53 protein-coding genes and 1 tRNA gene (2 of these 54 only partly in view) are annotated in these 57,307 nt (G+C 66.9%); 38 read left to right on the top strand and 16 right to left on the bottom strand.

Annotated elements, in window-relative coordinates; genetic code table 11:
- From ACQVDU_RS10080 to ACQVDU_RS10060, 5 genes are all read right to left on the bottom strand, one after another.
- Positions 1-633, bottom strand: the 5' portion of a protein-coding gene (locus ACQVDU_RS10080) for an ABC transporter ATP-binding protein (protein WP_300591649.1). It extends 165 nt beyond the left edge of the window; 633 of the gene's 798 nt are visible here — the first part of the coding sequence; its start codon is at positions 631-633; the stop codon falls past the left edge of the window.
- Positions 630-1,559, bottom strand: coding sequence for an ABC transporter permease (locus tag ACQVDU_RS10075; RefSeq protein WP_300591650.1), 930 nt, complete (start codon positions 1,557-1,559; stop codon positions 630-632). The genes ACQVDU_RS10080 and ACQVDU_RS10075 overlap by 4 nt, the downstream gene beginning before the upstream one ends.
- Positions 1,556-2,506, bottom strand: a complete 951-nt coding sequence (locus ACQVDU_RS10070) for an ABC transporter permease (protein ID WP_300591651.1) — start codon at positions 2,504-2,506, stop codon at positions 1,556-1,558. The genes ACQVDU_RS10075 and ACQVDU_RS10070 overlap by 4 nt, the downstream gene beginning before the upstream one ends.
- Positions 2,507-2,589: 83 nt before the next feature.
- On the bottom strand, positions 2,590-4,098 hold the full coding sequence (locus tag ACQVDU_RS10065; RefSeq protein ID WP_363496028.1) for an ABC transporter substrate-binding protein: 1,509 nt from the start codon (positions 4,096-4,098) through the stop codon (positions 2,590-2,592).
- A 124-nt stretch (positions 4,099-4,222) separates the two neighbouring features.
- Positions 4,223-5,170 (bottom strand): alpha/beta fold hydrolase, encoded by a 948-nt coding sequence (locus tag ACQVDU_RS10060; protein ID WP_443477032.1) that lies wholly within the window; start codon positions 5,168-5,170, stop codon positions 4,223-4,225.
- A 110-nt stretch (positions 5,171-5,280) separates the two neighbouring features.
- Here ACQVDU_RS10060 and ACQVDU_RS10055 point away from each other — a divergent pair, with 110 nt between their 5' ends.
- Entirely contained in the window at positions 5,281-5,994 is a 714-nt protein-coding gene (locus ACQVDU_RS10055) for a tyrosine-protein phosphatase (protein WP_300591654.1), read from the top strand.
- Here ACQVDU_RS10055 and ACQVDU_RS10050 read toward each other — a convergent pair.
- The 4 genes from ACQVDU_RS10050 to ACQVDU_RS10035 are packed head-to-tail and all read right to left on the bottom strand — an operon-like array spanning position 5,984 to position 10,046.
- On the bottom strand, positions 5,984-6,466 hold the full coding sequence (locus ACQVDU_RS10050) for a Fe-S oxidoreductase (RefSeq protein WP_292711859.1): 483 nt from the start codon (positions 6,464-6,466) through the stop codon (positions 5,984-5,986). The two genes, ACQVDU_RS10055 and ACQVDU_RS10050, sit on opposite strands and share 11 nt — an antisense overlap.
- Positions 6,463-7,278, bottom strand: a complete 816-nt coding sequence (locus ACQVDU_RS10045; protein WP_443477031.1) for an arginase family protein — start codon at positions 7,276-7,278, stop codon at positions 6,463-6,465. Before ACQVDU_RS10045 ends, ACQVDU_RS10050 begins: the two co-directional genes overlap by 4 nt.
- Before the next feature lie 12 nt (positions 7,279-7,290).
- Entirely contained in the window at positions 7,291-8,028 is a 738-nt protein-coding gene (locus ACQVDU_RS10040; RefSeq protein ID WP_292711863.1) for a PspA/IM30 family protein, read from the bottom strand.
- 44 nt (positions 8,029-8,072) lie between these two features.
- Positions 8,073-10,046, bottom strand: coding sequence for a TPM domain-containing protein (locus ACQVDU_RS10035; protein WP_443477030.1), 1,974 nt, complete (start codon positions 10,044-10,046; stop codon positions 8,073-8,075).
- A 139-nt stretch (positions 10,047-10,185) separates the two neighbouring features.
- On the opposite strand from ACQVDU_RS10035, the gene ACQVDU_RS10030 reads away from it, so the two are divergent.
- The 4 genes from ACQVDU_RS10030 (at position 10,186) to ACQVDU_RS10015 (ending at position 14,071) form a co-directional block, all read left to right on the top strand.
- A complete protein-coding gene (locus tag ACQVDU_RS10030) occupies positions 10,186-11,025 on the top strand; it encodes a DUF3097 domain-containing protein (RefSeq protein ID WP_300594176.1) in 840 nt (279 codons plus the stop codon).
- A gap of 96 nt (positions 11,026-11,121) precedes the next feature.
- Positions 11,122-12,411, top strand: coding sequence for a hypothetical protein (locus tag ACQVDU_RS10025; RefSeq protein WP_300594166.1), 1,290 nt, complete (start codon positions 11,122-11,124; stop codon positions 12,409-12,411).
- Between the two features lie 89 nt (positions 12,412-12,500).
- Positions 12,501-13,160 carry a tRNA (guanosine(46)-N7)-methyltransferase TrmB gene (gene trmB / locus ACQVDU_RS10020; RefSeq protein WP_443477029.1) on the top strand — a complete coding sequence of 220 codons (660 nt, stop codon included), beginning with the start codon at positions 12,501-12,503 and terminating at the stop codon, positions 13,158-13,160.
- Between the two features lie 47 nt (positions 13,161-13,207).
- Positions 13,208-14,071: a CPBP family intramembrane glutamic endopeptidase gene (locus ACQVDU_RS10015; RefSeq protein ID WP_443477047.1), complete on the top strand. Its 864-nt coding sequence runs from the start codon at positions 13,208-13,210 to the stop codon at positions 14,069-14,071.
- Positions 14,072-14,198: 127 nt separating this feature from the next.
- Here ACQVDU_RS10015 and ACQVDU_RS10010 read toward each other — a convergent pair whose 3' ends face one another.
- Both ACQVDU_RS10010 and ACQVDU_RS10005 read right to left on the bottom strand, forming a co-directional pair.
- Positions 14,199-15,398, bottom strand: a complete 1,200-nt coding sequence (locus ACQVDU_RS10010; protein ID WP_443477028.1) for an alpha/beta hydrolase family protein — start codon at positions 15,396-15,398, stop codon at positions 14,199-14,201.
- Between the two features lie 229 nt (positions 15,399-15,627).
- Positions 15,628-15,700 (bottom strand) — tRNA-Arg (locus tag ACQVDU_RS10005).
- 107 nt (positions 15,701-15,807) lie between these two features.
- Between ACQVDU_RS10005 and ACQVDU_RS10000 the strand changes: the two genes are divergently transcribed.
- From ACQVDU_RS10000 to ACQVDU_RS09945, 12 genes are all read left to right on the top strand, one after another.
- Positions 15,808-16,638: a transglutaminase-like domain-containing protein gene (locus ACQVDU_RS10000; protein ID WP_443477027.1), complete on the top strand. Its 831-nt coding sequence runs from the start codon at positions 15,808-15,810 to the stop codon at positions 16,636-16,638.
- Between the two features lie 148 nt (positions 16,639-16,786).
- Positions 16,787-18,451, top strand: a complete 1,665-nt coding sequence (gene argS / locus ACQVDU_RS09995; protein ID WP_443477026.1) for an arginine--tRNA ligase — start codon at positions 16,787-16,789, stop codon at positions 18,449-18,451.
- A 3-nt stretch (positions 18,452-18,454) separates the two neighbouring features.
- Positions 18,455-19,291, top strand: coding sequence for an LmeA family phospholipid-binding protein (locus tag ACQVDU_RS09990; RefSeq protein ID WP_443477025.1), 837 nt, complete (start codon positions 18,455-18,457; stop codon positions 19,289-19,291).
- Positions 19,288-20,292, top strand: coding sequence for an adenosine deaminase (add, locus tag ACQVDU_RS09985; RefSeq protein ID WP_443477024.1), 1,005 nt, complete (start codon positions 19,288-19,290; stop codon positions 20,290-20,292). The genes ACQVDU_RS09990 and add overlap by 4 nt, the downstream gene beginning before the upstream one ends.
- A 155-nt stretch (positions 20,293-20,447) precedes the next feature.
- The gene (lysA, locus tag ACQVDU_RS09980) at positions 20,448-21,875 is read left to right on the top strand and encodes a diaminopimelate decarboxylase (RefSeq protein WP_443477023.1); all 1,428 of its coding nucleotides are present in this window, start codon (positions 20,448-20,450) and stop codon (positions 21,873-21,875) included.
- On the top strand, positions 21,872-23,209 hold the full coding sequence (locus ACQVDU_RS09975; RefSeq protein WP_443477022.1) for a homoserine dehydrogenase: 1,338 nt from the start codon (positions 21,872-21,874) through the stop codon (positions 23,207-23,209). The genes lysA and ACQVDU_RS09975 overlap by 4 nt, the downstream gene beginning before the upstream one ends.
- A 1-nt stretch (position 23,210) precedes the next feature.
- Positions 23,211-24,299, top strand: coding sequence for a threonine synthase (thrC, locus tag ACQVDU_RS09970; protein WP_300594141.1), 1,089 nt, complete (start codon positions 23,211-23,213; stop codon positions 24,297-24,299).
- On the top strand, positions 24,296-25,237 hold the full coding sequence (gene thrB / locus ACQVDU_RS09965; RefSeq protein WP_300594138.1) for a homoserine kinase: 942 nt from the start codon (positions 24,296-24,298) through the stop codon (positions 25,235-25,237). Before thrC ends, thrB begins: the two co-directional genes overlap by 4 nt.
- A 219-nt stretch (positions 25,238-25,456) precedes the next feature.
- Positions 25,457-27,574 carry a transcription termination factor Rho gene (gene rho / locus ACQVDU_RS09960; RefSeq protein ID WP_443477021.1) on the top strand — a complete coding sequence of 706 codons (2,118 nt, stop codon included), beginning with the start codon at positions 25,457-25,459 and terminating at the stop codon, positions 27,572-27,574.
- 30 nt (positions 27,575-27,604) lie between these two features.
- Positions 27,605-28,687 (top strand): peptide chain release factor 1, encoded by a 1,083-nt coding sequence (prfA, locus tag ACQVDU_RS09955; protein ID WP_292711899.1) that lies wholly within the window; start codon positions 27,605-27,607, stop codon positions 28,685-28,687.
- A gap of 66 nt (positions 28,688-28,753) precedes the next feature.
- Entirely contained in the window at positions 28,754-29,158 is a 405-nt protein-coding gene (locus ACQVDU_RS09950) for a hypothetical protein (protein ID WP_267189575.1), read from the top strand.
- A gap of 42 nt (positions 29,159-29,200) precedes the next feature.
- Positions 29,201-30,931, top strand: a complete 1,731-nt coding sequence (locus ACQVDU_RS09945; RefSeq protein ID WP_443477020.1) for an amidohydrolase — start codon at positions 29,201-29,203, stop codon at positions 30,929-30,931.
- Between the two features lie 126 nt (positions 30,932-31,057).
- Here ACQVDU_RS09945 and epsC read toward each other — a convergent pair whose 3' ends face one another.
- A complete protein-coding gene (gene epsC / locus ACQVDU_RS09940; RefSeq protein ID WP_300594129.1) occupies positions 31,058-31,636 on the bottom strand; it encodes a serine O-acetyltransferase EpsC in 579 nt (192 codons plus the stop codon).
- 2 nt (positions 31,637-31,638) lie between these two features.
- Positions 31,639-32,577: a cysteine synthase A gene (gene cysK, locus ACQVDU_RS09935; RefSeq protein ID WP_292711906.1), complete on the bottom strand. Its 939-nt coding sequence runs from the start codon at positions 32,575-32,577 to the stop codon at positions 31,639-31,641.
- Between the two features lie 241 nt (positions 32,578-32,818).
- Here cysK and ACQVDU_RS09930 point away from each other — a divergent pair, with 241 nt between their 5' ends.
- Positions 32,819-33,406 carry a hypothetical protein gene (locus ACQVDU_RS09930; protein WP_443477019.1) on the top strand — a complete coding sequence of 196 codons (588 nt, stop codon included), beginning with the start codon at positions 32,819-32,821 and terminating at the stop codon, positions 33,404-33,406.
- Here ACQVDU_RS09930 and ACQVDU_RS09925 read toward each other — a convergent pair.
- Positions 33,360-34,976, bottom strand: a complete 1,617-nt coding sequence (locus tag ACQVDU_RS09925; protein WP_300594124.1) for a helix-turn-helix domain-containing protein — start codon at positions 34,974-34,976, stop codon at positions 33,360-33,362. The genes ACQVDU_RS09930 and ACQVDU_RS09925 overlap by 47 nt on opposite strands.
- Positions 34,977-35,097: 121 nt before the next feature.
- Between ACQVDU_RS09925 and ACQVDU_RS09920 the strand changes: the two genes are divergently transcribed.
- From ACQVDU_RS09920 to ACQVDU_RS09830, 19 genes are all read left to right on the top strand, one after another.
- The gene (locus ACQVDU_RS09920) at positions 35,098-35,754 is read left to right on the top strand and encodes a hypothetical protein (RefSeq protein WP_443477018.1); all 657 of its coding nucleotides are present in this window, start codon (positions 35,098-35,100) and stop codon (positions 35,752-35,754) included.
- A 39-nt stretch (positions 35,755-35,793) separates the two neighbouring features.
- The gene (gene prmC, locus ACQVDU_RS09915) at positions 35,794-36,684 is read left to right on the top strand and encodes a peptide chain release factor N(5)-glutamine methyltransferase (protein WP_443477017.1); all 891 of its coding nucleotides are present in this window, start codon (positions 35,794-35,796) and stop codon (positions 36,682-36,684) included.
- 69 nt (positions 36,685-36,753) lie between these two features.
- Positions 36,754-37,464, top strand: coding sequence for an L-threonylcarbamoyladenylate synthase (locus ACQVDU_RS09910; protein WP_443477016.1), 711 nt, complete (start codon positions 36,754-36,756; stop codon positions 37,462-37,464).
- Positions 37,461-38,615, top strand: a complete 1,155-nt coding sequence (locus tag ACQVDU_RS09905; protein WP_292711919.1) for an MraY family glycosyltransferase — start codon at positions 37,461-37,463, stop codon at positions 38,613-38,615. Before ACQVDU_RS09910 ends, ACQVDU_RS09905 begins: the two co-directional genes overlap by 4 nt.
- Positions 38,612-39,079 (top strand): hypothetical protein, encoded by a 468-nt coding sequence (locus ACQVDU_RS09900; RefSeq protein WP_363496088.1) that lies wholly within the window; start codon positions 38,612-38,614, stop codon positions 39,077-39,079. Before ACQVDU_RS09905 ends, ACQVDU_RS09900 begins: the two co-directional genes overlap by 4 nt.
- A gap of 166 nt (positions 39,080-39,245) precedes the next feature.
- Positions 39,246-40,037, top strand: coding sequence for a F0F1 ATP synthase subunit A (atpB, locus tag ACQVDU_RS09895; protein ID WP_292711923.1), 792 nt, complete (start codon positions 39,246-39,248; stop codon positions 40,035-40,037).
- Positions 40,038-40,080: 43 nt separating this feature from the next.
- Positions 40,081-40,314, top strand: a complete 234-nt coding sequence (gene atpE / locus ACQVDU_RS09890; protein ID WP_292711925.1) for an ATP synthase F0 subunit C — start codon at positions 40,081-40,083, stop codon at positions 40,312-40,314.
- A 28-nt stretch (positions 40,315-40,342) separates the two neighbouring features.
- Positions 40,343-40,897, top strand: a complete 555-nt coding sequence (locus ACQVDU_RS09885; RefSeq protein ID WP_443477015.1) for a F0F1 ATP synthase subunit B — start codon at positions 40,343-40,345, stop codon at positions 40,895-40,897.
- Positions 40,897-41,685, top strand: a complete 789-nt coding sequence (locus tag ACQVDU_RS09880) for a F0F1 ATP synthase subunit delta (RefSeq protein WP_443477014.1) — start codon at positions 40,897-40,899, stop codon at positions 41,683-41,685. The genes ACQVDU_RS09885 and ACQVDU_RS09880 overlap by 1 nt, the downstream gene beginning before the upstream one ends.
- Before the next feature lie 72 nt (positions 41,686-41,757).
- On the top strand, positions 41,758-43,395 hold the full coding sequence (gene atpA / locus ACQVDU_RS09875) for a F0F1 ATP synthase subunit alpha (protein WP_300594103.1): 1,638 nt from the start codon (positions 41,758-41,760) through the stop codon (positions 43,393-43,395).
- 22 nt (positions 43,396-43,417) lie between these two features.
- Positions 43,418-44,314: a F0F1 ATP synthase subunit gamma gene (locus tag ACQVDU_RS09870; protein WP_300594100.1), complete on the top strand. Its 897-nt coding sequence runs from the start codon at positions 43,418-43,420 to the stop codon at positions 44,312-44,314.
- A gap of 23 nt (positions 44,315-44,337) precedes the next feature.
- Entirely contained in the window at positions 44,338-45,786 is a 1,449-nt protein-coding gene (atpD, locus tag ACQVDU_RS09865; protein WP_300594097.1) for a F0F1 ATP synthase subunit beta, read from the top strand.
- Between the two features lie 2 nt (positions 45,787-45,788).
- Positions 45,789-46,049, top strand: a complete 261-nt coding sequence (locus ACQVDU_RS09860) for a F0F1 ATP synthase subunit epsilon (RefSeq protein WP_292711937.1) — start codon at positions 45,789-45,791, stop codon at positions 46,047-46,049.
- Positions 46,050-46,178: 129 nt separating this feature from the next.
- On the top strand, positions 46,179-46,964 hold the full coding sequence (locus ACQVDU_RS09855; protein ID WP_331790435.1) for a YaaA family protein: 786 nt from the start codon (positions 46,179-46,181) through the stop codon (positions 46,962-46,964).
- 75 nt (positions 46,965-47,039) lie between these two features.
- Positions 47,040-47,711, top strand: coding sequence for a large exoprotein (locus ACQVDU_RS09850; RefSeq protein ID WP_443477013.1), 672 nt, complete (start codon positions 47,040-47,042; stop codon positions 47,709-47,711).
- A gap of 185 nt (positions 47,712-47,896) precedes the next feature.
- The gene (locus ACQVDU_RS09845; RefSeq protein WP_443477012.1) at positions 47,897-49,630 is read left to right on the top strand and encodes an ABC transporter ATP-binding protein; all 1,734 of its coding nucleotides are present in this window, start codon (positions 47,897-47,899) and stop codon (positions 49,628-49,630) included.
- On the top strand, positions 49,627-51,648 hold the full coding sequence (locus ACQVDU_RS09840) for an ABC transporter ATP-binding protein (RefSeq protein WP_443477011.1): 2,022 nt from the start codon (positions 49,627-49,629) through the stop codon (positions 51,646-51,648). Before ACQVDU_RS09845 ends, ACQVDU_RS09840 begins: the two co-directional genes overlap by 4 nt.
- Positions 51,649-51,754: 106 nt before the next feature.
- Positions 51,755-52,531 (top strand): PP2C family protein-serine/threonine phosphatase, encoded by a 777-nt coding sequence (locus ACQVDU_RS09835; protein ID WP_300594083.1) that lies wholly within the window; start codon positions 51,755-51,757, stop codon positions 52,529-52,531.
- 95 nt (positions 52,532-52,626) lie between these two features.
- Positions 52,627-55,428 (top strand): FtsK/SpoIIIE domain-containing protein, encoded by a 2,802-nt coding sequence (locus ACQVDU_RS09830; RefSeq protein ID WP_443477010.1) that lies wholly within the window; start codon positions 52,627-52,629, stop codon positions 55,426-55,428.
- Between the two features lie 6 nt (positions 55,429-55,434).
- Here ACQVDU_RS09830 and ACQVDU_RS09825 read toward each other — a convergent pair whose 3' ends face one another.
- Positions 55,435-56,424, bottom strand: coding sequence for an asparaginase (locus ACQVDU_RS09825; RefSeq protein ID WP_300591100.1), 990 nt, complete (start codon positions 56,422-56,424; stop codon positions 55,435-55,437).
- Between the two features lie 53 nt (positions 56,425-56,477).
- Between ACQVDU_RS09825 and ACQVDU_RS09820 the strand changes: the two genes are divergently transcribed.
- Positions 56,478-56,960, top strand: coding sequence for an OsmC family protein (locus ACQVDU_RS09820; protein WP_300591099.1), 483 nt, complete (start codon positions 56,478-56,480; stop codon positions 56,958-56,960).
- 9 nt (positions 56,961-56,969) lie between these two features.
- Here the strand turns inward: ACQVDU_RS09820 and ACQVDU_RS09815 are convergent, their stop codons facing one another.
- A protein-coding gene (locus ACQVDU_RS09815) for a lysophospholipid acyltransferase family protein (protein ID WP_300591101.1) crosses the window boundary here: on the bottom strand, positions 56,970-57,307 show its 3' portion. It continues 379 nt past the right edge of the window; 338 of the gene's 717 nt are visible here — the last part of the coding sequence; its start codon lies off the right edge, out of view — the gene reads right to left on this strand; it ends in the stop codon at positions 56,970-56,972.

Below are 57,307 nucleotides of genomic sequence, written 5' to 3'. Positions count from 1 at the left end.
GAGCACCGCCAGGTCGTGGGTGATGAACAGCAGGGACATGTCTTCGTCGGCAGTGAGGCCGCGCAACAGGTCGAGGATCCCCGCCTGCACCGTCGCATCGAGCGCTGTCGTCGGTTCGTCGGCGATGAGTAGACGAGGCCGGCACGCGAGCGCCATGGCGATTGCCACGCGTTGGCGCTGACCCCCAGAGAGCTGGTGCGGATAGCGGCGGACGATACCCTCCGGATCGGGCAAGGCGACGCGGGCGGCTTCGGCAACGACACGAGCCCGCAGCTCGCGACCCCGCAGGCGCTCGTGAATCTGCACCGACTCCCCGATCTGACGTCCGACGGTACGGATCGGGTTCAGCGCGGTGAGCGGATCTTGGAACACGATGCCGATCTCGTCACCGCGGAGCGCGGCGAAAGCACGCTCGTGAAGGCCCAGAACCTCCTGTCCGCGCCAACGGATGCTGCCCGAGGCCTGCGCACCCTGGGGTAGAAGCCCCACGATCGCCAGCGCCGTCAGGGACTTGCCGGATCCGGATTCTCCGATGAGCCCCACCGTCCCGCCGTCCGGGACCTCGAACGAGACACCGTCGACGACGCGCTCGCCGCCGATCTCGATCGTCAGCCCATGCACCTCGAGGCTCATGAGACCACCTCGGGCATGTGCGTGCGCGACACTCGCGCGGCGCCGGTCGTCGAGGCCAGAGTCGGGTCGGATGCCTCACGGATGCCGTCGCCAAGCAGGTTCAGCCCGAGAACTGTCACCGTGATCGCCAGGCCCGGCCAGAGCACGGCAAGCGGATAGACGGTCAGATACTGCTGCAGATCCCGAAGCAGGACTCCCCAGGAGGGCTCGGTCACTGGCGCACCGAAACCGAGGTATGAGAGGCCGGCTTCCGCAAGAACCGCGACGGCCATCGCCCACGACAGCTGCACGATGAACACCGGTGCGACGTTGGGGAGGAGGTGGCGCCAGAGGTTCTGCATCGGGGTGAGGCCTGCCGCGGTTCCTGCGAGCACGAAATCGCTGTGGAGGACGCGTCGCAGCTCGGGTCGCGTGACGCGGGCGATGTTGACACCGAAGCCGATGCCCACCGACCAGATCACGACCCAGAGCGATCCGCCCCACACCGCCGAGATCATCATCGCCACCAGCAGCACCGGGAACGCCACGAGGATGTCGATCAGGACCGCCACCGATTCGCGAACCCAGCGCGTTGTGAGGGCGCCGAGGCTTGCCAACGCGACGCCGAGCACCGTGGCGACGACCGCCGACCCCACTGCCACCCACAGGGTTGTGCCAGCCCCTGCCATCACGAGGCTCAGGATGTCGCGCCCCGCGCCATCCGTGCCGAGCAGATGCGGCCAGCTCGGGGGGAGCCACCGGTCTTGCACGTTCACCTGTTGCGGATCGAATGGCGTCCAGATCCGGGCGATCACTGCGATCAGGATGATCGCGGCGGCGACGCAGATCCCGAAGCGTCCCGTCGGCACTGCCCACACGCGCCGTAGCCACCGTGCCCGCGTCCGCGTCGGGCGCCTGCCGCGTGCGTCACGTGGAGGGAGAGTCACGACGCCTCCCGTTGCCTGGGATCGAGGATCCTGTGGAGCAGGTCGACGAAGAACCCCACGATCAGGACGAAGCCCGTGAGTGCCAGCAGCTCGCCCTGGACCTTGGGAAGATCCCGTGCTCCCACGTCGTCCACGAGCATCCGACCGATGCCCGGGAGCGAGAAGAGCTGCTCGATGATCACGGCGCCAACGATGATGCCCGCGACCTGGAGGCCGAGGACCGTGATGACCGACAGCCCGACGTTCGGCAACCCATGCCGGATGAGCGCCGTCGTGCGGGTCAGGCCTTTGGCGGCTGCGGTGCGGACGTAATCCTGTCCGATGGCCTGGAGTGTCGCGCTGCGCACGAAGCGGAGGAGCATTGCGCCTTCCACGATCCCGATCGTGACGGCGGGAAGGATGAGCGAGCGGATCGCCGCGGCTGGGTCGTCCCATCCGTTGCGCGGGAACCCCTGCGCGGGGAGCCATCCCAGCCACACGGCGAACACGACGACAAGCATCATGCCGGCCCAGACAACGGGCACCGCTGCAACCGTCTGAGCGCTCACGCTCATGAACGTGCCGCGGCGCCGGCCTCGCCAGATCGCCGAAGCCACGCCGAGCGGGATGCTGAAGAGCACAGCGATGGTCAACGACAGGATGCCGAGCGGCACCGTGACCTGCGCCTTCTCAGCGAGTTCCTCCGCCACCGGGGTGCCGGTGAGAAGAGACGTGCCGAGGTCGCCTCCAAGAACCCCGCCCAACCAGTCGAAGTATTGCGCGATCAGCGGCTGGTTCAACCCCAGTTGCTCGCGGATGGCCTCGATCTGCTCGGCCGTACCGTTGGTTCCCGCGATCAGCTGAGCCACATCGCCGGGAAGAACGCGAAGGGTCAAGAAGATGATCGCGCTTGCCACCGCGAGCCCCAACACGAGCAGCCCCAGCCGGGTCACGACGTACCTGGTCACCTGTCTCTCCCGACCAGGCCCATCGCCCGCGTCGCCGGGGCGGCCGCGGGTCGACGCATCACGATGACCCCGTCAGTCTCGCCTCAGCCCGCGACCTTGGCGAGGTCGGCGAGGTTGAGTCGTTCGTTGACGTTGATGGACGGCATGCCGGTGACGTTCGTTCCGACGGCGACGACGGAGGCTCCGTTGTAGAGCCAATCGGCAGCGGCGTCTTCGGACACGATCCGGGCAGCCTGGGCCAGCAGCGCGGCAGCCTCGGTCTCGTCCGTTGCGGCAAGCGACTCCTGATAGAGCTTCTGCACCTCGGGGTTGTCGTACGTGAAGTAGTAGTCGGGGTTCGCCCAGTTCTCGAAGTCGCGGGCTTCGGTGTGCAGCACGAAGCTCAGGTCGTAGTCCTGGTTGACGTAGACGTCGTTGATCCACGTGGGGAAGTCGACGCTGTTGACCGTGAGGGTGATGCCGACTTCACGCAAGTCGGAAACGAGAAGCTGGGGAATCAGCGTCGGGTAGCCGTTGTAGATCGTGAGTTCGAGTTCCAGATCGCTGTACCCCGCATCCGCGAGAAGCTCGCGTGCGGCATCCGGGTCGTAGGGGGCCACGTCGGAGAGGTCCTCGTAGCCAGGGTCAAGCTCCGGAATCGGTCCATACATCGTCTGGCCGGCTCCCAGCGCAGCGACGAAGGCGTCGTGGTCGATGGCCTGGCGGATCGCCTGGCGCACGCGCGGGTCAGCAAGAGGGCCCGCGGTCTGGTTCATTGCGAGGGTGCCCTTGTCGGTAGATGGCCCCGTCACAACGGTGAACGCGCCATCTGCCTCAATCTGGTCGGTGAGGTTCGCGTCGAACCCGGTCACGACATCCACCTCGCCAGCTGAAGCGGCGTTGAGGGCTGCCTGTGTCTCGGTGATGTAGTCGAAGACCACCTCGGCGACCTTGGCTTTCTCACCCCAGTAGGCGTCGTTACGGACGAAAGTGATCGAGTCCCCCTGACGCCACGAGTCGAGCAAGAACGGGCCGGTACCGTTGGCGGCCGTGGCGTAGTCGACTGTGTCGCCCTCTTTGAGAATCAGTCCGGCACGGCCGGTCAGGTTCCACAGCAGGCTCGAGTCGGGCTCGGAGAGGGTGAGCGTAATGTCCTGCCCCTCGGCGGTGATGGATGCGATGTTCGCCAATCGAGCGGAGTCGGCCCACTCCGGGGTATCGCGCCTGGTCGTCAGCGACCACACGACATCCTGCGGCGTCAGCGCCTGGCCATCACCGAAGGTCACTCCCTCACGCAGGGTGAACGTGTAGGTCAGGCCGTCAGCCGAGACCTCATAGTCCTCCGCGAGAACGGGGACGATGTCTTGCTCCGGGGTGCGACCGACGAGCCCCTGGTAGACGTTGTCGATCAGGATCTGGTCGAGTGCGGCACCAGCTGTCTGTCGGATGTCGAGGTTCCCCGGCTCCAGAACGAGACGGATCGCGACCGATGCGTCAGCGTCGGGAGCCCCCGTCGCCGTCGACGCGGGGTCAGTGCTTCCGGTGCAGGCTGTCAGAACGAGCGCGCTCGCGGCGAGTAAGGCCGACGCGGCCAGAGCGGTGCGGCGGAACATGGGAGTCCTTTCCGGGGGGCATCCGCGGCGAAGCTGGTGGGCGCGCGGAGCACAAAGGGGATCTGCGGTAGATAACTCTAGGGTCCGGTTGCTGTGTTCCCCTCATCGAGAGGAGAACGTGACGTCATCGTTGCCCGGTGCTCGACAGTTCGGTGATGGTCTGTGCCAGTGCTGTCGGTGCTTCCTCGTGGACGTTGTGGCCGGTCGGAAGGGCGACGACAACGGCGTCGGGTCGGCCCCTGCTGAACTCTGCCGCATCGTCGGTCGTCACGAAACCTCGCTCCCCGCGGATCAGCGACAGCGGGGCCGAAACGGCGGCGATGTCGTTCCATCCGCTCGCCGAGAGGATCTCGGAGAGCGCATCCTGCTGCGCATCGACCTGTGCGGCCAGCTCGGGCGCTGCCGCGAGGGCCGAGGCCAGGTGAGCAAAGTGGTGCTTCCACTCGACGCGTCCGTCTTCGCGGACTCGCGAGTTCAAATACACGCCGCGTTCGGCCTTTTCGCGGGTCCCCCCACCCAGGCCGAAGGTCATTGCACGATCGACGAGCTCGTCACGGCTTGCCCAGTCGGTCGGGCCGGCGAAGAACGCCCGGATCTGTGCCGCCCCGGCGTTCGGATCGATACCGGGGGTGATGTCGATCACGATCAGTTGCGTCACGAGCTCGGGAACGGATGCCGCAACTGCCGCGCCCGTCAGTCCGCCCAGGGAGTGTCCGACGATGAGCTGCGGCGCCGACGTCCACGCGCGGATACCCGTTGCCACATCGGGGGCGAGGTTCGCCGCGGTGTAGGCAGCATCAGGCCGCCAGGAGGACTCGCCGTGCCCGGGAAGGTCGATCGCGAGGGCAGGCAGGCCGAGCGCCAGGATCGTGGAATCCCAGGTGTGTGCATTGAGCCCCGCGCCGTGGATGAAGGTGACAACGGGGGGCTCGTCACCGAAGCGAAGAGCGCTCAGGGTGCGTCCGTCGTCGAGGAGGAGCGACACGCGCTCGACCGGTGGGAGGTTTCCGGCCACGCCGACGCTGGCGGCGTCTGTTGGCAGGAACCGGAATTCATCGTCAGGTGTCGTCATCGTTGTCCGTCCTCGGTTGATTCGGCTGTCCCCATTCTGGCCCTCGCGCGGAGCACCCGGAGACGCTGGGCACGCGCGTGCCCAGCGTGCCCGGGATAGGGTCGAGGAACGTGAGCACACTCGACATCTCCGGCGCGATTAACTTCCGGGACACCGGTGGTCTGCGTGCTGGCGCCGGTCGGACCCGGGAGGGCGTGTTGTACCGGTCGGGAAACCTCGCGCGGCTGGACGAGGACGGCATCCGTGCTTTCTCGGGACTCGGCATCCGTCGGGTCATCGACCTTCGCGACGACGCCGAGGTGGCCGGTGCCCCGAGCCGATTCGATGACCGTGAGCTCGTTGTGCAGCGGGTTCCCCTGTTTCTGGGCTCGGTGAGCTCGTTCTTCGTCGAGGACGTTCCGCTCACGGAGATGTATCGCCGGCTCGTCGATGACTCAGCGGGGCGTGTGGTCGAGGTTGTGCGAGGAGTGCTGGCCGATCAGCCGGTCCTGGTGCACTGCACGGTCGGCAAAGATCGCACAGGTGTCACCGTCGCTATCACGCTGGCCGCCGCGGGAGTCGACAGGGATGCCGTCATCGCCGACTATGCGCGCACGGAGGCGCTCCTGCCGCAATCGCGCAACCGCGACGTCGTGGCACGCATCCGCCAGTTCCACCCGGACTCGGTCAACCTCGAGGAACTGGCCACGAAGTCGCCCGCAGAGGCGATCGCCGGGCTCCTGAACAGCCTGGATGAGGCCTACGGCTCGCCGCGTGACTACCTGCGCGCCCACGGCATGAGCGATGACGAACTCGTCGCTCTGGACGAGGTGCTCATCGACTGACTGCTCTCTTCGGTCGCTGGCGCGGGATGTAGTTCCCGTCCGCGAGGCCCGCCTCGATCTCGAAGCGGTTGCCTAGCGGGTTGCGGCCCGAGAGCTGGTAGAGCAGCGGCATCAGCATCCCGTAGCGGCGCCACTGCCGCGCGTGGACGAGCTCGTGCCGCAGCACGCGCGGGCCGTCATTGGTTGCCGTGAGGTAGCAGGCGCCGACGCACACGCCGCCGCGGGGGAACGTCCACGAGGGCATGCCGGAAAAGACATACAACACCGTGCTGTCGGCGCCCCGGTGGACTCGCACCCTGCCTGTGCTCCAGAGGAAGCCCCAGACAAAGCCGATGGCGGTTCCGATGACGGAGCCTGCCCGCGAAACCGGGGAGTCCAGCAGCGGGAGCCAGCGATCCAGCAGCTGACCTCGCGCGACGGCCCGCTCCGCGGCAGCCTCCCACCCCGGTGGGGGCGTCGGAATCGGGGTCACGCCAGCGCCCCGAGAAGGCGCAGGATCGTCGGCATGTCTTCAATCGCGGTGTCCGCAGACGCGGGAGAGAAGCCGGCGATCGTCGCCCCGACGAGCGGGAAGCGATCACGTACCGCTCGGACTGCGGCGATGACCTCGCCGGCATCCGGACCGAACGGCACGGGTGAGGACACTCCGGTAACGACGGAGGGATCGAAGACGTCGATGTCGATGTGGATGTATGCCCGTGGAGCGCCGGTCGCTGCTACTGCGGCGACAAGTGCCTCGGGATCGGCCAGGTCCCCGGGCAACACCCGGCGGATGCGGTGCTCATCGACGTACTGCTGTTCGGCGTCGTCCAGTTCTCGGGTACCGGCCAGCACGACCCGATCAGGGGTCAGGATGCCGTGGGCAAGACGGAGCCGATCGGCTCCGTCTCCGAGAGCGGCGCGCAGCACCATGCCGCAAAACGCTCCGCTGGGCGAGGACTCCGGGGTGTTCAGGTCGGCGTGCGCATCGAACCAGACAACCGCGACGTCGGGAGCCGCGACTGCCTCCAATGCGCCGAGGGTCACCCCGCAATCCCCGCCGATCACGACCACCGGCTCGGGCAGGCTCGCGACAGCATCCCGGACCAAGTCTCGGATGCGCACGAGTGAGCTGGCTCGACGGATGCCGGTGTCCTGGCTCTCACCGGCTTCGACCGGCACCTCCAACCGGGTGCAGGCCGAAGCCGGAAGGTCGCCCGCGATGGCTTCGGCGCCGTCGATCAGCTGCATCGCGCGAGCCGATCCGGAGCCCTGCCACTGCGGGGCGATGACGAAGTGAGCCATCGGCCGGTTCGATCAGCCCTCGATGGCGGGCTTGGGGGCACCGCCGGACTTGAGTGCGGCGAGGCGAGCTTCGACCTCCGTGAGCTCACCGAGATCGTCGAGGCTCTCGAACTGGGCGTCCAGGCTCGAGGCGGCGAGCTCCGTCTTGCCCTGCGCGATGGCCTCCTGGCGGCGAACCTTCTCTTCGAAGCGGCCGAGTTCGCTGGTCGGGTCGAGAACATCGATCGACTTGACGGCATCCACGACCTTCGTCTGGGCCTCGGCGGTCTTCTGACGCGCGACCAGCTCGGCCGACTTGGCCTTGAGCTGCTCGAGCTTCTGCTTCATGCCGTTGAGGCCGTCCTTGAGTTTGTTCACGACCTCGGTCTGCGAGGCGATCTGCGGGGCCGCAGCCTTCGCGGAGTTCTCGGCCGCGATCTGGCGCTGTAGGGCGACCTTGGCCAGGTTGTCGAACTTGTCGGCATCCACCGGGTCGCCCGCCGCACGGAACTCGTCGGCCTTGCGGCTGGCGGCAAGCGCCTTGTTTCCCCAGTCGGATGCCGACTGGAGGTCCTCCTGGTGGTCGCGCTCGAGAAGGCGCAGATTGCCGATCGTCTCGGCAATGGCAGCCTCGGCATCCGCGATGTTGTTCGTGTAGTCGCGCACGAGCTGGTCGAGCATCTTCTGCGGGTCCTCGGCCTGGTCGAGCATCGCGTTGATGTTCGCCTTCATGAGGGTTGAGATGCGTCCGAAGATGGACTGCTTTGCCATGGTGTGTCCTTCCGTCTGGGTGTGTGAGTGGTGATCGATCGTGCCTAGAAGCGGCCCCCGCCGCGCCGGCCGCGAGAGCCTCCGCCGCCGAACCCGCCACCGCGGGATCCGCCACCGAATCCTCCTCGCCGGGAACCGCCGCCGCCGAATCCGCCGCGCATACCGCCTCCGCCACCGGAGAGGATCGAATTAAGCACGATGCCGCCGAGGACTGCGCCCATCATGCCGTTCGATCCGCCGCCGCGGGATCCGCCGTAGCCGCTGACGTCGAAAGCGCCCACGTCGCGCTGGGCGGCCTGAATCGCCTGAGACGCGAGCTGTTCCGCGCGCTGTGCGTGAGGGAGGGCTTGCGCGGGATCGGAGACCTGAATCTGCTGTGCGGTGGCGAGGCTTGCGCGGGCCTCGGCCAGTCGCGTCCGGGCTTCGGCGCCGACGGCTCCGCGCCGGGACGCGATGAAATCGTCGGCCGCGGAGATCTGAGCGCTCGCCTGCATCGTGATCTGCGAGAGCGCCTGCTGGGCTCGCTGCGCTCGAGCCTGCGCGTCCCGCGCTGCTTGCAGGACCTCGTCGATCTGCCGGTCTGCCTCCTGGAGCGCGTGCAGCGCGGCAAGCGGACGCTGCAGTGGGGCATCCAGGAGAGCTCGAGCCGTTGCGACCTGTTGCGTCGTGCTCGCCGCGACACCCGCCAGGCGCCCGTCGGGATCAGGAAGTGCGCGCGCGGTAGCGATGTCGGCTTCGATCCCGGCGATGACGCTCTGCGCGTTCGTTGCCGCCTGCTGAAGGTCCCGTGCCAGTGTGTCGATCGCGCGCTCCAGCTGCAGCGCTTGGGCCACGGCTTCCTCGGCGCCGTGAAGAGCTACCGCGGCATCGGATGTCTTGCCGGCAGCGAGGTCCTGCCGGGCCTGGGATAGTGCAGCATCAGCGAAGGCGATGCGTTCCCGCACCTGCTCGAGGTTGTCGGCGACCGTCGCAAGGGCATCCGGGTGGAACGTCGCCTTGAGGTCGGAGAGTGCGCGTTCAGCACCGGCGAGGCCAGCTGAGGCCTCTTCACGGTCCTTTGCGACGCGCTCGAGGGCTTGGGGTGCGGTGCGCTCCAGCTCGCGCAGGGACTCGAACTCCGCCGCTTTCTCGTCGAGCGCCGTGTTCGCCTTCTCGCACAGGTCGAGAATCGCGAGGTTCCACTCGCGGATCTGAGTTTCAGTGTCGGGTTCGGCATCGTCGAGGCGCTGCTGCAGCGAAAACGCCTCCATGAGGCTCGCTCGTGCCGCGGCGAGGGTCGTCTCGAACTCGGTGGCCGCAGCGTCGCCGAACTGCGCGCGAGCGAACCCGAGTTCCTGCGTGCTGGTCGTGATGGCGTCGTCGGTTGCGACCAGTGCCGATGCGGCGCGCCGAGCCAGCTCATCGAGACTCACCAACTGCGGATCAGCTTCCCGCTTTCGGCGCGAACGGATGACGATCCAGATGACCAGGCCAGCAAGGGCACCGACCACGACGACGAGAAGTACGACCGTGAAGAACCCGCCGCCCCCGGATCCGCCGGCGAGCGCTGCCTCAAACCCATCGGCTGCGGTTGTGATCGCACCGAGGTAGTCGCCGGCGCTCAAATACGGCTTGATCTCGTCCTCGATGGCCAGCAGTTGGTCTTCGCTCAGGGGGCCGGAGGAGTCGGCCGAGGTGTAGAACTGGCGCGACTCGGTGGCCACCGCAAGCAGGTACTGGCTCGGTCCGAGCCCGTTGTCTTCCGCTACTGCATCCGCCCACTCCTGGCTGTTCGACGGATTGGTGAACTCGTCGACGAACACCACATAGAGGTCGACGCCAGTCGACTCGTACAGCTCGGCGAGCCTGGCGTCAGCGGCTGCCTCGTCCGCAGCGCTGAGCGCGTCGACCTCGTCGAGGACGTAGGCAGCGTCGAGCGTGACCGGATCGGTGGCGCTCGCCGGCGCCGCAGTGATCGAGAGCAATACCGCCATCGCCACCGCGCTCAGGACCGCCCCGAACGACCATCGAGTCGGCATCGATTCCCCTCCCGGCGTGCGAAAGCCCGCGTCCTTCGATCCTATTGATGGCGCACGGCCCCGGGGAAGCACTCCGCGAGGCACACCGGATCCTCACAGCGTGCGTCGTAGGGTGAGTGCCCGAAAGGCAGGTGCGGTGGTGGATGATCGGTACGGAACTGACGTACTCGCAAGCGGCTGGCGCGGCCACGGGAAGACTGACAGTGCTCGCGTGCCGGCAGAGCGGGGCCTGGTCATCGAGGTGCAGGCCGACGGATTCTGCGGTGCTGTGACCCAGGCGGATGCAGCGACCGTCGAACTCGAAGACCGCTTTGGTTCGCGGCGCCGCTTTCCGCTGGGTCCCGGCTTTCTCCTCGATGGATCGCACGTTGTGCTCGTGGCGCACCGGCCAGCTGCCTCCCGGCAACCGCAGCGCACGGCGTCCGGCTCGTTCGCGGCTCCCGAACAGCGGGCGCGTGTCGCGCGAGCCAGCCGCATCCTCGTCGAGGGGCGCCACGATGCCGAGCTCGTAGAGAAGGTCTGGGGCGATGATCTGCGTGCCGAGGGGGTTGTCGTCGAGTATCTCGAAGGAGTCGACCGCCTCGCCGCCATGCTCGATGAGGAGCCCCCGTCAGCGAGCCGCCGGTACGGCATCCTCGTCGACCATCTGGTCACCGGATCGAAAGAGGCCCGCGTCGCCGCGGAGATCATGCGCGGCAGGCATGGGCAGAACCTTCTGATCGTCGGTCATCCCGAGATCGATGTGTGGCAGTGCGTACGCCCCGCGGCCCTCGGGCTTCGCGCGTGGCCGACCGTGCCGCGCGGGGTTGACATCAAGGTCGGGACGTGCCGCGCCCTGGGCTGGCCGAGCGAGACTCCCGCGGATCTCGCGCGCGCCTGGCGCCGAATACTGGGCTCGGTGCGCAGCTATCGTGACCTGGAACCGTCGCTGCTCGGTCGTGTCGAGGAGCTGATCGACTACGTGACAGCTGCGGACTGACGGAGCCGCACCGAGCGCCGAATTGGTCCTGCCGCAGAGACTGGCATACTAGGGGGAGGCGTTCTCGCCTCCTTTTGTGTGCGCGGAAGGTCAGCAGTGGTTCCCACCTCTCGACAGGATGTCGCGCTCTCCCCTCGGAGAGCCCCCTCCTCCCGGGGATGGCGAGGTCTTCCTCGCGCTCTGAGCGAATGGCTCTCAGACCTCACCTCGGCGCGCGTCGGCGTCGAACCGATCGCGTCTGGGACGCTGACCAAGGTCGTCGGGATCTGGGCGATCGGTCGCGCAGTCAACCTTGGGCTGCTGTGGATGTTCTTCGAGATCTCGCGGCTCGCTGACCTCGGCTTCGGCCCGTTCGGCATCCACGTGCGCACCTTCCTCACCTTCCTCACGGGGTGGGATGCCGACCATTACCTCAACATCGCCCGCACCGGCTATCCGGTCCGGCTCCCGATGGAGGAGGGCATCGTTCAGCCCAACGACTGGGCGTTCCTGCCGGTTCTGCCATTCCTCGAACGGGTGGGCCATGACCTGACCGGTGTGAACGAGGGAATCATCGGGATCATCGTCAGCATCGCGGCGAGCCTCGGCGCTACCCTCGTTCTTTTCCTCTTGCTTCGGCGCGTCACGACGCCGCAGGCATCCTGGTGGGGCATCGTCCTGTTCACCTTCGCACCCCTGTCGTTCGTCTACGTGCTCGCGTACGCCGAGTCGCTGTTCCTCCTGCTCGTTTTCACAGCACTGCTCCTCGCGATAAAGCGCCAGTACCTCCTCATCCTGCCGGTGGGTGTGCTCGCGGCCTATACCCGGCCCGGGGTCCTCGCGCTCGCGCTGGGCCTTGGAATCGTCTTCCTCGTGCGATGGATGCAGCACCGCACCGACCCGTTCCCCTGGACCCAGCGCCTCAGCCTTGCCGCGAGCGGGATCGCGATCGCGGCGGCCGGCCTGTCGTGGACGTACATCGCCGATGCCGTCACCGGCATCCCGCACGCTTACGTTCGTACCGAGACCGCGTGGTGGATTCCGCTCGTCGGCACCGGTGACTTCGTGCCCATGACGCCGTGGTTCCGGTTCTTCGGCACATACCTGAACGTGTTCGGCATCCTGCTGGTGCTGGCGATCATGGCGGCTTTCGCGTGGTGGATGTTCTCCAAGCCCACGCGCAAGCTCGGTCTGGTGATCGTGGCGTACGCGGCAAGCTACGGCCTCTACCTCTTCGGTGTGTTCCTGCCCCAGCAGTCGACCTTCCGCCTCATGATGCCGCTCTCACCGCTTCTCGGTGACGAACGGTTCTCGTCGACGCAGCATCGCAGGCAGTGGCTCCTGCTGGGCTGCCTCGGACTGCAGGTGGTGGCAGTGTTCCTGCTGTGGACCATCGGGTATCCGTGAGCGGTCGTGCCCCCGGTGTGACATCTTCCGGCGAGGCCCCGACGGGTTTTCGTCTGAGACCGGTCTCGTTTGTCCGACGTAGCGGGCGGATGTCGGAGGCGCAACAGCGCGCGTGGAACGACGTCAGTCCCCGGATGCTGATCCCCGTCGAGCGGGACGCTGCCTCCACGAGTATCCGAAAGGGTTCGACCATCGACCCGGCGGCGGTGTGGGGACGCACCGCGCCCCTGATCGTCGAGATCGGATCGGGCCAGGGCCACGCGATCGTCCACGCGGCAACCGCCCAGCCGGGCGCGAACTTCCTTGCTGTCGAAGTCTTTCGGGCGGGGCTTGCGCGCACGATGCTGGATGCCGACCAGGCGAACCTCGACAACCTCCGACTCGTCGAGGGCAACGCTCCCGAGGTCCTCGAGCATCTCCTGCCCTCGGCATCCGTCGACGAACTGTGGGTCTTCTTCCCCGACCCGTGGCACAAGAAAAAACACACCAAGAGGCGGCTGGTGACTGCCGAGTTCGCGGCGCTTGCGGCATCCGTTTTGCGACCGAACGGCGTGCTTCGACTCGCCACGGACTGGCAGGACTACGCCGACCAGATGGTGTCGGTGCTGGATGCTGCGCCCGAGTTCACTCGCGCCTTCGACGGCGATTGGGCGCCTCGCTTCGACGGTCGCGTGCTCACGGCGTTCGAACGTAAAGGCACGCGCGCCGGGCGAGAGATTCGCGACCTCACCTACCGGCGGTCTGCGTGAGCAGCCACGCGGATGCCGCGCACGGCGCTCCTCGCCGGCTTCCTGCGATGTCGTGGCGCGTCCTGCCTGCTGTGCTGGTCGTGCTGGCAGCACCAGCATTCTTCGTCGCCCTGATCCCCTGGCTCGGGTGGGCGCTCCTGGCGGCGGGACTGATCGCCGCAGCCCTGGTGGAGCGGTTCGCGCCTGCTGGGGCGCGTCCGGCCGTGCGGGTGGGGACGCGGTTCGATACGGCCCGGACCGTGTCGCGGGAACCGTCGATCTTGCGAGACCTGTCCCTCATCGCGATCGGGATGTTGATCGTCAGCGCCATCCCGCTCAAGGCCGAGCTCGACAACCTCGCGATCCTCCGTTTCGGTCTAGCCCTCGGGGGAGCGGTGGCAGTTCCGTACCTGATCTCGCGGTTCGTCTACCGGGATCGGGCGATCGGGTTCCCCTGGCGGGGCGGCGGGCGCTGGAGCTGGTTTCAGTGGGCCTGGCTTGTGGGTGTGCTCGTGCTCGGGTGGCTCATCCTGCCCTTCTACTTCATCACCTCAGGCGTGTACCTGAACTGGCCGGTCGTTGACACTCCCGATCTCATCGCCCGCCTATTCGTCGGGGTGGGTGCCGTGGGCATCTGGGACGAGCTGTTCTTCATCTGTACCGTCTTCGTCCTGCTGCTGCGGCACATGCATCCGCTCACCGCGAACCTGCTGCAGGCCGTCGTGTTCGTCTCGTTCCTGTGGGAACTCGGCTACCAGGCGTGGGGTCCGTTCCTGACGATCCCGTTCGCGCTCCTGCAGGGCTACATCTTCCTCGTCACCCGCTCGCTCGCGTACGTCGTCACCGTGCACCTGCTCTTCGACGCGGTGGTGTTCGCCGTGCTCGTGCACGCGCACAACCCGGGCCTGTTCGACGGTTTCTTTCTCGTCTGAGTGGGTCACGGCGGCAGCCGAGTCCGAGTTTCGGAGGAAGGAGAAGTTGCCGACGTAGGACGATTCAGCCGACATTCATCCTGCTGCGGAGATTTCTCCTACGCCGCAGATGCGGCTTGGAGGGGCTTCAGCGTCCGAGACGCGTGTCGAGCCAGTCGAACATCCGCTCGTCGGTGAGCAGGCGCGCCAGCGGCTGGCAGTGATAGTCGGCGCCTTCGTCCGCCGTAAAGGGCTGAAGCGTGGCATCCGGCACCATCGCAGCAAGCTGTTCGGACTGGCCCGGCCAGATTTGCTCTTTCTCGGGTGAGGTGATCAGGAGCGGCGTGGAGATCTTTGCGGCATCCTCTGGTTCGAGGCGGTAGCGCAGCATCTCGACCATCGTGTCGTACGGGCTGTCTTTGCCGAACGGCTTGGCGCGGAAGTTCCACAGACGCGAGACGGACTTCGAGTAGCGCAGGGCCATTTCCATCCCGCGGTCGAACTTCTCTTTCTCGCCCTTCTCGACGAGCTCCATCTCGGATTTCGGGATGCCGGCGCGCCAGGACTGCGATACGTCGACGACTCCGGGGTCTGCTACTGCCGCGGCGATCCGGTGCTCGAACGTGAGGGCCCGGGGGAGCCAGTACCCTGCCTGGCTGATGCCGTACGCGGCGATACGGTCGGCATCCACGTCGTCGCGAGCGACGAGTGCGTCGACGACCGGCGTCATGACAGCCTCCCAGTCGTAGCGGAAGGGGATGTTCTTGTCGAAGAGCATCGATTGCTGACCGGGTCCGTCGAACATCAGCACGTTGTACCCGCGCTGGAGTCCGCCAAGGCCGCCGGTCGCCCACATGCTGCTGATCGATCCATCGCTGCCGTTGACCAGGATGAGGGTCGGTGCCTTTGCGCCGTCCGTGCTCGCGCTGAAGAAGTAGCCCGGCATCGTCGTGTTCTCGTACGGGATCGCGAGGCGCTCGGCGGAGTACGGCGCGCGATCGACGAATGCGTCCCATGCTGCCCGGTGGGCGCGGAAGGCGTGCTGCAGCAGCTCCTCATCGCCCAACGCTGCTGCTGCGTTCACGGCGGGGGAGTAGGCGTTCGCCGCGCGCAAGTACGCCGCCGCTGCGCTGGCGCGATGCCCGGCATCCGCTGAGGCCGCCGCCTGTGTCGCAAGGCGCTCGCCGAGCGAGCTCCACGCCTGATACCAGCCCTCGTGGTCACCGTCTTTCACCTCGGCGATGGTTCGCAGCACTTCGCCGACATCCGAGCCACCGTAGGGGGCTTGTCCGAGCTGGATGCGCACTTCGAAGTCGAAGTCCTCGCTGTAGAAACCCGTTTCGAACACGTCGTGTGCGTGCCTGCTGAATAGATTCGCCATCATCTCTCCCCGAGTGTCGTCGGGGGCAGGCTATCGGGGCAGTTGCGCCAGCGGAAGTGGTGTGCCCCCGCGCCCTACCGCCACTCCACGCGCCGCTACGCGTCGCGCGGAGCCTCCGGCGGCAGGGGCCCGCCTGACGGGTGGTGTAGAGATCGAGAAAGGGACCGCCCTTCGGACGGTCCCTTTCTCGATAACGTGCCCCCGACAGGAATCGAACCTGCGACCTTTGGTACCGGAAACCAACGCTCTATCCCCTGAGCTACGGAGGCGTACCGATCGAGATTACCATCGCCCACCGGCCCGGCCCTGACCGCCCGGAACCCGGGTCACCGAGACGCGTCATCCGCAGGTCATCACGGCGTGCGAGGATACTCCGGTGCATCGCATCGTGACCGCTGAACTGGACCTGGAACTCCGGGCATCCATCGACCTCATCTTCCAGATCGCCGTCGCCCAGCATGCACCTGTTCTGAGCGAGAATCTCACCTTCTCGCAGGGCGATCGGATCTACACACCGATCGAGATCATCGACCAGACCGGCAGTCGCTTGCACCGGTTCTGTGGTGAGCCGGGGGTTCTCGAAGTCCGCTACGACGCCGTCGTCGACGAGCAGGTGACATCGCGGCCGACGAGTGACCTCGAGGCGATCACCTACCTGCGTCCGAGCCGATACGCCCAGTCCGACGAGGTGTTCTCACAGGCGCGGCGACAGTTCAAAGGCCTCGTCGGCGAGGAGCTTCTGCTAGCCGTGTCGGAATTCGTATCCGAGACGGTGACCTACACCCCGGGACTGAGCCTCGGCACCGACTCAGCGGTCACGACGCTGATGACCGGGCAGGGTGTGTGCCGCGACTACGCACACCTCGTCATCGCGCTTCTTCGTGCGATGGACGTGCCAGCCCGTTACACCGCGTGCTACGCGCCGGGTCTTGAACCGATGGACTTCCACGCCGTCGCCGAGGCCTATTTCGAGGGTGCCTGGTACGTCATCGACGCCACGCGGCTGGCCGACCGGCGATCCCTCGTGCGGATCGCGACCGGCCGGGATGCCGCGGATTGCGCCTTCCTCAGCTACCACGGCGGAAACCTCACCCTCGATCGGATGCGTGTGGATGCGCGAATCGCGTCGCCCGACACGGATGCCGCACCCGAGGCATCCGCCTCCGACGCCTCCGACGACTTCGCCTCGCTCGTGCAGCTGGCCTAGCAGCGAAGTAGCCACGAACGCGCCGAGAATCCGATAGGGCGCCGCTGACACAAGTCCCCGAGCGGATTCTCGGCGCCGGATCGGATTCTCACCTGTGCGCATCGACGCGGGAGGGGAGGGTGCGCCGCGCGCCTAGACTGGATCGGCCATGAACCCCGAAGCACTCTCCGCCGCACTCCTCGCCGTGATCACGCCTCTTGCCGAGGCTCGACGCGAAGGTGCGGCATCCGATCTGACCGCCACAGACCTGCCGCTCGAGCGACCCAAGAACCGCGACCACGGCGACTGGGCCTCCAACGCGGCGCTCAAGCTCGCGAAGAACCTCGGCGTGAACCCGCGCGAGTTCGCCGCGGAGATCGCGGCGGGCCTCGAGCAGGTTGACGGCATCGCGAGTGTCGAGGTAGCGGGTCCCGGGTTCATCAACATTCGGCTGGATGCCGCTGCCGCCGGCTCCCTCGCCAAGACGATCGTCGACGCCGGGGCGGCGTTCGGTACGTCGACGGTGCTCGCTGACCAGGTCATCAACCTCGAGTTCGTCTCGGCCAACCCCACGGGTCCGATCCACATCGGCGGCACCCGGTGGGCTGCGGTGGGCGATGCCCTCGCCCGCATCCTCGCCTCGCAAGGTGCGAGCGTCACGCGGGAGTACTACTTCAACGACCACGGTGCCCAGATCGATCGCTTCGCGCGCAGCCTCGTCGCTGCGGCCGAGGGTCGGCCGGCGCCCGAGGACGGATACGGCGGGGCCTACATCGCCGATATTGCGGCGAGGGTGACGGATGCCTACGACGGCGACCTCGCCGCCCTGGATGCCGAAGCCAAGCAGGAAGCGTTCCGCGAACTCGGTGTCGGATTCATGTTCGACGAGATCAAGCAGAGCCTGCACGAGTTCGGCGTCGACTTCGACGTGTACTTCCACGAGAACGATCTGCACGCATCCGGGGCCGTGACCCGGGCCGTGGATCGGTTGCGCGATCTCGGCCACATCTACGAAGCCGACGGCGCAATCTGGCTGCGCTCGACCGACTTCGGCGACGACAAAGACCGCGTTGTGGTCAAGAGCGATGGCCAGCCCGCGTACATCTCGGGTGACCTCGCCTACTACCTCGACAAGCGCGAGCGCGGGTTCAACCGTTGCATCATCATGCTCGGGGCCGACCACCACGGTTACGTCAAGCGACTCATGGCGATGTGTGCGGCTTTCGGCGACGAGCCGTATGTGAACCTGCAGATCCTCATCGGCCAGATGGTGAATCTGCTGCGCGAGGGACAGCCGGTGCGGATGTCCAAGCGTGCCGGCACCGTTGTGACCCTCGAAGACCTCGTCGAGACGGTCGGGGTGGATGCCGCCCGCTACGCCCTCACGCGCAGTTCCACGGATTCGAACCTCGACATCGATCTCGACATCCTGCAAAAGCGCACGAACGACAACCCGGTCTTCTACGTGCAATACGCGCACGCCCGAACCCATAACGTCGGGCGCAATGCCGCAGCGGCAGGTGTCGACCGCAGCGTGTTCGCACCCGAGACGCTCACGCACGAGACCGAGTCTGCCCTCCTGGGCGCGCTGCAGGAGTTCCCTCGGACTGTCGCGTTCGCCGCGGAGGTGCGCGAGCCGCACCGCATCGCCCGCTACCTCGAAGAGCTCGCTGGTCTGTACCACCGGTGGTACGACAACTGCCGCGTGATCCCGCTGGGTGATGACCCCATCGAGCCGGTGCACCAGACACGGCTGTGGCTCAACGACGCCACCGGTCAGGTGCTGCGCAATGGACTGACGCTGCTGGGCGTCGGAGCTCCCGAACGGATGTAACCCATGACGGATGCCGACCACCCGACTGACCCGCTGCCGGACCTGCGCGCGGGCTGGGTGCTCGCGGTTCCGGAGGAGCCGAAGAAGCGTCGCCGGGTGTGGCCGTGGCTTGTTGCGGCTGCGGCCGTGGTGATCGTCATCCTCGTCGTGGTCGTCGTCATCGTCGAGACCGTCGTGCGATCAACGATCGAGGCGGGTATCGCCAGCCAGGTGCGGACGGGACTCGACCTGCCCGCCGATCAGTCCGTCGACGTGTCGATCCAGGGCCCGCTCACTCTCCAGCTACTCACCGGCAGCCTCGACGACCTGCGGCTCTCATCCGACGACGTGCCGCTCGGTCCGACGACGGCGGATATCGACGTCACCCTGCAGGGGGTGAGCACGACAGCGCCCTACACCGTGGGTGCGGGAGTTGCCACGGTGACTCTCGACCAGACTCAGGTGGCAGCCCTCACCGACAGCGTCGCCCAGATCGACATCGTCGATCTCACGCTCGAGGACCCTGCGATCGTCGTCGGAACTGAGCTCTCATTGTTCGGGTTCGGCATCCCGGTGTCACTGTCGCTCGTGCCGAGTGCGGAGGCCGGCGAGCTCGTGCTTCGGCCCGAAAGCCTGCAGGTCAGTGGACTCGCGGTGACGGCGGACGGCGTGCGAGACCAGTTCGGATCCCTTGCCGACCCCATCCTGCAGGACTGGCAGATCTGCGTTGCGCAGTACCTGCCTGCCGGAGCGACGCTGACGGCAGCATCCGTCACGGGCGCGGAACTTGTCGCCACGTTCGACATCGATGGCCGGATGCTGGACGACGCAACCCTTCAGCAGAACGGCACCTGCGCGTGAGCGCCACCTCGGCGAGTGCGCCCCTGCTGATCAATCTGCACTCGCACCTCGAAGGGCGGGTGCGGCCGGGCACGGCGGCAGAGATCGCGCGAGAGCTCGGGATGCCGGATGCAGGCCGCGACTGGGCGGCGGCGCTGCAGTTGGATGGGCCGGCGGATCTCACCACGTACCTCGTGAAAGTCGTTGCAACGTTTCCGTTCTTCTCGCGGCTCGATCTGCTCGAGCGGATCACGCGCGAAGCCGTCGAGGATGCTGCAGCCGACGGTGAGGATCACCTCGAACTGCGGTTCGGTCCCGCCTCGCATGCGGCAACCCTCGCCGAACTGGATGCCGTGATCGCCGCGATGTGTTCGGGCATTGCGGCAGGCATCGCGGGCACCGGGATATCTGCTGGCGTGGTCGTCGCGGCTCTGCGCAGCGACCCGACCGAGGTGAACGAGGCGGTGGCCCGTGCTGCGGCGCGTGCGGCCGGGACCGGCGTTGTCGGATTCGATCTCGCAGGTGACGAACTGCTCTTCCCCCACCTCGAGCGCTACCGCGACGCCTTCGCCATCGCGCGCAGTGCGAGCCTGGGTATCACGTGCCATGCCGCCGAGGCGGCATCCGGGCGCGCGGCTCAGCAGGCCGTGGAGCTTCTCGGCGCGACCCGCATCGGCCATGGTGCACGCATCGCGGAGGAGCCGGACCTTGTCCGCTGGTTCGTCGAGCGTGACATCGCGATCGAAGTGTGTCCGACCTCGAACGTCTACACGGGTGCTGTGACGTCGATGGATGCCCACCCGGCGGCGCGGTTCGCCCGCGCCGGTGCCCGGGTCGTCCTCGGCGATGACAACCCACGTCAGACCGGATCGCTGCTCTCGAACGAGGTGGCTGTGCTGCGTAACGACCTCGAGTTCGATGACGCGATGATGGCGGCGCTGGCACGGCACAGCGTGGATGCGGCGTTCGTCGCAGACGGTGTGCGACAGGGCTGGCGGAGCCGACTTGTGAGCGGGTCGTAACCCCGCGCGGGCGCGGGGGAGCGCAGGCTGGCGGATTCCCGGGCGAGGATACCCGGTGCCCTAGACTGACCGGAGTGTCTCGGCGCGTGCGCTGACCGCCCGGGATCTGCTCGCGCCGCTTGTTCGGCGCCGAAGACTTCACCGATTGGCTCCGCGTGTCCGCCCACCCGACTTCCACCCCGCCCGTTCCGGCGTGGCTGGACGTGCCGTCGGATCCCAACGACCTGGTCGATGGTGTGTGGCCGACGGATACCGCGCGCGATGCTGACGGCGAACTGGTCATCGGGGGAGTCGCGGCATCCGCGCTCGCTCGGGACTACGGCACGCCGCTGTACGTCCTCGACGAAGACGACGTGCGCTTCCACGCTGCCCGCGCCCGCGAGGCTTTCGCATCCGCGGCGGCGCGGCACGGCGTTGCGGCGCGGGTGTACTACGCGGGCAAGGCTTTTCTCAGCACAGAGGTGGTGCGTTGGGTGACGGATGCCGGGCTCGCCGTCGACGTCGCCAGCGGCGGTGAACTCGCCGTCGCCCTGGCAGCGGGTGTCGATCCGGCCCGGATCGGGGTACACGGAAACAACAAGAGCGTCGCCGAGCTCGAGCGAGCCGTCGCCGTCGGTGTCGGCTCCATCGTCGTCGACAGCTTCCAGGAGATCGAGCGTCTCGCTGCCGTCGCGGAAGCTGCCGGCGTCGTGCAACCCGTGCTCATTCGCGTCAATAGCGGTGTGCACGCGGAAACCCACGACTTCCTCGCGACAGCACACGAGGATCAGAAGTTCGGCTTCACGCTCGCGGATGCCGTCCTGGCTGCCACCCGAGTGCGCGAAGCCGTGGGCCTTCGGCTGGTCGGACTCCACTGTCACATCGGTTCGCAGATCTTCGGCACCGCCGGGTTCGCCGAGTCGGCAGCCCGCATCGTGGGGCTCTACGCAGACCTGCGGGGCGGCACGGATGCTGCTGAAGACCTCCAGGTCCTGAACCTCGGCGGCGGATTCGGTATCGCCTACACGCGTGCCGACACACCGACCGCGATCGAGGTTCTCGCTGATGGGATCGTCGACGCGGTAGCTGCCGAGTGCGCCGCGCGCGGCATCCGGATGCCGAATCTCGCCTTCGAACCGGGCCGCTCGATCGTCGGGCAGGCTGGCGTCACCCTCTACACGGTGGGCACCACGAAGACCGTCGCTCTCGAACACGGCCTCGAGCGCCTGTACGTGAGCGTGGACGGCGGCATGAGCGACAACGCAAGACCCGCGCTGTACGGCGCCCAGTACAGTGCACGCCTGGCATCCCGGGTCAGCGACGCCGCCCCGCACCTGGTTCGCGTCGTCGGCAAACACTGCGAGTCCGGTGACATCGTCGTGGATGCCGAGTACCTTCCCGCCGATGTGGCGCCGGGCGACCTCCTGGCCGTGCCGGCGACCGGCGCGTACTGTTTCTCGCTTGCCAGCAACTACAACTTCCTCCCGCGTCCGGCCGTCGTGGCCGTCCGGGACGGCCGCTCGCGCGTGATCGTGCGCGGTGAGACCATCGATGACCTGCTGGCGCGTGACGCCGGCATCCTCCCGACCGAAAGGACGGCATGACCGACTATCGCCGCCTCCGCGTGGCGCTGCTGGGCGCTGGAGCCGTCGGCTCCCAGGTCGCCGCGCTGCTGCGTCAGCACGCCGACGAACTGGCAGACCGCGCCGGAGCCCGCCTCGAACTCGTAGGAATCGCCGTACGCAACCCTGATGCGCCCCGCGATGCTGACCTGCCGCGCGAGTTGTTCACGACGGATGCCGAAACCCTCATTCTCGGCGCCGACATCGTCATCGAGCTGATGGGCGGGATCGAGCCTGCGCGCACGAGCCTGCTCCAGGCGATCGGTTCGGGTGCTGACGTCGTGACGGCCAACAAGGCGCTTCTTGCCACGCACGGACCGGAAATCTTCGAAGCAGCCGACCAGGTCGGCGCGCAGGTGTACTACGAGGCGGCGGCGGCGGGCGCGATTCCCATCATCCGTCCCCTGCGTGATTCGCTCGCCGGCGACCGGGTGCAGCGCATCATGGGCATCGTCAACGGCACCACCAACTACATCCTCGACCGGATGGACACCGAGGGTGCCGACTTCGGCGAGGTCCTCGCGCAGGCGCAGGCCCTCGGGTATGCCGAGGCTGACCCGACGGCCGACATCGAGGGATACGACGCGGCGCAGAAAGCAGCGATCCTCGCGAGCCTCGCCTTCCACACGTCGGTGCCGTTGGAGGCGGTTCACCGCGACGGCATCACCGCGATCGACAAGCCGATGATGGATGCCGCGCGCAAGGCGGGTTATGTCATCAAGCTCCTCGCCGTCTGCGAGCGTGTGTCGAACGGCTCCGGCGAGGCGATCTCCGTGCGGGTGTACCCGGCCCTCGTGCCTCGCGAACATCCACTCGCGAGCGTCCACGGCGCGAACAACGCCGTGTTCGTGCAGGCCGAGGCTGCCGGAAACCTCATGTTCTACGGCGCCGGAGCGGGCGGCGTGCAGACGGCATCCGCGGTTCTGGGCGATGTCGTCTCTGCCGCACGACGCCATATTGCCGGTGGCGTGGGGGTCGGCGAGTCGACCCGCGCGAACCTCCCGATCCTGCCGATCGGGCACGTGACGACGCAGTACCAGATCACGCTCGAGGTCACCGACGAGCCCGGGGTCCTCGCGACCGTGGCCGGCATCCTCAGCGAGGGTCGCGTCTCGATTGCGACGGTCGAACAGACGGTGGCTGACGCATCCACCGACCCGCTCGCGCGCGTCGCCGCCGACCCGACGGGTGTTGCCCGCCTCGTGATCGGCACCCACAAGGCATTGGAACAGGATCTCAGCGAGACGGTTGCCCGCCTCGCTGACAGTGACGTCGTGGACCGGGTCGTTTCGGTCCTGCGAGTAGAAGGAGATTGACGTGGCACACGTGTGGCGCGGAGTCATGAACGAGTATGCCGACCGCCTGGGGGTGACCGCGGAATCGACGGTCGTCTCCCTCGGAGAGGGCGGCACGCCCCTGGTGCCGGCGCCGGCGCTGTCGCAGCGCACCGGAGCCCAGGTCTGGGTGAAGTTCGAGGGTATGAACCCGACCGGTTCTTTCAAGGACCGCGGCATGACCGTAGCCCTCTCACGGGCTGTCGAGCACGGCGCCAAGGCCGTCATCTGCGCCTCGACGGGCAACACCTCGGCATCCGCTGCCGCGTACGCCGCCCACGCGGGGATCACTGCGGCAGTGCTGGTACCCGAGGGCAAGATCGCCATGGGCAAGCTCAGTCAGGCGGTGGCGCACAACGGTCAGCTCATCCAGATCCGCGGCAACTTCGACGACTGCCTCGAGATCGCCCGGGAGCTCGCCGACAACTACCCCGTCCACCTCGTGAACTCGGTCAACCCTGACCGCATCGAGGGGCAGAAGACTGCGGCGTACGAGATCGTCGAGGTCCTCGGCGACGCGCCCGACTTCCATTTCATCCCCGTCGGCAACGCCGGTAACTACACGGCGTACTCCCGCGGCTACCGCGAGGAGGCAGAGCGTGGCGTCGCTACCCGCGTTCCGCGGATGTTCGGGTTCCAGGCAGAGGGAAGCGCTCCGCTCGTGCGCGGCGAAGTCGTGAAGAACCCCGAGACGATCGCCACCGCCATCCGGATCGGAAACCCGGCATCGTGGGAGCTCGCACTCGAAGCCCGGGCGGCGACCGATGGCTGGTTCGGCGCGATCGACGACGAGCGGATTCTCGCCGCGCAGAAGATCCTCGCCGGTGAGGTCGGGGTTTTCGTGGAGCCGGCATCGGCGATCAGCGTTGCGGGCCTGCTCGACCGGGCGGAGGCGGGAGTGATCCCGGCGGGATCCACGGTCGTGCTGACCGTGACCGGCCACGGGCTCAAGGACCCGCAGTGGGCGCTGCGTAACGCCGACGGCTCGGAGGCCCGGCCGACTGTCGTGGACGCGACCACCTCCGAGGTGGCTTCTGTGCTGGGACTCGCGCGCGCAGGGGCGCCCGCGTGAACGCAGCCCGGGTCGCCGAACGTTCGGTCGCGGTGCGTGTGCCCGCGACCAGCGCGAACCTGGGTCCGGGATTCGACACGCTGGGGCTCGCCCTCAGCATCTACGACGACCTGGTCGTGACCTCGCTTGCGGAGCCCGGGCTCGACATCCAGGCCGAGGGTGAAGGCGCTGACGAAATCCCGCGGGATGAAACGAACCTTCTGGTGCGGGCCATGGCCTATGCCTTCGAGGCGGTCGACCGCCCCATGCCCGGATTGCGTCTGCGCGCCCGCAACACGATCCCGCACGGCCGCGGCCTCGGGTCTTCTGGCGCAGCGGTCGTTGCCGGCATCCTGGCCGTCAAGGGACTGCTCGAGGGTGATGTCGAGATCGGGCCCGACACCATGCTGCGCCTGGCGACCGAGCTGGAGGGGCATCCCGACAATGTGGCACCGGCGCTGTTCGGCGGTCTGACGATCGCGTGGATGGACGAGGCGATCCCGCAGCACAAGAAGCTGCTGGTGCACCGCGGTGTCTCGCCCGTCGTGTTCGTCCCGGGCTTCACGATGTCAACGAGCGTCGCCCGTAGCCTTCAGCCCCTGCAGGTGCCTCGAGAGGATGCGGTCTTCAATCTCTCGCGGTCAGCGCTGCTGATCGCGGCTCTCACGCAGAGCCCCGAGCTGCTGCTTGCCGCCACGGAAGACAAGCTGCATCAGAACTACCGTGCGCAGGCGATGCCTGAGACCGACCGACTGGTCCGGGCGCTGCGCGAGCAGGGCTTCGCGGCAGTCGTGTCGGGAGCGGGCCCCAGTGTGCTGGTGCTGGCGGACGGACCGGGCCGTCGCCTGGAGGCGGCAGCGGTTGCCGAGCAGGTCACGGACACCCCGTGGGAGGCTCACATGCTGGCCGTCGACGTCAAGGGTGGTACAGTGAAGGAGCACGCGGGGGGTTCCACGTAACTCGTGAATCTGGCCCCCGCCGCATATCTGCGAAGCCTCCGCAATTCCCTCGATCTTCCGAATCCGGACATCTCTGTCCGGAAGGAATCGAGGAGAGGCAGATGAGCACGAGACGCTGAGTCCCGCTCAGCACCTCGAGCCCATCGCGGCGGCTTCTTCATCCGTGCGGGTCCGCACATCATTCGATTCACCGCACATTAGGTACACAAGGGAGTACTCGTGGAGTCCATCTCCGAGGTCCAGACCGACGCGTCCGAGAGCGACGCTGTCGACCAGACCACCCCAGCGGCCGACGAGGCCGCACCCCAGACCGAAACCACCCCGTCGCAAGCATCGACCGAGACCGAGACCGAGAGCGCCGACGCCGACGCCGACGCCGCGGAAGCTTCGGCTCCCGAGTCGGAGGCCGCTGTCGAGACCGAGGTCGCAGAACCTACTGCCGAGGCGAGCACGGAGCCGGCCGAGGATGCAGGTAATGCCGCCGAGGCGAGCGACGAGACTGCTGACGCGGCCCCTGCCTCGTCCCCGGACGCCCAGGAAGCAGCGACTGCTGAGGAGCAGGCATCCGCAGCGCCATCAGAGGCCCCCGCCGAGGAGGCTCCCGCCGCTGAAGCGCCAGCCAAGCCGGTACGCAAGCGGGCACCCCGTCGAGCCAAGAGCACCGACGTTGCCGCGCAGGCTCCCGCAGACGAGGCTCCCGCAGACGAGGCTGCCGCAGAGCTGCCCGCGTCCACCGGCGCCGAGCAGTCGAGCGCGGCTGCAGACGACAAGCCGGTCGACACGTCGGCCGAGGGCGACAAGCCCCTCGATGCAGGGGATGCACCCGAGGCTGCTCCCGCCGAGGCAGTAGCAGCCGACGAGTCGTCGACCAGCGCCGAGTCCTCCGACGACGCCGGCGAAGAGTCCACGCCGAGCCGCAGCCGCAGCCGCAGCCGTAGCCGCAGCCGCAACCGGGCATCCGGCGGCAACGGCAACGGATCGGGTAACGCCGGCAACGGCAACGCGGGTTCGACCGGCGGGCCTGAGCAGTCGGCCTCGACGAACTCGGACGAGGACGGCGGTGCGTCCAGCGCTCGCGGTCGCCAGCGCAACAAGCGCCGTGGCCCGAACCAGAACGACGAGTTCGAGCCCGAGGTCGGCGAGGACGATGTCCTGATCCCGATCGCCGGCATCCTGGACGTACTCGACAACTACGCCTTCGTTCGCACGACCGGCTACCTGCCCGGCCAGAGCGATGTATACGTCTCGCTCGGTCAGGTCAAGAAGTACAACCTGCGCAAGGGTGATGCCGTCGTCGGTGCCATCAAGCAACCCCGCGAAGGCGAGCAGACTGGCCGCCAGAAGTACAACGCACTCGTCAAGGTGGATGCCGTCAACGGCCTGTCGGTCGAGGACGCCGCGAACCGCGTCGAGTTCGGCAAGCTCACGCCGCTCTACCCGCAGGAGCGCCTGCGCCTGGAGACTGCCCCCGAAAAGCTCACGCAGCGGATCATCGACCTGGTAGCTCCCATCGGCAAGGGCCAGCGCGGCCTCATCGTCGCGCCACCGAAGGCCGGGAAGACGATCGTGCTGCAGCAGATCGCGAACGCGATCGCGACCAACAACCCCGAGGTCCACCTCATGGTCGTGCTCGTCGATGAGCGGCCCGAAGAAGTCACCGACATGCAGCGCACCGTGAAGGGCGAGGTCATCGCCTCGACCTTCGACCGTCCAGCCGAAGACCACACCACGGTCGCCGAGCTCGCCATCGAGCGGGCCAAGCGCCTCGTCGAACTCGGCCGTGACGTCGTCGTGCTGCTGGATTCGATCACCCGACTCGGCCGCGCCTACAACATCTCCGCGCCGACTTCTGGCCGCGTCCTCACCGGCGGTGTCGACGCCTCAGCGCTCTATCCGCCCAAGCGCTTCTTCGGCGCTGCTCGCAACATCGAGAACGGCGGATCGCTCACGATTCTCGCCACGGCACTGGTCGAGACCGGCTCCAAGATGGACGACGTCATCTTCGAGGAGTTCAAGGGCACCGGCAACAGCGAACTGCGTCTGAACCGCCAGCTTGCTGACAAGCGCATCTTCCCCGCAGTGGATGTCAACGCGTCGAGCACGCGTCGCGAAGAGATTCTGCTCTCGCCCGACGAGGTCAAGATCACCTGGAAGCTGCGTCGCGCCCTCGCGGGCCTCGACCCCCAGCAGGCACTCGAGGTCGTGCTCGGAAAGCTCAAGGAAACCCAGTCCAACGTCGAGTTCCTCGTGCAGATGCAGAAGTCGATTCCGGCGCCGACCTCCAACGGTCACGGTGCCGGCGGACACGGCCACGGACACGAGAACAGCATCCGCTGACCCGGCGGCATCGAGATGGCCGAGCCGGCGATGTTCGACTCCGTCCGCGCGCTGATCGACGAGCACCGCGAGGTGCAGATCGAACTGTCTGACCCGGCGGTGCACGCAGATCCTGCCCGCGCAAAGCGGGTGAACAGACGCTACGCCGAACTGAGTCGGATTGTCGCTGCCCACGACGCGTGGGTGGCGGCATCCGATGACCTGGCAGCTGCCCGCGACCTCGCGAGGGAGGACGACGCCTTCGCAGAGGAGGTGCCGGCACTCGAGGAGCGCCTCGCCGAAACGCAGGAGCGGCTTCGGCGGCTGCTGATTCCGCGAGACCCGGATGATGCGCGCGACGTGATCATGGAGATCAAGCAGGGCGAGGGCGGTGCAGAGAGCGCCCTGTTCGCCGCTGACCTGCTGCGGATGTACCTGCAGTACGCCGCCTCGAAAGGGTGGAAGACCGAACTTCTCGAGCGCAATGAGTCAGACCTCGGTGGGTTCAAGGATGTCCAGGTCGCGATAAAAGGGTCGTCCACCGACCCGTCGCAGGGTGTGTGGGCTCATCTGAAGTACGAGGGCGGCGTGCACCGCGTACAGCGGGTTCCCGCGACCGAGTCCCAGGGGCGCATTCACACCTCGACGACAGGCGTACTGGTCTTTCCCGAGGTCGATGAGCCCGAAGAGATCCACATCGATCAGAACGATCTCAAGATCGACGTGTTCCGTTCCTCCGGCCCCGGCGGCCAGTCGGTGAACACCACGGACTCGGCGGTGCGGATCACGCACCTGCCGACAGGCATCGTGGTGTCGATGCAGAACGAGAAGTCTCAGCTGCAGAACCGCGAGGCCGGGATGCGTGTCCTGCGAGCCCGGCTGCTGGCCAAACAGCAGGAGGAGCGGGATGCCGCGGCATCCGATGCCCGTCGCTCCCAGATCCGTGGGATGGATCGCTCGGAGCGCATTCGGACCTACAACTTCCCCGAGAATCGCATCGCCGATCACCGGACCGGCTACAAGGCCTACAACCTGGATCAGGTCATGGATGGCGCCCTCGAACCGATCATCGCGTCGTGCATCGCAGCCGACGAGGAGGAGCGGCTCGCCGCTCTCGGTTCAGACGGGAACTGATCCCGCGCGCCGCAGCGAGAGATCCTGTCGCGGTGGTCATCGAGGCGCTACTGTCAGGGCGTGGTCATGTTCCTCATCCGCGCGTTGATCTTCGTCCTCTCCGCCGCCGTCGGCCTCATCGCCGCCGACCTGCTGCTTCCCGGCTTCCGTATCGACTGGGCCGACTGGTGGGGCTTCGTCCTTGCCGTTTTGATCTTCGCCGTACTCCAGAGCGTCCTGTCGCCGTGGATCGCGACAGTCGCGAAGCGTAACGCGCCCGCCCTGCTCGGGGGCATCGGCATCATCTCGACCCTTGTCGCGCTCGTGATCGTTGTGCTCATTCCCCGTGGCGGCATCAGCATCGGCGAGCCTTTCGTGCTCACCTGGATTCTCGCACCCGTCATTGTGTGGCTGGTCACGGCCCTCGCGACGTGGCTGCTGCCGATGGTCTTCATCAAGAAGAAGGTCGAGGAGCGTCGCTCCGAGAAATAGACGGGGCGCCGACCACGGCCGTCAGCAAAGGGGGGTAAAGACATGGACGTCATCATCACCGCGGGGACCATCGTCACGATGGACGCGGCGCGAACCAGAGCGCAGGCTGTCGCTGTCTCAGACGGGCGGATCGTCGCCGTGGGGAGCGTGGCTGAGTGTCAGAGCGCGCTACCTGGCGCAAGCCTGCACGATACGGGCGCCGCCGCGCTGCTACCCGGATTCGTCGAGCCGCATTCGCATCCCGTTCTCAGCGGTATGGCCACGATGCCGCCGGCGTATTGGATCGCGCCGTGGTTCGCCCCGACATGGGATGACGTGGTCGCTGCCTTCCACAAGGCGATCGCGGAGACGCCGGCCGACCAGCCGCTCGCGTTCTTCGGCTTCGATGGTCTCCTGCACAAGCACGCCGACCCGACGGCACCAGAACTCGATGCCATCTTCGGCGACCGCATGGTGATGGTCTTCGGCAACTCGGGGCACACGTCCTACGTCACGACCGCGGTGCTCGAGCACCTCGGCTGGGTGAAGAACCCACCGGCGGACCCCGTTGGCGGATTCTTCGGCCGCAACGCCGACGGCTCCCTCAACGGTGTGGCCACCGAGATTCCTGCGGCCATGGCGCAGGCGGCTCCCGTGCTGGAGGCCCTTGCGAAGAGCCCGAAGCCCCTGCAGGGGGCCGTGGAGTACTACGTGCTGCTGTCCTCGGCGGGGATCACCGCCACGTCGGAGCATACGTACAAGACCGAGCTGAAGTCGGCGTACGAGGCGCTCGCATCGCTTCCGAACAGCCCCCTGCGGATCTCGCTGTACCACATGTCGACGGAGGCTGACTGCGGTGATCCATTCACCTCAGCGGCGCCTGACGAGATGCTGCGCAAGCAGGGGATCAAGCTCTGGGCCGACGGGTCGCCGTGGGTCGGCAACGTGGCGATGAGCTCGCCCTACCTCGACACCGAGGTGACGCGCGCTGCAGGAATCGATCCGGGAATCCCCGGCGAGAAGATGATGAACTACACCCGCGACCAGCTTGACGCCCTGTTGGAGGCTCACGTCGGTGAGGGCTGGCAGATGGCCTTCCACGCCAACGGCGATATCGCGATCGACATCGTGCTGGATGCTTTCACAACGGTGCTCGGCCGGCACAACCTGATCGAGAGTGATCACCGCTGGCGGATCGAGCACATCGGCGGTGCTCGTGCTGATCAATTCGCTCGGATGGCCTCAATCGGTGCCGTGCCCTCCATGGGGCCGTTCCAGTTCTACTACTGGGGCGATCTGCTCGACGGGGGCATGTTCGAGCCGGCGGTGGGTGGTTCCTGGCAGCGCTTCCGCGACGCTTTCGACGCGGGTCTTCCGGTTTCGTTCCACAACGACGGCTCCGTCACGCCTCCCACGCCGCTGCTGAACATGCAGGCAGCAGTCACGCGCCGGTGCGTGTCCGGCGCTCTGCACGCTCCCGAACAGGCGGCGACGCTGGATGAGGCGCTGCGGGCACACACGATCAATGCAGCGTTCGCGCTGGCGCGCGAGCACGAGATCGGCTCCATCGAGGTGGGCAAATTCGCGGACTTCGTCGAACTCGACGCGGATCCGTACTCGGTGGCTCCCGACAAGATCAGCGCCATCGGCGTGCTTGGCACGTGGCTCGGCGGCGCTCGCGTCGACCTCGGGGAGTTCGCCGCGGCATCCCACCAGGTCGACGACGCTGCCTTCGCGCAGCTGCGCACCTACGGCGTGCCGGCGTGCTGTCACCTTCCCGGGGCTAACGCGTGACACCCGGCTCGTCTGCATGACGGGCTCTGGAAGTCGCGCGACGTTCGCAGAATGACGCGAAGTTCGCACGATTGTCGCGGCATCCTGCGAACTCCATGCGATTCCGCGAACCTCGTTGAGGTCTGCTCAGATCTGGTAGTCGGGCATCGTCAGGATGGCGCGGGTGTCCATCCCGTCCTTGCGCTTGCGGGCCTTTGCCGGGATGCCGGTGAGCACGCTGTCGGCTGGCGCATCCCGCGTGACCACGGCGTTCGCCCCCACGACCGAGCGGTCGCCGATCGTGATCGGGCCGAGGATTTTCGCGCCGGCGCCGACCGCGACTTCGTTGCCGATCGTGGGGTGGCGCTTGCCACCCTCGCGCTGCCGGCCGCCCAGCGTGACCTGGTGGTAGAGCAGGACGTCATCGCCGATCTCGACAGTCTCGCCGATGACGACGCCCATGCCGTGGTCGATGAAGAAGCGCCGTCCGATCTGCGCGCCGGGATGGATCTCGATGCCGGTGAGCCAGCGGGTGAGCTGAGATCCCGCCCGCGCGAGGAAGCGCGCGTTGTGGGTCCAGAGCCAGTGGTTGACGCGGTGCGCCCAGATCGCATGCAGTCCCGAATAGAGGACCGCGATCTCCAGACCGCTGCGGGCAGCAGGGTCTCGGAGCTTCGCTGCGGCAATGTCCTCACGGACACGGCCGATGACGTGGCGCACCCCCACGCTCAGTCCTCGCGCAGGTGCTCGAACAGTGCCGTTGAGAGGTAGCGCTCCCCGTTGGAGGGGATGACCACAACGATGTTCTTGCCCGCGGCCTCGGGTCGCGCCGCGACCTGAAGAGCAGCCCACACTGCAGCACCGCTGGAGATACCCACGAGGATGCCGTCCTTTGTGCCCACGGCGCGGGCGGTGGTGATCGCGTCGTCGAACTCGACGTCGATGACTTCGTCGATAACGCCCTGGTCGAGGATCTCGGGGATGAAGTTCGGGCCGATGCCCTGGATCTTGTGGGGACCGGGGCGACCCTCGGTCAGCAGCGGGGAATCCTTAGGCTCGACGGCGACGACCTTGACGCCGGGGACGCGCTCCTTGAGCACCTGGCCGACGCCGGTGATCGTGCCGCCCGTGCCGATCCCGGCCACGAAGTAGTCGACCTTGCCGTCGGTGTCGCGCAGGATCTCTTCAGCCGTGGTCTTGCGATGGATCGCAGGGTTCGCCTCGTTGGCGAACTGCTTGGCAAGGACCGCTCCGGGTGTGGATGCGGCGATCTCCTCTGCCTTCGCGACCGCGCCCTTCATACCGAGGGCCGGGTCGGTCAGTACGAGCTCCGCGCCGTAGCCCTTCAGGAGCAGCTTGCGCTCGGTCGACATCGACGAGGGCATGGCCAGGATGACCTTGTAGCCGCGAGCGGCGCCGACCATAGCCAGCGCGATGCCGGTGTTGCCGCTGGTGGCCTCGACGATCGTGCCGCCCGGGGGGAGTTCGCCTGAGGCTTCCGCGGCATCCACGATCGCGATGCCGAGGCGGTCCTTCACGCTGGACGCGGGGTTGTAGAACTCGAGCTTTGCCAGCACTGTGCCATCGACGCCCTCCGCGACGCGGTTGAGCCTGACGAGGGGAGTGTTGCCGAACGCGCTCGTGATGTCGTTGTGGATGCCGGTCATGCCAGGCCTTTCGCGGAGGTGGTCGGTACAACGACCAAGCGTAGGCGAGCGTCTCCGGTGTGGGCGAAATGTGACGAATTGCTCCGTCAACCGAGCCTCATCGTTCCGACCTTCGGTCGATGCACCGTTACGTAGGGAATGCACGTGCCTGAGCGGGGGGCTACGCGGTGTTCAGGTTCGGGACGCCCCATCCCTGACGTGACGCACCGTAGCGTGGCGCTGTTCATCGGAAGGGGTAGTCATGTCGGTTCGGTTCCGGTCTCCCATTTGTGTGCTCAGCGTCGCGATCCTGTGCTTCAGTGCGACGGGACTGACAGCGTGTTCCGGTGCCGGGCCCACTGCCCCGGAAGCATCGCTCGTCGCGACGACCGACGTGGCAACGGCAGAGGGTGGGTCAGAGCCCACCGCGTCCCCGGAGCCGATGATCGAGGCGGCGAGCGACCCGGAGTCTTCCGACCTGTGCTCGCTGGTCAGTCATGACGAGGTGGTGGCTCTTCTGGGCGCCGCGACGTTCGTAAGCCAGAATTCGTTCGGCAGTCTCACCGATTCGTTCGGGGGCCAATGCGCGTGGGCTGACAATACGACCGGCGACACCGCGGGTGGGGCGACCTTCCTCGAACTCATTGTCTGGGATCCCGCGGGCACCAATCCGCCGCCGCCGGACGCGCCCCGTGCGGGCTCCGAAGGCATCGTCGCAACCAGCACGGGCGCCTACTTCGCCTCCGCAGACAAGGTCTTCTGGCTGCGTGTGTCTGGCGATCACGCCACGGATCAGGCGCTCGTCAGCGCGACACAAGCGTTGGCTGAGTCTGTAGCTGCCCGGATATGACAGGGGGTACTGTGCCAACGAGGACGGCGACGGCTCCCACACGACCGGCGACGCCGAGGGCACGGTAGATACCGCGAAGGTGTTTCTCAACGGTCTTCTCACTGATCGCGAGGCGCTCGGCGATGGCCCGGTTACCCTCACCGGCGACCATCAGGCGTGCGACGTCGGTCTGACGCGCTGTCATGCGCGCAAGCAGAAGTGCGTCGATCGTGGTGGCGCCCTCCCGGGCACGTGCAATTCCGACTCGATTGGAAACGCCCAGCTTGTTGATGATCGCGGCGATGTGACCTTCGACGGTACGAGGGGAGAGGTAGAGGATTCTCGCGATCTCCTGATTGCGCAGGCCTTGAGCAGCCAGACGGGCGACAGCCTCCTGGGCGAGAGTGAGGCTCGACCACTGGATACTGTCGAGGGCCGCCCCGGGTGGGGATGTCGAGGCGAGACGCTGTTCGGCCCAGGCTCGCAGTTCCGCGGTGCTCACCGATCGGAGGAGTCGCTCAAGGCTGCGGGCGGCCACCGCATCTGGTTCGTCCCTGCGGTTGGGGCCTGCAGAACCGGAAGTAGCCATGACATTGGCGATGATCATGGTCGCGCGGGCTCCGACCAGCCCGCTGCCCGTGCGATCGGCCTGTCGTCGTGCGCGATCGGCGCGTGCCATGCCGCCCGGCCGATCGCCGCGGGCGATATCGATCCGAGCTCGGGCGGCCTCTCGTGCTGCGTGGAATTGCTCGTTGACGCCAAGATCAACCCGATCGAAGTCCAGGATCATCCACTCGGCGAGATCGATCTGTCCGGCGCTGACAGCAGCCTCGATCAGCACGTCGTATGCGTATGCGCGGAGGGCAGGGGGCAGCAACGGCATTCCGGCGCCGCCGCTGCCGAGACGCAGAATCTCTGAAGCGCTGTCGAGCGCACCGACGGCGGCGAGACCGAGCGATGTTGTGAGCGCCATGCCCGAGTCGGCATACCCTCGTGCGGGAAGGATCACTGCGCGAACCTTCTCGGTTTCGGCCAGCGCGAGGCGGGGGTTGCCGCTCAGGCCCGCGAGGAGAACCCGCACACACCAGACAGATCTCTGAGCGAGGGGTGCCTCCGCGTCGGCGGTTGCCGCATTGAGCGCGCCTCGGGCCGCGTCGATGTCGCCCCGGAACAACAGCGCGCGCGTGAACGCGAGGTGAAGCCACACGCGAGCTCGGCGTGGAACAGCCAGCTGGACGGCATCGCTCAGCATCCGCTGGCATCCAGCCATGTCGCCGACGATGTGTGCCGCCTCGCTCCAGCGGAACAATGCCATCGCGCCGGTTATGGAGCCAGCGTCCGGCATCCGAGGCTGTATCCCACCCCGCACCGCGCCCGTGAGCAGGGCCTCGACCTGCGCCCGGCCAGCTGCTGCGGCGTCGGAGTCGTCTTCGTCGTCGGAGGCGAGCAGCGCATGAGCGTCGCCGAATCGCCCTTCGAACAGCGCGCCGTACGCCGCGGCCCATCCGCGCGCAGGGAGGCAGTCGGTTTGCCCCGTCTCCATCGTTTGCAAAACGGCGAGGGAAGCAGCATCCTCCACCCTTCGGCTCATGCGCCTGATCATGCCACGTGCCGCTCGACAGGGTGGGGGAACTACCCTCGCTGCCGCCGAACGCGGGGGGAACCACGTGACGCCGAGCCCGGCGCGCACCCAGGTCGGTAACCATCGAGCCATGAGATCGTCTCGACTTGTTGTCCTCGTTGCTTTGGCTTCTCTCGCTGGTCTCGGGCTGACCGCCTGCAGCAGTGCGCCCCTCGACGACCAGCCGAAGACCGACAAGGTCGAGGAGGCAACGATCGATCCGTCCGTTGAGCTGCCTGAGCCAGGGACGGGCGATGTGTGCATCCTGGATGCGTGGAGCGCAGATCTCCCGGGTCTTGCAGCTCAGATGGAATCGGACCTCTATGCGGACGACCAGCTCGATGTGCTCGCCGCTGATGTGACGATCGATGGTGAGATCCAGTGGATCTTCGAGGCCGACCACACCTTCCAGTGGGGTGGGCCCGCGACCTTCACCACGTATGTCGCCGACACCGCAGGAATGGAGATGACGGTGTCGCTCGAATATGGCGGAACGGTCACAGGCACCTGGGTGTACGACAACCCTGAGATGAGTCGCATTGTGATCGGCGGGATCGACACGTCCCTTCACACCGTCACGCCGACGGTCACGGTCAACGGCGTGCGGATGGACGATCCATCGGTGTTCGACGCGGTCGTCGATGCCGCTCCCGGACCCGGCCCGGTCGAGATCACCTGCGGCGGGGGGAGTCTGCTGACTCAGCCGGCGGGTGGTCCCTTTGTCACGGAGTGGCTGCCTTCGCGCTGAGCTGGGGTGTCAGCGCTCCCTCTAGGCTGAGGGGCGCCCATGGATGCAGATCTGACACACACCAGCCAGCACAAGACAGTCGCAGGCGCCATCTCCGATGCTGCTGAACATCTCGCTCGTGCAGGAGTTCTCGATTCTCGTCGGGATGCCGAGCTTCTCCTTGCGCACGTTCTCGCGGTATCACCTGGCGCAGTCCAGGCAGCGGCCGTGCGAGGCGACACGCTGGAGGAGGCATCCGACGCGCACTACCAGGAGCTGGTCGCTCGACGCGCCTCCCGGGAGCCGCTGCAGCACATCACGGGAAGCGCACCGTTTCGCCACCTCGAGCTGCGTGTCGGCCCGGGCGTTTTCGTGCCGCGACCCGAGACAGAGACGCTCGTGCAGATCGCGCTGGATGCGCTGCTGGCGGCAGCCTCACCGTCGCCGATCGCGATCGACCTCGGCACCGGGTCGGGAGCGATTGCCCTCGCGCTGGCGACCGAGGCTCCGCACGCCCGTGTCTTCGCCGCAGAGAACGCCGTCGATGCCTTCGTGTGGGCCAAGGAGAACTTCGCCCGCGTCGGTGCCCACAACGCCACGCTCGCCTTCATCGATCTCGCCCGCGCGTTTCCCGACCTCGACGGGAAGGTCTCGGTCGTCGTGAGTAATCCGCCGTACGTGCCGGATGCCGCGGTGCCGCGTGACCCCGAAGTGCGGTGGTTCGATCCGCCGACCGCCCTCTACGGCGGGGAAGACGGGCTGGATGTCGTCAGGCAGGTCAGTGCGACAGCGCTGCGATTGGCTCACCCCGGCGCGCTCGTGGCCATCGAGCACGGCGAGAGTCAGGGCGCGGCGATCCGGGAGCTCCTGGTTGCTGACGGATGGCGAGCGCCCGCGACCCACATGGATCTCACGCGCCGCGATCGGGTCACTACCGCGCTGCATCCGTAACCGCTCGCGCTTCCTGCAACGGCCGCCGCTTCCCGGAACGGCCCGTGGCTTCCGTAGACTGAGCAGGCCATGTCCGACATCTTCGACTGCCGTGACGATGCCCAGCTCTTGCCCGGCATGCGACAGGCGCGCCAAGCGATCGGCCGGGGTGCCCTTGTCGTCATCCCCACCGACACCGTGTACGGGATAGCCGCCGACGCGTTCAGCGCTGCCGCAGTGCAGCGGTTGCTGGATGCCAAGGGCCGCACCCGTGAATCGCCGCCGCCCGTGCTCGTGGCGGGAACAACCATGGTGCGCGCACTCGTTGCCGACCTGCCCGAGCCGGTCGAGCGACTCATCGAAAGGTTCTGGCCCGGCGGATTGACGATCGTGCTGCCCGCTCAGCCCTCGTTGACGTGGGACCTGGGGGAGACCCGCGGCACGGTCGCGGTTCGCATGCCCGATCACCGCATCGCCCTCGAACTCATCGAAGAGACCGGTCCGCTCGCGGTCTCGAGCGCGAACCTGACCGGTGAGGCCGCCGCCGTCGACGTGCTCAGCGCACACCAGATGCTCGGTGACCGGATCGATGTCTACCTGGATTCGGGTCCCGTCGCCACGGGAGTTCCCTCGACGATCCTCGACGCCACGGGACTCGCTCGACGCGAGCGGGGAACGGCGCGCATCCTTCGTGTCGGCGCGGTGACGGCTGATGAGATCCGTGAGGTGATCGGCGATCTGCTCGATGACCCCGCTGCACCGCCTGTGGACACGGATGCCGACGACACCGGATCCGCGTGAAGCAGTACCTGTTCGTCGTCATCCTGACCGCGACCATCACCCTCGTGCTGGCGTGGGCGGTGTGGCAGTTGAGCATGCGCTACAAGCTCTACCCCGGCATCCGGGAGCGCGACGTCCACAAGACACCGACGCCGCGCCTAGGCGGGGTCGCCATGTATCTCGGTATCGTCGCTGCATTCCTCGCATCGTCGCAGCATCCCTTCTTCTCGATCTTCTGGGCGGACCCCGCGGCCGTGTGGGCGATCCTCGGCGCCACGACACTCATCGTGCTCGTCGGTGTCGCCGACGACATCTGGGACCTCGACTGGATGATCAAACTCGGCGCGCAGTTCGCGGCCGCGGGAATCATCGCGTGGTTCGGCAAGCTGCAGATCCTCTCGCTTCCGATCGGCGGGCTGACCGTCGGCTCGAGTTGGATGAGCTTCGTGCTTACGGTCTTGTCGATCGTGATCGTCATGAACGCGGTCAACTTCATCGACGGACTCGATGGCCTTGTCGCCGGTGTCGCCCTCATCGCCAATGGCGTCTTCTTCGCGTACTCGTACCTGCTCGTCCGTGACGCCGGAGCAACCACCTACTTCAACCTGGCATCCTTCATCGCGGCAGCGCTCATCGGGGCGTGTATCGGATTTCTTCCACTGAACTGGACGCCCGCGAAGCTCTTCATGGGAGACAGCGGAGCACTCATGCTGGGCCTGCTGATGGCCGTGTCGGCGATCGCGATCACCGGTCAGATCACCCCGTCGCAACTCGATCCCGACAACTTCGGCCGGTCGCAGCTGCTCGGTGCATTCATCCCGATCCTGCTGCCGATCACGATCGTGCTGCTGCCGCTGCTCGATTTCGGTCTCGCGATCATCCGTCGTGTCGGGGCCGGGAAGTCGCCGTTCTCGCCGGACCGCAAGCACCTGCACCACCGGATGCTCGACATGGGCCACAGCGATCGCACTGCCGTCCTGATTTTCTATGCGTGGACCGCGATCATCGGCCTGGCCATGCTGCTGATGTACATCGGAACCGCATCCGACTGGCCGGGGGAGTACCTCCTCGGCGTCGGGTTCGGCGTCATCGGCGCTATCGCCTGCCTCGTCGTCACCCTCATGCCCCCGGGGCGTCGCCCCGACCCCGTCATCGCCCAGGAGGCCTCGTGAGCACCGTGTCAAGCACCCCGATCCTGCGTACGACGGTGATCTGGTCGGCGATCGTGACCGGAGCGCTCGCCGTCGTCGGTGCCCTCGTCGGCTACCTCGCCGCCGGCGAGTCGGGGCTCTGGAGCGCCCTGCTCGGTGTGCTGCTTGCCGCGGTTTTCCTCGGGATCACGAGTATCAGCATCCTGATCGCCAACCGGTGGTTCGGAACCGACCTGTATGTGCCGATCTTCTTCGGCATCGTGCTGGGCGGCTGGCTGCTGAAGTTCATCGTGTTTCTGGTCGTACTGTTCGTCGTGCGTGACCAGCCCTGGGTCAACGAGATGGTGTTCTTCCTCGCCATGGTTGCGGGCATCCTCGCCTCGCTCGCCGTTGATGTCATCGTGCTGACCCGGATGCGGTTGCCCTACGCGAGCGACACGAAACTGCCCACCGCGGATCCCGACGACACCTCCGTAAGGGAGTGACGCGGCGCCGGCACCCCTCCGGGTTTGCTAATGTGGTCTTGCGCCCGCCCGTTCGCCTGACGAGCGCTGCCGGGATCGCCAAACTCATCGCCCATCGTCGCAACGGCTTATCCCCGGTGCCCCGAAGCTGGAGCCAGCGCTGTTTACTCAAGCTGCGAGCCTTATCGTGTCCACTGCCGAAGATGGCGGGGGATTCCACGGACCATCCGTCGATGAGTTCTTCCCGGAGCCGATCTTCCACCTGTTCGGGATCGAGGCGCTCGCGGTTACGCGAATCACCCTGATCCAGTTCGCTGCGACGATCGCGATCGTCCTGATCTTCTGGCTGGGCACGCGCCGCATGCGGGTCGTGCCGGGTCGCTTCCAGAGCCTGGTCGAGATGGGCCTGGACTTCGTACGGGTGAACATCGCCGAGGATCTGCTGGGCAAGAAGGACGGCCAGCGGTTCCTGCCGATCCTCACGACGATGTTCTTCATGATCCTGTTCATGAACATCACGGGAATCATTCCGTTCATGAACATCGCGGGGACGAGCGTGATCGCCGTGCCCTTGGTCCTCGCGATCATCAGCTACGTGACGTTCATCTACGCCGGCATTCGCAAGAGCCCGAAGAACTTCTTCAAGAACTCGCTGTTCCCCTCGGGCGTGCCGTGGCCGATCTACATCATCGTCACCCCGATCGAGCTGATCTCGACCTTCATCATCCGTCCGGTGACGCTGACTCTCCGACTCCTCATGAACATGATGGTCGGTCACCTGCTGCTCGTCCTCTTCTTCGCGGCGACGCAGTTCTTCCTCTTCGACCTCGGCGGCTGGTGGTCGGCTCTGGCAGCTGGCAGCCTCGCGTTCGGGTTCGTCTTCACTCTGTTCGAAATCCTGGTGGCCGTCCTCCAGGCCTATGTCTTCGCCCTCCTCACCGCGGTTTACATCCAGCTCGCGGTGGCGGAAGAGCACTAAGCGGGTCGGCCCGAAAGCCGCCCTCAACCGAAAGGAAAAATCCGTGGACGCAACTACGGTTCTCGCCCAGGTATCCGGCAACGTCGCGACGATGGGCTACGGCCTTGCCGCCATCGGCCCGGCCATCGGCGTGGGCATCGTCGTCGGCAAGACGATCGAGGGCGTTGCCCGCCAGCCCGAGCTGGCCGGTCGCCTGCAGGTGCTGATGTGGATCGGTATCGCCTTCACCGAGGCGCTGGCGTTCATCGGTATCGCCACTTACTTCATCTTCGTCTGATCCGACTCACCAGCCTTAAGGAGACAGGATGCTCACGGCTCTTGTCACGTATGCCGCCGAAGAGGGGGCTGCGCACAACCCCCTCATCCCGGCGTGGTACGACATCATCTGGTCGTCGGTGTGCTTCATCGTCATCCTCGTGCTGTTCTGGCTGTACGCCCTCCCGCGGATGAAGAAGCTGCTCGACGAGCGATCAGCGGCGATCGAAGGCAACATTGCGAAGGCCGACGAGGCACAGCGCAAGGCGGAGGCTGCCCTCGAGGAGTACACCGCGCAGCTGGCTGACGCCCGCCGCGAGGCCGGCGAGATCCGCGACGCCGCCCGCGAGGACGGCAAGAAGATCGTCGCCGAAGCCAAGGAGACCGCGTCTGCCGAGGCCACGCGCCTCACGGCTGCCGCGCACGCGCAGATCGACGCCGAGCGCCAGACGACGTTCGTGTCGCTGCGCAGCGAAGTGGGGACACTGGCCCTTGACCTCGCCGGCGGTGTGATCGGTGAGACCCTCTCGGACGACGCCAAGGCGAAGGCCGTGGTCGACCGGTTCCTTGCCGACCTTGAGGCATCCGAGACGGCGGCCAAGTAATGGGCAGCGCGACGAATCAGGCGCTCGCGGAAACGACCGCGGCGCTGGCTGCGGCTCGTGGCGTCGACCTGACCGTCGCCCGCGAGCTGTTCGTTGCCGCGCGCGAGCTCGGCCAGACTTCGCAGCTCAGCGGCGCGCTGGCCGACTCGGCAGCTGCTCCGTCGGCTCGCGCGAAGGTGATCACCGATGTCTTCGGGCCCTCGATGGCGTCGGCGACCGTCGGCCTGCTCACCAACGCCGTCCAGCAGCGGTGGTCATCGGCATCCGATCTCATCGATGGCATCGAAGAGCTCGCTGTGCGCGCCGCCACGATCGCGTCGGACGCTGACGTCGAGTCCGAGCTGTTCGAGTTCTCCCGCACGGTCGCGGCGAACCCCGAGCTCGAACTCGCGCTCGGGAGCCGCCTCGGTGATGCCTCTGCGAAGGGCGACCTGGTTGCGAAACTCCTGACCGGGCGGGCGAGCGAAGCGACGGTCCTGGTCGCATCCTCGCTCGTGCAGCAGCCGCGCGAACGCCGCGTACGTCAGCTGTTGTCGCGTGCGATCCGCATCGTCGCCGACGAACGCGGCCGCGCTGTCGCCACCGTCACCGCAGCGGCAGCGCTGAGCACGGAACAGGCGAGCCGCCTCACCGAGCTGCTCAGCCGTCGCTACGGCACCAAGATCTCCCTGAACACCGTGATCGACCCGACGGTGGTCGGTGGCCTGCGTGTGCAGATCGCCGATGACGTCATCGACATGAGCGTTTCCTCCCGGCTCGCAGACCTCCGTCAGCGACTGGCCGGCTAACGACAACGCCGACAGGCGCAGACTTCGGGTCCGACGCACGGAACCCGAGAAAGACCTTAACGAAGGAAGACCATGGCAGAACTCTCCATCAGCCCCGACGTCATCCGTGACGCGCTGAAAGACTTCGTCGCGGCCTACGAGCCCTCCGGGGCAGCGGCCAACGAGGTCGGCACCGTCATCGACGCCGCCGACGGCATCGCCCATGTCGAGGGTCTCCCCGGCGTGATGGCCAACGAGCTGGTGACCTTCGCTGACGGCACCGCGGGCCTGGCCCTGAACCTCGACGAGCACGAGATCGGTGTCGTCGTCCTCGGCGATTTCGCCGGCATCGAGGCGGGTCAACAGGTCACGCGTACCGGCGAAGTGCTCTCGGTTCCCGTCGGCGACGGCTACCTCGGCCGGGTCGTCGACCCGCTCGGCAACCCGATCGACGGTCTCGGCGAGGTTGCCACCGAAGGCCGCCGCGCTCTGGAGCTGCAGGCGCCGGGCGTCATGCAGCGTAAGAGCGTGCACGAGCCCATGCAGACCGGCATCAAGGCGATCGACGCGATGATCCCCGTCGGCCGCGGTCAGCGCCAGCTCATCATCGGCGACCGCCAGACCGGCAAGACGGCGATCGCGATCGACACCATCATCAACCAGAAGGACAACTGGGCTTCGGGTGACCCCGAGAAGCAGGTCCGCTGCATCTACGTCGCCATCGGTCAGAAGGGTTCCACGATCGCGTCCGTCAAGGGTGCGCTCGAGGATGCCGGTGCCATGGAGTACACGACGATCGTCGCCGCTCCCGCATCCGACCCCGCCGGCTTCAAGTACCTGGCGCCCTACACCGGTTCTGCCATCGGTCAGCACTGGATGTACGGCGGCAAGCACGTCCTGATCATCTTCGATGACCTCTCGAAGCAGGCCGAGGCTTACCGTGCCGTGTCGCTGCTGCTGCGCCGCCCGCCGGGCCGTGAGGCATACCCCGGCGACGTCTTCTACCTGCACTCGCGTCTGCTCGAGCGTTGCGCGAAGCTCTCCGATGAGCTGGGCGCAGGCTCGATGACGGGTCTTCCCATCATCGAGACGAAGGCCAACGACGTCTCGGCGTACATCCCGACCAACGTGATCTCGATCACCGACGGCCAGATCTTCCTGCAGTCCGACCTGTTCAACGCGAACCAGCGCCCCGCTGTTGACGTGGGTATCTCGGTCTCCCGTGTCGGTGGTGACGCTCAGGTGAAGTCGATCAAGAAGGTCTCGGGAACGCTCAAGCTCGAGCTCGCGCAGTACCGCTCGCTCGAGGCCTTCGCGATGTTCGCGAGCGACCTGGATGCGGCATCCCGTCGCCAGCTCGCCCGCGGTGCGCGTCTGACCGAGCTGCTCAAGCAGCCGCAGTACTCGCCGTACCCCGTGGAGGAGCAGGTCGTCTCGATCTGGGCCGGCACCAACGGCAAGCTCGACACGATCGAGGTCGAGGACGTGCTGCCGTTCGAGCGTGAGCTGCTGGACTTCCTGCGCCGGAACACGACGATCCTCGATCGTCTTCGCGAGACCAACGTGCTGGATGACGACACCGCCGCCGAGCTCGAGAAGGTCGTCGACGACTTCGTGCTGGAGTTCCGCTCCGGCAAGGGTCAGGCGATCTCCAAGCCCGGCCACGAAGAGGTCGGCGCCGCACAGGCTGAAGACGTCAACCAGGAGAAGATCGTCAAGGGCCGCCACTAAGGCCGCGCGAGGGCGATAAACCATGGGCGCACAACTCCGGGTCTACAAGCAGAAGATCTCTTCTGCCCAGACGACCAAGAAGATCACGAAGGCGATGGAACTCATCGCGGCTTCGCGCATTCAGAAGGCGATGGGTCGCGTGCGCGCGTCAGCTCCGTTCGCTCGCGCGGTAACCCGCGCGGTGTCGGCTGTTGCCACGCACTCGAACGTCGATCACCCGCTCACCACCGAGCGTGAGGTCATCCGGCGGTCGGCCGTGGTGATCTTCGCCTCCGACCGCGGACTTGCCGGCGCGTTCAACTCGCAGATCCTCCGCGAGGGTCTCGAGCTCGCGCAGCTGCTTCGCCAGCAGGGCAAGGAGCCGGTGTTCTATCTCGTCGGACGCAAGGCCGTCGGGTACTTCCAGTTCCGCAAGATGGCAAGCGCCGGACAGTGGACGGGCGACACCGACACGCCGCACTTCCACACCGCGGAAGAGATCGCGGCAGCTCTGCTGGATGCGTACGACCGTGGCGGCAACGAGGGTGGCGTCGATGAGATCCACCTCGTCTACAACCGCTTCGTGAGCATGATGACCCAGAGCCCCGAGCAGGTCCGCCTGCTGCCGCTCGAGGTCGTCGAGGCCGAGGAGTCGGCATCCGCTCAGGTGTATCCGCTGTACGAGTTCGAGCCCGACGCCGAAACCGTGCTCAACCAGCTGCTGCCGGTCTACATCCAGAGCCGCGTCTTCAACGCCCTCCTGCAGTCGTCTGCCGCAAAGCACGCCGCGACGCAGAAGGCGATGAAGTCCGCGAGTGACAACGCCGACAAGCTCATCACCGACTACACCCGCCTGCGCAACAACGCGCGACAGGCCGAGATCACGCAGCAGATCGCCGAGATCGTCGGCGGCGCCGACGCTCTGGCGTCGGGCAAGTAGACCTGACACGAAAGAGAATGACCATGACTCCCACCGCAACCGCCGAGAAGACCGCGGTCGTCGGCCGCGTCGCGCGCGTCACCGGCCCCGTCGTCGACATCGAGTTCCCGCATGACTCGATCCCCGACATCTACAACGCGCTGAGCACCACGATCACGATCGACGGTGAGTCCAGCGAACTGACGCTTGAGGTCGCGCAGCACCTGGGCGATGACCTCATCCGCGCCATCGCGCTCAAGCCCACCGACGGTGTCGTGCGTGGGCAGGAAGTGCGTGACACGGGCGGCCCGATCTCGGTGCCCGTCGGCGATGTGACCAAGGGTCACGTCTTCAACGTCACCGGCGAGGTCCTCAACGCCGAGCCGGGCGAGAAGATCGAGATCACCGAGCGGTGGGGCATCCACCGCAAGGCTCCGGCCTTCGACCAGCTCGAGTCCAAGACGACGATGTTCGAGACCGGCATCAAGGTCATCGACCTGCTGACCCCCTACGTGCAGGGCGGAAAGATCGGCCTCTTCGGTGGTGCCGGTGTCGGCAAGACCGTCCTCATCCAGGAGATGATCCAGCGCGTTGCGCAGGACCACGGTGGTGTCTCGGTCTTCGCCGGTGTCGGCGAGCGTACTCGTGAGGGCAACGACCTCATCCACGAGATGGAAGAGGCCGGCGTCTTCGACAAGACCGCCCTCGTGTTCGGCCAGATGGACGAGCCGCCGGGGACCCGTCTTCGCGTCGCGCTGTCGGCGCTGACGATGGCGGAGTACTTCCGCGACGTCCAGAAGCAGGACGTGCTGCTGTTCATCGACAACATCTTCCGCTTCACGCAGGCAGGCTCCGAGGTCTCGACCCTGCTGGGTCGCATGCCCTCCGCCGTGGGTTACCAGCCGAACCTCGCCGACGAGATGGGTGTGCTCCAGGAGCGCATCACCTCGACGCGTGGTCACTCGATCACGTCGCTCCAGGCAATCTACGTGCCCGCTGACGACTACACCGACCCGGCGCCGGCGACCACCTTCGCCCACCTGGATGCGACCACCGAGCTCTCGCGTGCGATCGCCTCGCGCGGTCTGTACCCCGCGGTTGATCCGCTGACCTCGACCAGCCGCATCCTCGACCCGCGCTACGTCGGTGAAGACCACTACCGTGTGGCGACCGCCGTCAAGCAGATCCTGCAGAAGAACCAGGAACTGCAGGAGATCATCGCGATCCTCGGTGTCGACGAGCTCTCCGAAGAGGACAAGGTCGTCGTGTCGCGTGCGCGCCGGATCCAGCAGTTCCTCTCGCAGAACACCTACATGGCCAAGAAGTTCACCGGTGTCGAGGGCTCCACGGTCCCGATCAAGGAGACGATCGAGTCCTTCGACGCGATCGTCAAGGGTGACTTCGACCACGTCGCCGAGCAGGCGTTCTTCAACGTCGGTGGCATCTCGGACGTCGAGGAGCGCTGGGCGCAGATCCAGAAGGAGAACGGCTGATCATGCCGCTGCACGTCAGCCTCGTCTCCGCCGACGCCGAAGTGTGGTCGGGGGAGGCATCCCTCGTGGTCGCGAAGACTGTCGAAGGTGAGATCGGCTTCATGACCGGACACGAACCGGTTCTCGCGATTCTCGCCGAGGGTCAGGTCCGCATCACCAAGGATGACGGCAGCAAAGTCGTCGCGAACGCGCAAGACGGCTTCCTCTCGATCGAGGGCGATGTCGTCACGATCGTGGCCGGCAACGCCGCTCTCGTCGCCTGAAACCAGCATCCGCCCCAGCGCTCGGCCTCGGCCGCATCGCATGGGCGTAGGAAGAATCGCCGAGGTAGGACGAGTGCATCGTCATCCGTCCTCCCTCGGCGATCTCGCTGTTCTCGGTGAGGTGCATCCGTGCTGATTTTGTTGCCGCCGTCGGAGACGAAGCGGGCTGGTGGCGCGGGGGTTCCGTGGGATGCATCCCGTCTGGCCCTTCCCGAGCTGACGCCGATTCGCGAATCGGTCATCGAGGCGCTGGTCGCGCTCAGCGATGACCCCGATGCTGCGGCACGGGCGCTGAAGCTCGGCCCGAAGCAGCGCGGTGAGATCGAGGTGAATCGTGCGCTGCGCACGTCGCCGACAATGCCAGCGATCGACCGGTACACGGGGGTGCTTTTCGACGCTCTGGATGCCGCGAGTCTGGACGCCTCTGCGCGGCAGTGGCTCGGCGAGCATGTCCTGATCCATTCCGCGCCCTTCGGGCCGGTCGGTGCTCTGGACCCCATTCCGTCGTACCGGCTGGGTGCTGGCATCCGTCTTCCCGGTCTCGCTTCGCAGCGTCAGCTCTGGGCCGGTCCCGTCGCGGCAGCGCTCGACCGTTACGCCCGCGGGTTCGTGCTTGACCTGAGGTCCGAAGCCTACGTCGCACTCGGGGCTGGGCCCGCCAAGCGGAGCGCATACGTGCGAGTTCTGACGCGGGCAGTGCACGGGCAGACACGAGCTCTCAATCACTTCAACAAGAACGCGAAGGGGCGACTCACCCGCGCTCTCGCGGAATCCGGCGCCGACCTGTCGGACGCGGCACAGTTCATGGAATGGGCCAGCGGCGCCGGATTCGAGACGGACCGCGACGGCGACGCCATAGCGCTGATCGTGCCTCATGCTGAGAATCTGCTGACAGCGGCGCCCAAGGATCGCTAGCATGAACGCAACGGGCGAGTGCCCCGTCACGCACCAGCTCGAGGTGCGGGTCCTGACCGTTCGGGAGGAACGTTCATGTTCGAACAAGTAGGCGCGTCAGTCGTCTATTACAACGATGGCGGGTCGATCGGCTTGCTGATCTTCCTCGTCTTCTTCTGGATCATCTTCGCTGCTGCCGGCTACGTCCTCACGTCCTTCTTCCTGATGCGGGTCTTTGACAAGGCCGGCGTGCAGGGCAAGTGGCGCGCGTGGGTGCCGATCTACAACGGCATGATCTTCCTGAAGCTCGGGGACCTCAGCCCCTGGCTGCTTCTCTACGCCATCGGCGCGTCGATTCTGTTGGGCTGGATCCCGGTCATCGGCCAGCTCATCCTGCTCGCGACCTTCATCCTGACGCTGATGGCCGCTTGGCGTGTGGGGCTGAAACTGCAGAAGGAAGCCGTATGGCTCATCCTCTACTTCTTCCTCTCGATCGTGTGGCTCGGTATCGCAGCCTTTGACAAGTCGCGCTGGAACACGGCGATCCCTGCGGCCCCGTGGGCAGGCAACGGATTCCTGGGGGATCGCACGAACTGGGAGGGCATCCCTTCGCAGGTTCCTGCCGGTGGCTACCCTGCCAACCCCGCCACCAGCCCGGCCCCCGGCTATGCAGCGCCTCCGGCGCCTCCGACGGGTTACGCTCCTCCCGCCGCGCAGCCGCCGGCAAGCCCTGAGCCGCCCGCGGCTCCGGAAGAGCCCAAGGCCTGATCCATCTCGACGTGAGGGGCTCCCACCGTATGGTGGGGGCCCCTCACTCGTCCTGTTGTGGTGTTCTGGCGCGTTCGCTGACGGCGCACCCGAGTGATTTGCCTGCCGCCGGATGCCGGGCGTAGCGTCAGCGAGGACGTGTCAGCGGGGAGCCGACCGTCCGTTTCCGGTGGAAGGAACTCCTCGTGCTTTGGACCCTCCTGGTGCGGTATCTCCGACCCGCGTGGCCGCTGATCATCGCCGTCATCGTCTTTCAGCTCGCCCAGTCGATCGCGTCACTGCTGCTGCCGACCTTGAACGCTGACATCATCGACAACGGCGTGGTGACCGGCGACATCGGTTACATCTGGTCGACCGGCGGTCTCATGCTCGTCATCTCACTCGTACAGGTCGTCTGCGCGGTCATCGCCGTGTACTTCGGGTCTCGGCTCGCCATGGGAATGGGTAAGAACCTGCGCGCCGACGTCTTCCACCGCGTCGTCGCGTTCTCGCAGCGCGAGGTGGGGAACTTCGGCGCGCCTTCGCTCATCACCCGCAACACCAACGACGTCCAGCAGGTTCAGATGCTGGTGCAGGTCTCCGCGACGCTGATGGTCTCGGCTCCCATGCTCGCGATCGGTGGAGTCATCATGGCGATTCGCCAAGACCCAGGCCTGTCGTGGCTCATGGCGGTGGCCGTGCCGGTGCTGTTGATCCTGGTCTCACTCATCGTGGTGCGGATGGTTCCCGCGTTCACGGTCATGCAGCAGCGGATCGACCGCGTCAACCAGATCATGCGCGAGCAGCTCACCGGCATCCGTGTCGTTCGCGCCTTCGTCCGCGAAGACCACGAACGTCAGCGCTTCGATGTCGCGAGCCGGGATGTCATGGCGACCGGACTTCGCGCGGGCAACCTCATGGCGCTGATGTTTCCCGTCGTCATGCTCGTGCTGAACATCTCGAGCGTTGCGGTGATCTGGTTCGGCGCCTTCCAGGTGCAAAACGACGGCGTCGAGATCGGAACGTTGTTCGCTTTCCTCACCTACATCATGCAGATCCTCATGGGAGTCATGATGGCGACCTTCATGTTCGTCATGATTCCGCGCGCCGCGGTCTGTGCACAGCGGATCGGTGAAGTCCTCGATACGGACCCCTCGGTCGAGCCGCCCGCAGAGGCTGTCACCGCGCCGACGCCTCGCGGCAGGGTCGAGTTCTCCCACGTCGACTTCGCGTACCCGGGTGCGCAGGATGCGGTGCTTCACGACATCACGTTCACCGTCGAGCCGGGCACGACGACAGCGATCATCGGATCGACCGGGTCGGGTAAGTCGACGCTCATCGGGCTCGTGCCGCGCTTGTTCGATGTGACGGCGGGGGAGGTGCGCGTCGACGGCGTCGACGTGCGCTCTTACGATCCCGATGACCTCTGGGCGCGGATCGGGCTGGTTCCGCAGCGGGCATTCCTGTTCTCCGGAACGGTCGCGTCGAATCTGCGCTACGGGAATGCCGCCGCCGACGACCCGAGCCTGTGGCGTGCTCTCGAGCTCGCCCAGGCCCGTTCCTTCGTCGAGGCCTTCCCCCTCGGGCTCGAGGCTCCGATCGCGCAGGGAGGCACGAACGTCTCGGGTGGGCAGCGACAGCGCCTCGCGATAGCACGAGCGCTCGTCAAGAACCCGCCGATCTTCATTTTCGACGACTCGTTCTCGGCCCTCGATCTGCGAACGGACGCCGCGCTTCGCCGTGCTCTCGACACGGAGCTTCCCGACGCTACCCGGTTGGTCGTCGCCCAGCGCGTCTCGACGATTCAGCACGCCGATCAGGTCGTGGTGCTCGACCACGGTCGGATCGTCGGCATCGGGAGACATGAGGACCTCGTGGAGACCTGCGAGACCTATCGCGAGATCGTCGATTCCCAGCTCTCGGCGGAGGCTGCAGCATGAGCGCGCCACGCCCCGCTGCAGGTGCGGCTCCCGCGCGTGGCCCGATGGGCGGTGGCCCCACGGGACGCGGGATGGGAATGCCCGTCCAGAAGGCTCAGAACTTCGGCGCGAGCGCGAAGCGCCTGCTCGCGCATCTGCGCCGGGAGAACGCGCTGCTCATCCTGGTCATCGTGTTGGGCGTGTTCTCGGTTGCGCTGTCGGTGATCGGACCGAAGCTCCTGGGGGAGGGCACCAACCTCGTCTTCGCCGGGTTCGTCTCGCTGCAGTTCTCGGATGTTCCCCCGGGAACCACACAGCAGCAGATCATGGACCAGCTGATCGCGAACGGTCAGCAGGAGCAGGCTGACCTCCTCTCGACGATGACCTTCACCCCGGGCGCCGGTATCGACTTCACTGCACTCGGCCAACTCTTGCTGCTCGTGCTCGCCGTGTATGTGGGCGCGAGCCTGTTCGGCTGGCTGCAGGCCCGCATCCTGAACGGTGTCGTCCAGCGCGCGATGCACCGACTGCGCATCGAGGTCGAGCAGAAGATCCACCGCCTGCCGCTGTCGTACTTCGACCGGGTGCAGCGCGGCGAGTTGCTCAGCCGCGTCACCAATGACGTCGACAACATCGGTCAAAGCCTCCAGCAGACACTGTCGCAGGTCGTCATTTCGCTCCTGACGGTGATCGGCGTCCTTGTCATGATGTTCGTGATCTCGCCGCTGCTGGCGGTGATCGCACTGGTGACGATTCCCCTCACGATCGTGGTCACGGTCCTCGTCGCACGCCGCTCCCAAGCGCTGTTCGTCACCCAGTGGCGGGCGACGGGGGTTCTCAACGCCCGCATCGAGGAGACCTTCTCGGGGCATTCGGTGGTCAAGGTCTTCGGCCACCAGCGTGAGGCCGAGACCGACTTCGCTGCCGAGAACGAGGAGGTGTACCGCGCGAGTTTCGGGGCACAGTTCCTGTCCGGCATCATCATGCCGGCGATGATGTTCATCGGGAACCTCGTCTACGTCGCCATTGCGGTCGTCGGCGGGCTGCAGGTTGCCGGCGGGATGCTCTCGATCGGAGACGTGCAGGCATTCATCCAGTACTCGCGACAGTTCACGCAGCCCCTCAGTCAACTCGGATCCATGGCGAACCTGCTGCAGTCGGGGGTGGCCAGCGCCGAGCGGGTGTTCGAACTGCTCGACGAGCCCGAGCAGACCGACGATCCGCAGCCCGCCGAGACCGTTCCGGCTGACGCGAGCACCCTCGAATTCCGCGACGTGTCATTCCGCTATGCCGCCGACACGCCGCTGATCGATGATCTGAGCCTGCGCGCGGCATCCGGAAGCACGGTCGCGATCGTGGGACCCACGGGCGCGGGAAAGACGACGCTCGTCAACCTCGTCATGCGCTTCTACGACGTGGATGAGGGTGGCATCCTGCTCGACACCGCGGCGGGGCTTCCAGGCGGCGGTCTCGATACTCGACGGATGACGCGCGATGACCTCCGGGCGCGCACCGGCATGGTGCTGCAGGACACGTGGCTGTTCGCGGGCACGATCCGAGAGAACATCGCGTACGGGAGGCCGGACGCGACCGAGGAAGAGCTCGTGGCGGCGGCGTCCGCGGCATATGTCGACCGGTTCGTTCATGCTCTGCCGGACGGGTACGACACGGTGCTCGATGATGAGGCGACGAATCTCTCGGTCGGTGAGCGCCAGCTCGTCACAATCGCGCGGGCGTTCCTCGCGGATCCGCGCATCCTGATTCTCGATGAGGCAACCTCGTCGGTCGACACCCGCACGGAGCTGCTGATCCAGCGCGCGATGTCTCGACTGCGCCGTGACCGCACCTCGTTCGTCATCGCGCACCGTCTTTCGACGATTCGGGATGCCGACCTCATCCTGGTGATGGAGAGCGGTGCGATCGTCGAACAAGGGACGCACGACGAGTTGCTGCGTGCGCGGGGGGCCTACTGGGCGCTCTATAACGCACAGTTCGAGGCTCCCGCCGATGAGGGCGCCGAGCCCAGCGTGAACGGATGACGGCGCATCGCCGGCGCGGTATGTCCCCGCTCGGGCCCTGACGTTCGATTAGGATGTGACGGTCGGTGCCTGGCGCCGATACCGACAACGACGAGGAAAGGGTCGCGTGGCCGAGGTTTCCGCCCATTCCCGCACCGTTGACCTGGCACGCGATCGCCTCGAGCTCGCGTGGGCCGCGGTGACAGATACCGGCCGTCGGCGTGAGGTCAACCAGGATGCCGTCCTCGCGGAGTACCCGCTGTTCGTCGTCGCCGATGGAATGGGCGGCCACATCGGTGGTGAGATCGCCAGCGCGAGCGCTGTCGAACGTCTTCACGCGGTTGCCGACACAGGCTCGGTCTCCACGAAAGCGATCGAGAAGGCCCTCGCGCGAGCGGTGAAAGACATTGCCGCTCGCCCGGAAGCAACCGACGAGGCTACCGGCACGACCGTGACCGGGCTGTTTCTGGATGTGTCGGGGGCTGAGGCATCCTGGGTCGCCCTCAACATCGGGGACTCGCGGGTCTACCTGCTGCGCGATGGCGCGATCGTTCAGGTCACGACAGACCACTCGGTCGTGCAGGAGCTCATCGCTTCGGGGCGGTTGAGCCCGGAAGAGGCCGAGAACCACCCGTACGGCAACGTCATCACTCGGGCTCTCGGGCCGAGCGAGAGCGTCACACCCGATTACGTTCGTCTCGACGTCGTCGACGGCGACAGATTCGTCATCTGCTCCGACGGACTGACCAAGGAGCTCACCGACTTCGGCATTCAGCACTTCCTCGTCGAGCACCCCGAGCCGGCGGCGGCGGTCGAAGCGATGCTTGATGCCGCACTCGAGAACGGCGGACGAGACAACATATCGATCGTCGTCGTGAACGTCGCTCGCGTCCCCGGCGCCTGAGGCTCCGCTCCTCCCCAACACCGCGTTCTCTCCGGTCGCGCCGGATGGCAGGCCCGGTACCGTGACCGCGCTGGAGCCAATGATGGGCTGGGGTCATGCGTTCATCGTCTGGCACCGCACCTCGCCGGTCATCCGTGAAGCGCTCGCGCGGCCCTGCTCGCGGCGCGACAGGTCTTCCGATTCTCGCGACGGCGGTGCCGGTGCTTGGGGCAGTGGCCCTGTGGGTGGTGACCGGGTCTGTCCTGAGTCTGTGGTTCGCCGCCCTTGCGCCACTCATGGCAGTAGCAGGCTTCGGCGACCGCATGTGGGCGGCACGGCGTGCGGGGCGCCGGGACGATGCCATAGCCGAGGCGGATTCGGCCTCGCTGCGTGCGGCGATCGAGCAGGCGGTGTCTCATGAACGCGACCGTGCGTGGCGGAGCTCGCCCGACATCCGCCGCCTTCTTGACGAACCGGCAGAAGTCTGGCGAGAAGTCCTCGGTCGCCAGGGGCACCTGGTGGTGGGAAGCGGCGACGTGCCGATGGAACTGACTGCCGCGCAGGTGACCAGCCTCCGCGCCGAGGGGTCCGCGCCCGAGAGCGCCACGACGGCGCTCGGCGCGTCCAGGCCGACGGTGCGGGATGCTCCGATCGTGGTGCCGCTGCGTGGCAGCCTCGGAGTGGACGGGCCGGAGCCGCTCGTTGCCGGTGTCGTGCGCGCGATGATCGTGCAACTCTGTCTGGTCCATCCGCCGGGTCGGCTCGAGATCGTCGGCGATGTTCCGGAGGGGTTCGCCTGGGTCGAGGAGCTTCCGCACCGCGTCACCCCAGGTCAGCGCCGCGTCGCGCTGGGCCTGTCGAGTGGATGGGACCGCGCCGAGGGAGCGGCCGACGCCGCGATCCTCGTCGGTAACGGGGGTGGCGCTGCGGTTCGGATGCTCGTCGGGCAGACGGACACCGGAGCAGCGCACGCGACACTGGACACCGGTGAGGCCACGCTCGAGGTCTATCCGCAGGTCCTCTCGGAGTTCCAGGCGAGCCTTCTGGCCCGCTCCCTGCGCGCGAAGAGTGCGCCGACGGCGCCGGATGACGGCCAGCTGGCGCTCGGTAGTCTGCTCGACACCCGCCCCGCGGTACCGCCCGTCGCGGGTTCGCGGACGCTCGCGGGTGTCATCGGCAGGTCTGGTGCGAGACCGTTCTGCCTCGATCTGGTCAGCGACGGACCGCATGCGCTGGTGGTCGGTACGACCGGCAGCGGCAAGAGCGAACTGCTACGAACCTGGGTCGCCTCCCTCGCGGCGCATTACACGCCCGAGGATGTCGTGTTCGTCCTCGCCGATTTCAAGGGCGGCACCGCCTTCTCGTCCCTTCGGAGTCTCCCGCACGTCACCGGTGTACTGACCGACCTCGGTGCGGCTGAGGCAACGCGCGGTCTTGAGAGCCTGCGGGCGGAGGTGCGTCGCCGGGAGGGTGTGCTCGCGGCAGCAGGCATCCGGGACATCGCCGAGGGGACGACCGACCTCCCGCGACTGGTCGTGGTCGTCGACGAATTCGCCACGCTGCTGAGCTCTCACGGCGAGCTTGCCAACCTCTTCATCGACCTCACGGCGCGGGGGCGGGCGCTGGGCATCCACGTCATCCTCGGCACGCAGCGCGCCACCGGGGTGTTTCGAGAGGCGCTCCTGGCGAACTGTCTGCTGCGCGTCGTTCTGCGAGCCGCCGATGCCGCCGATTGCCGTCTGATGCTCGGAGATGACGCCGCCCACCGGATGCCGGCCGGAGCGCGCGCAGGCACAGCTCAGGTGAGACGGGCGGGAGACGAGCGTCCGGTGCCGATTCGCGTCGCGGTGGCAGACGACGAGTTCGTGTCTGAGCTCGCTGCCCGCGCCCACGGTTCACCGGTGCAGGCGCCGTGGCTCGAACCCCTCCCGGCCGATGTCCCGCTTCCCCGTCGCGATGGAGACGACGAGGTGCTGCTCATCGGCATCGCTGACGAGCCTCACCTGCAGCGCCAGGAGCCTATCGGGCTGGCGCGGTCCGAAAGGGGACTGTGCGTCATCGGCACCGCGGGCTCGGGAGTGACCACGGCGTTGCATACCCTCGCGGCGCAGCTGGATCGGGCGGATGCATGGATAGATGCGGGTGATCTCGAAGCAGCCTGGGACGACCTGAACCGCGTTGCGGTTTCACGGCACGGCGCCGTCGTGGTGGATGAGGCCGACGCCCTGTTGGCGGCGCTTCCACCGGACTATGCCCACGCAGCCGCCGGCCTCCTCGAAACGATAGTCCGCTCTTCTGGGGACGGACGTCCCTTCCTGCTCGGTCTGGAACGCCTCACGGCGCCGCTCGCTCGCATCGCCGACCTGATGCCGCGCCGGCTCCTGCTTCGCCACGCCCAACGCACCGACTACCTCGCCGCCGGCGGCGCGCCGAGCCACCACGACCCCACAGCTCCGCCGGGTCGAGGCCGGCTCGGCGGGACGCTCGTACAGGTGTTCCGGGCTGAAACTTCTGCGCGGAGCGGAGAAGCGCCGCATCCCTCCCTCTGGCAGCCGCCCGCTGGACTGACGTGTTGGGTTACGCGCGCTACCCTTGGCGCCGAGCGCATTCACGAGCAGTGGATGGCTCACGGCGTGGAGATCAGGAGCCCCGATGACGCACTCGGCGGTGTCTTCCCGCCGACGATTGAACCGGGACGCTCGCTTGTCGTGCGTGCTGAACCCGAGCAGTGGCAGCGATTCTGGGCCGCGCTCACGACCCTGCGCGCACAAGGCCCGCTTTTGATCGATCCGTCATGCTCGGGGGAGTACCGCATCCTCACCGGACGACGAGACCTTCCTCCGCTGTGCCTTCCGGGGGCTCCGCGCGGATGGCTCCTCGAGCCCGGACGCGACGTCAGGCGGGTACGCCTCGGATGATCGAGGTCAGAAGGCAGGGGAGATCACGCCGACGTCGCGCTCGCCGCCGCGCACCCGCAGCGGCAGCTCGTCCCGAGCACGCGAGACGTCGGCGGCCCTCAGCGCACCAGCTCGCTCGAGAAGACGCAGCGCGACGATGGATGTGGCCCGCGCCGAGCCATCAAGCATCTTGAGCGCTGCCGTCGTCCCATCCGGCGCGACCATGATCATCACGCCCTCGGCACCGCCCTTCGCGAAGACCCCGGTCTGTTCGATCGTGATCGTGTCGGCCCGGCCGGGACCGTCGATCGTCCAGGGATGCCGGCGCACTGCCGCGACCAGCGCCGCCGCATTGCGATGGAGCGCGAACGGCGACCGCTCCGAGGAACCGCCGATCCGGTGCGCTGCCTTGGCAAGGCCCGACAGCGTGAGGGCGAAAACGGGAGCGCCGCATCCATCGACGACGGATGCCTGCACGCGCTCTCCGGTCAGCCGCTCGACGAGCTCGCGAATCTGAACCTGCAGCGGATGCTCCGGGTCGAGGTAGGTGGCAAGGTCCCACCCCTGTGCGACGCACGCCGCGAGCATTGCCGCGTGCTTTCCCGAGCAATTCATGCGGAGCCTCTCGGGCTCTCCTTCGGCGCGGACCAGGGCATCGCGTGTGGTCGTATCGGACGGCCAGGCAGGCGGGCACTGGAGGCTCCGCTCGTCCAGCCCGGCGGCGTCGAGGATGTCGCGGACGACGGCGACGTGCCGGTCGGTTCCCGCGTGGCTGGCGGTCGCGAGCGCCAGCGTCTCACCTTCGAGCTGTGCCCCCGCCGCGAGACATGCCAGCGCCTGGATCGGCTTCAGGGACGACCGCGGAAGGATGGGTGCATCGGTGTCACCGAGCCTCTCGATGACCTGCCCATCGGGATTCAGGACGATCGCGGCCCCGGCATGGCGTGACTCCACGAATCCGCCTCGCTCCACCCGTGCGAGCTCGACGGCAGCGGCAACAGGGAACGTCTTAGGCACTCCCACAGCCTATCCGGGGCCGCCAGCGTGAACAGCGATGCCAGACTGGGCCCATGCTGGGTGAACACGAGTACACCGTTCGCGCCGAATGGACCGGCAACCGCGGTGTCGGCACCGCTGGTTACCGCGACTACGCCCGAGACGTCACGCTGCAGATCGAGGGGAAGCCGGAGCTTCTGGTCTCCAGCGACAAGCCGTTTCGTGGGGATGCGTCGAGGTGGAACCCGGAGGATCTCCTCGTTGCGGCCCTGAGCGAGTGCCACCTGCTGTCTTACTTGCACGCGGCCGTTCAGGCCGGGGTCGTGGTGGTCGCGTATCGGGATACCGCGACCGGAGTCATGGTGGAGGACGGTCGCGGTGGCGGCAGTTTCCGTGAGGTGACGCTGCACCCCGTCGTTACGGTGGCTGACGAGTCGATGCGATCCGCCGCCGAGGCTGCCCACCATCAGGCCAACCAGTGGTGCTTCATTGCGAACTCGGTGAACTTTCCGGTCCACCATCGCCCCACGACACTCGTGGTAGGGCTCGATACCTGAGCCCGCCGGTCAGCGGCGCTCGTGGGGGAGTGCCTGCTTGATGCGTTCGATCGGCGACTGCGGCTGGACCTCGTTGTAGGCGCCGGCGAGTTCCTGCCCCGACAGGGCATGGATCGCGGCCATGATCTCGTCGGTTGCGCCTCGGCGGGCGCGACCGGAGGAAGCGTGGCCATGGTGGGACAGATCCAGCGGCTCACCGAACTTGACAGTGATGCGGTGCTTCGGGGAGGGCACGGTCGCACCCTTCGGCATGACCTTGTCCGTGCCGATGAGGCCCACGGGAACGACGGGTGCGCCGGTCTGGAGCGCCAGGAAGGCGACTCCCGTGCGCCCCTTGTAGAGGCGAC

Origin of the sequence: Microbacterium sp. F2, from assembly GCF_052274505.1 — a bacterium.
GTDB lineage: Bacteria > Actinomycetota > Actinomycetes > Actinomycetales > Microbacteriaceae > Microbacterium.
Note: the sequence above shows the minus strand (reverse complement) of the source record. Positions and strands in the feature narration are given on the sequence as shown.

What these genes read in the sequence shown, in the direction of transcription:
- atpA (WP_300594103.1), top strand. Translation starts at nt 41,758, where the DNA reads ATGGCAGAACTCTCCATCAGCCCCGACGTCATCCGTGACGCGCTGAAA.
- ACQVDU_RS09975 (WP_443477022.1), top strand. Translation starts at nt 21,872, where the DNA reads ATGACCGACTATCGCCGCCTCCGCGTGGCGCTGCTGGGCGCTGGAGCC.
- ACQVDU_RS09920 (WP_443477018.1), top strand. Translation starts at nt 35,098, where the DNA reads ATGAGATCGTCTCGACTTGTTGTCCTCGTTGCTTTGGCTTCTCTCGCT.
- ACQVDU_RS09930 (WP_443477019.1), top strand. Translation starts at nt 32,819, where the DNA reads ATGTCGGTTCGGTTCCGGTCTCCCATTTGTGTGCTCAGCGTCGCGATC.
- ACQVDU_RS10040 (WP_292711863.1), bottom strand. Translation starts at nt 8,028, where the DNA reads ATGGCAAAGCAGTCCATCTTCGGACGCATCTCAACCCTCATGAAGGCG.
- ACQVDU_RS10065 (WP_363496028.1), bottom strand. Translation starts at nt 4,098, where the DNA reads ATGTTCCGCCGCACCGCTCTGGCCGCGTCGGCCTTACTCGCCGCGAGC.
- ACQVDU_RS09880 (WP_443477014.1), top strand. Translation starts at nt 40,897, where the DNA reads ATGGGCAGCGCGACGAATCAGGCGCTCGCGGAAACGACCGCGGCGCTG.
- ACQVDU_RS09870 (WP_300594100.1), top strand. Translation starts at nt 43,418, where the DNA reads ATGGGCGCACAACTCCGGGTCTACAAGCAGAAGATCTCTTCTGCCCAG.
- ACQVDU_RS09860 (WP_292711937.1), top strand. Translation starts at nt 45,789, where the DNA reads ATGCCGCTGCACGTCAGCCTCGTCTCCGCCGACGCCGAAGTGTGGTCG.
- ACQVDU_RS09840 (WP_443477011.1), top strand. Translation starts at nt 49,627, where the DNA reads ATGAGCGCGCCACGCCCCGCTGCAGGTGCGGCTCCCGCGCGTGGCCCG.
- ACQVDU_RS09885 (WP_443477015.1), top strand. Translation starts at nt 40,343, where the DNA reads ATGCTCACGGCTCTTGTCACGTATGCCGCCGAAGAGGGGGCTGCGCAC.
- ACQVDU_RS09850 (WP_443477013.1), top strand. Translation starts at nt 47,040, where the DNA reads ATGTTCGAACAAGTAGGCGCGTCAGTCGTCTATTACAACGATGGCGGG.
- prfA (WP_292711899.1), top strand. Translation starts at nt 27,605, where the DNA reads ATGTTCGACTCCGTCCGCGCGCTGATCGACGAGCACCGCGAGGTGCAG.
- ACQVDU_RS09830 (WP_443477010.1), top strand. Translation starts at nt 52,627, where the DNA reads ATGCGTTCATCGTCTGGCACCGCACCTCGCCGGTCATCCGTGAAGCGC.
- ACQVDU_RS09910 (WP_443477016.1), top strand. Translation starts at nt 36,754, where the DNA reads ATGTCCGACATCTTCGACTGCCGTGACGATGCCCAGCTCTTGCCCGGC.
- ACQVDU_RS09945 (WP_443477020.1), top strand. Translation starts at nt 29,201, where the DNA reads ATGGACGTCATCATCACCGCGGGGACCATCGTCACGATGGACGCGGCG.
- ACQVDU_RS09925 (WP_300594124.1), bottom strand. Translation starts at nt 34,976, where the DNA reads ATGAGCCGAAGGGTGGAGGATGCTGCTTCCCTCGCCGTTTTGCAAACG.
- trmB (WP_443477029.1), top strand. Translation starts at nt 12,501, where the DNA reads ATGTCGGAGGCGCAACAGCGCGCGTGGAACGACGTCAGTCCCCGGATG.
- cysK (WP_292711906.1), bottom strand. Translation starts at nt 32,577, where the DNA reads ATGACCGGCATCCACAACGACATCACGAGCGCGTTCGGCAACACTCCC.
- ACQVDU_RS10045 (WP_443477031.1), bottom strand. Translation starts at nt 7,278, where the DNA reads ATGGCTCACTTCGTCATCGCCCCGCAGTGGCAGGGCTCCGGATCGGCT.
- ACQVDU_RS09820 (WP_300591099.1), top strand. Translation starts at nt 56,478, where the DNA reads ATGCTGGGTGAACACGAGTACACCGTTCGCGCCGAATGGACCGGCAAC.
- argS (WP_443477026.1), top strand. Translation starts at nt 16,787, where the DNA reads ATGAACCCCGAAGCACTCTCCGCCGCACTCCTCGCCGTGATCACGCCT.
- ACQVDU_RS10015 (WP_443477047.1), top strand. Translation starts at nt 13,208, where the DNA reads ATGTCGTGGCGCGTCCTGCCTGCTGTGCTGGTCGTGCTGGCAGCACCA.
- ACQVDU_RS09950 (WP_267189575.1), top strand. Translation starts at nt 28,754, where the DNA reads ATGTTCCTCATCCGCGCGTTGATCTTCGTCCTCTCCGCCGCCGTCGGC.
- ACQVDU_RS10060 (WP_443477032.1), bottom strand. Translation starts at nt 5,170, where the DNA reads ATGACGACACCTGACGATGAATTCCGGTTCCTGCCAACAGACGCCGCC.
- ACQVDU_RS10035 (WP_443477030.1), bottom strand. Translation starts at nt 10,046, where the DNA reads ATGCCGACTCGATGGTCGTTCGGGGCGGTCCTGAGCGCGGTGGCGATG.
- ACQVDU_RS09990 (WP_443477025.1), top strand. Translation starts at nt 18,455, where the DNA reads ATGACGGATGCCGACCACCCGACTGACCCGCTGCCGGACCTGCGCGCG.
- prmC (WP_443477017.1), top strand. Translation starts at nt 35,794, where the DNA reads ATGGATGCAGATCTGACACACACCAGCCAGCACAAGACAGTCGCAGGC.
- atpD (WP_300594097.1), top strand. Translation starts at nt 44,338, where the DNA reads ATGACTCCCACCGCAACCGCCGAGAAGACCGCGGTCGTCGGCCGCGTC.